The organism is Streptomyces sp. NPDC059785, assembly GCF_042732375.1.
Taxonomy (GTDB): domain Bacteria; phylum Actinomycetota; class Actinomycetes; order Streptomycetales; family Streptomycetaceae; genus Streptomyces.
Genome location: NZ_JBHWHV010000057.1, coordinates 1 through 57,671 on the forward strand (window position 1 = coordinate 1; position 57,671 = coordinate 57,671).

Here is a 57,671-nt window from a genome sequence, read left to right on the forward strand (position 1 = left end):
CCCTCGTACTGGACGTACTTGGGTTTGTGCCCGGTGCGGCGAGAGTGCGTGCCGGGCGTCGCGACGGGGCGAACGTTGCCTGTTGGGGCACTAGTGCCCGTCGAGCGCACGCAGCGCGTCGACCGCCGCGTCGAGCCTGGCGCTGCACCGCGCCACGTAGTCGCCCCGGTACCCGCGCGGACCGCACTCCACGACCAGTATCAAAGAGAAGTACAGCCGGTAGAGCGCCAGCCGACGCAGGGCTGCCGGCGTGTATTCCAACTCGCCCCCACCGTCCAGGTACCCGGCAAGGAAGTCACTGCCGGGCCCGACGTCACCGCATATCTCCAGAGACACCAGCTCGGCGACCGGGTCCCCCCAGAACGCCCTCTCGTGATCGATGATCCCGCTCACCCGCGGCGGATCACCCGGCACGGAAACGCCGTCCACGAAGATGTTTCCCGGCCACAGATCGAAGTGCACGAGGCTCGGCTGACGCACCTCTTCCAGCGCGTCCGCTCCCGCTTCCACCCGCGCCCGCACCTCGTCCGTGCTGACGCCGAGCGGAGACCTCCACCGCTCGGCATCCTCCAGGATCGCTTCCACCATCGCCGTGAAGGCGGTGGGCCAGTCGTCGGCGAGCAGCCCGGCCTCCGGTGCCGGGCAGCCGAAGAGGCCGGCGCCCTCGCGGATCGCATGGAGGTCGGCGACGATTTCTCCTACCCGGCGAAGAAGCTTTTCCCGTGCCTCTCGCGGCAGCCGGGCAGCCGCTTTGTTCCACGGCTCCCCCGGCAACACAGAAATCAGCAGGAAGTCCGACTCGGCGTGCAGCAGTTCCGGGATCGGCACTTTCCGGTGAGCCGTCACACGCCGATAGAAATCTGCTTCGGTACCCATGATGCCTCGCTCGTACTTCAGGACAGGAGCATCCGGGGCCGGCCCGAGCTTGACCACGGCGGACATACCGTGGTCCGCCGTCACGCGGTAAGCGGAGTTGAACCAGCCATCGGTCAATTCGCATTCCACTCGCCAGTCGATTCCTGTTGCTTCACGTATTCGCTGCTCGACATCGGCAGGCGTCAGCGAACGCTTTATCGTGCTTTTCATGCGACGCATGCTAAGGGCGCGGGCCGTCCCGGCGGGCCGGTTCCCGTCCGGCCGCTCCGCCCAGACCCTCGGGACCAGCCGGTCTCCCCCTGTGAGACTCCAAGGCCCGGTTACTGGGCAGCCGCTACCATGGACCTGTGCTCGCACTCCGAGAGAGCACAGCCGCACATCACCCCAACCTGGTCGCCGCCGTGACGACCATAGATTGAGGCGCTCATGAGTTACCGTGACCGGCCGGTCGTCGGTGTGATCGACTATCAGACCGGGAACTCCCAGAGCGTGCAGTATGCGCTCAATTTCCTTGGCGTACCGAATCGCCTGATGACGACATCCGAGGAACTCGGCGAAGTCGACCGGATCATTCTCCCCGGCGTGGGTTCCGCGGGCACGACCATGGATTACCTGAACAGCGCCGGGTGGCCGTCCGCACTGCACGACAGGGTAATCGAAGGGGACATGCCGTTCCTCGGCATCTGCGTAGGACTGCAGGTGCTTTTCGAGACGAGTGCGGAACAAGACGCCAAGTGCCTCGGCTGGCTGCCGGGTACCGTACGGCCGTTCACCCCGGAATCGGTTCGTGTTCCGCAAATGGGCTGGAATCAGGTACGGCGCGAGTCCGGGCACTCCTTCGTCGCCGAACTGCCCGAGGACGGCCACTTCTACTTCGTCAACTCCTACTACGCGGACCCGGCGGAAGAGTCCGACATCGCCGCGACGACCGAGTACGGAGTGAGGTTCGTTTCGGCGGTGGCCAGGGGGAACATCATGGCCACTCAGTTCCACACAGAGAAATCGGGCCCCCTCGGCCTGGATCTGCTCGAGCGTTTCACCAAGCTTCCGCAGGAGGAACTGTGCTCACTGCGAGGCTGATCGCCTGCTTCGACATCGTCGAGGGCCGCGTCACGAAGGCGCGCCGATTCCAGGACAACATCGACGTCGGTGACGCCGCCGAGATCGCGGCCGCGGTCTACGCCGACGGCGTCGACGAGGTCATCTTCTACGACATCCTGGCGAGTGCACAGCGTCGTCAGGCCGACCTCCGCACCATCGAAGCGGTGGCCCGCCAGGTCTTCGTGCCTCTGACGGTCGGCGGCGGGATCCGCTCCCTCGAAGACATGCACGCCGTGCTCGACGCGGGCGCCGAGAAAATCTCCCTGGACTCGATGGCTGTGCGCGACCCGGAGATCATCGCTCAGGGGTCGAAGGAATTCGGCCGCCAGTGCATGGTGCAGTCGATGCAGGTCAAGCGAGTACCGGTGACTCCGAAGATTCCCAGCGGCTACGAGGTGTTCATCGACGGCGCCCGAGTCGCCACCGGCCTGGACGCGGTGGAATGGGCCCGGCGCGGCGAAGAGCTGGGCGCCGGCGAGATCGTGGTCAACTCCATCGACCAGGACGGTACGCACGAGGGCTACGAGCTGCACATCACCGGCACCATCGCGAACACGGTGAACCTCCCTGTGATCGCGTCGGGCGGAGCCGGCAACGCGGACCACGTGGCGGACGCCTTCAAGAAGGCGTCCTCGTCGGCGGCGATCATCAGCTCCCTGCTCTACTCCCCGCGCATGGAGCGCACTCTCTCGGTACGTGACGTCAAGGCGGACCTGGCCAAGGCGCACGACCTCTCGGTCAGGCCCTGCCCCTAGGCCCCCGGGAAGCCACCACCGACGGCCGGTACCGCGAACCAGCGGTACCGGCCGTCGGCGTTGGCGGCATGAGCAACCCTGCCCCTAGTTCACGCCGAGTACCACCACATCACTCCGAGTAGTTGACCGAAAATGACCTCCGCGTCTAAGATCATTTCCCGAACTGGCTTGGGGCGTGGGGAAGTTGCTCCGTGACGGATGTGGTATTGGGCCCCCGATACCGCCCGTCACGGCATCGGGGGACATTGTCACTCGCACCGATCTTGCTCGCGCCGACCGTACTGGGAGGGAAATCCTGTGGTCGACGTATCGCGAATAGCCACGCAAGAAAAGTCCGAGGCCGGCGAGCACCTTCTGCCGGGCAAGGCAGGAATCAGCGCGGACACGGTCGAGGAAGTCGCGCGATACCTGCGGCAGGGCAACCCGCTGTCGATCGGTGACGGCTCAGGAATCATCGAGCGGCTGGAACACCGACTGGAAGAACTGCTCGGCATTCAGAACGTTCTCACCTGCAGTTCGGGTACCGCAGCGCTCCACTCCGCCTATCTGGCACTTGACCTGCCCACGGGTTCCGAGGTCATCGCCCCCGTCACCACGTTCCACGCGTCGGTGACGCCGGCTCTGCAGTGCGGCCTGAGCCCGGTGCTCGTGGACGTCGACCCCGACAACGGGAACATCTCTCCCGCGGCGCTGAGGGCGGCGATCACCGAGCGCACACGCTGCGTCGTCGTCACCCACAACCTGGGGCACCCGGTCGAACTGGACGAGATCGCCGAGATCTGCCGTACCCACGGGCTGCGCCTCATCGAGGACTGCTCGCACGCCTACCTCTCCACGTACCGCGGACGCCCGGTCGGGACCGTGGGGGACGTCGCGGTGTGGAGCATGCAGGCGGCGAAAACGCTGGTGGCGGGGGAAGGCGGCTTTCTCGCCACCAAGGACCGCGCCATCTTCGAGCGCGCGTGCTTGGCAGGCCACTACCGTGGCCGCTCCGAGAAGCAGATCACTGATCCGCGGCTGCGGGCGTTCGCTGACACGGGTCTGGGGCTGAAATACCGGCTCCACCCCTTGGCCGCCGTGATCGCCTGGTCCGAGGCCGGGCACCTGGTCGAGCGGGTCGCGCGACGCCGGCGGCTCCTGACCCGGCTGAGTACCCGGCTGACCGGCATCCCCGGCGTGCAGCCGCCCCGGGTGCGGGACGAGGTCACCATGGGCGGCTGGTTCAGCTACAGGCCCACGCTGGTGCCGTCCGGCGGTTGCCCCGCCGAAGACTACGAGCGGATCGTGGGCGCGCTGCAGGAGGCCGGTGTGCCTGCGCACCGGCCGTCCATCGGCTCGCTCGATGCCATGCCGCTGTTCACCACGCCGCCCCCGCTGGACCACGCGGTCGCGACGTGGCGCCCCCGGCTGTGCGGACCGTTCGACGGCGCCAGGGCCTACGAGAAGAACCGGCTGTCCGTCACGGTGACGGCCTCTGACACCCTGGACCGGATCGAGGCGTACGCGGACGCCTTCGCCGACGTCATGGGAGAACGGACCGGCCTGCCTGCAGGCGGCGGTCGATGACGTCCGGCCGGGCTTCCACCAGGCTCGGTCCCGGCGAGAGCCGTCATGTCCTGGACCTCGCCCGGGAGATCGCCGACAACCGTCGGGCCCTGCGTCATGACTGGGTGGCGCGTCTGGCGGCCTCGCGCACCGTGGCGCTGCCCGACGCAGAGACCGACCCGGGCCTCGCCATGGTGCCGTCGGGAGGGTTCCGGCTGTCCCGCCAGGACTTCGAGAACCTGGGCGACACCGCGAAGGTGTTCTTCGCCGATGCCGTCACCCGCGGGCCGTGGACCTACCTGCGTGGCTACGGATACTACGCGGCGGACGCACAGATGTACCTGCCGGACCGTGTCCCTTCGGCCGCCCGGCGCTGGCGGCTGGTCCAGGACGGCTGGCCGCGGTACGCCGACTACGCGGCCGAACTCGGCGATGAAACGGCCATGACGCCGATCCCTTGGGGTCGTTGGCTGGCCTGGCTCGCCTTCCTGGAAGCCATGACCAACGATCTGTGCTCCGCCGCATGGACGGCACGGCAGCTTCGGATGCGGTCGGTGTCCGACTGTGCCGACGCCGCCTTGCAGGCTGTCGCGGACCTGTTGGCGGAGAGCGGCTGGCACCTGTGGAACGACCCGCGTCGCGCCCGTCTGGGCTCCTGGGCCGAGCGCGTGCACGCCGTCGCGGCCGATCCGGCCCTTGGCCTCGCGATGCACGGCATAGGGGACGAGGTCGCCCGGCAGCGTCCCCCCTCGTGGGCGGTGCGGGCGATCCGGGAAGGCGACTGCATGTGGCAGGCCGCCGCGGCGTACGAGCTGCGGTGGCCCGCGCTGCGGGCAGCGCATCCCGATGCGCCCGTGCTGTTGCTGAGCGAGGCGTATGGCGCCATGTCCACGGGGCCCTTGTGGGTGGGGCTGATGACCGAGGAGGAGCGGCAGCGGGTTCGCCCGGCCGCGTGCCGTCTCTCCGTGCATGAAGCGGAGATGGGACGCGTGTCCGGGGCGGGGTGGCGTACCGGACGTGTCGAGAGCGAAGGCCGGGTCGTAGTGCACCTGGACGACTCGGTGTTCACGGGGCGTACGCACGCGGCGTTGCGTGATGTCCTTGCCGGTGAGCCCGCGGCTGTCTATCTGGTGCCGCTCACCTTCGACGTGGGCACCCCTTTCAATCACCCCGAGGAGATCACGGCTTTGGGCCGAAGCGTGGCTGAGCACCTGGGACGAATGGAGGATCTGGTGCGCGCGTTGGGCGGGTCCATGCCCTCGGCGACGAGTCTGTGGGCTCGGCGCAAGCGGCCGAGCGCCGCGGACGGCTCGGTGGAGGGGGCGTTCGCCCGGGTGCTCGGTGGCTCGGACCGGCAGCTTGCCCTGCTGTGGGATCTCTATGGCCCGGAGGTACGTCGTGGCTGAACTGAACAGGGAGACGAAGGACGGGCTCGTCTTCCGGGCGGCTCCGGACCGTGCGTCGCGCATGGTGTCCTGGGCGGCCGTCCAGCGTGGTGTCGACCTGCTGGCCGAAGCCGTTCACGCGGCGCGGCTGGCCCCGGCCGCGGTAGTCGGGATCTTCCAGGGCGGATGGCTCGTCGCCCAGTGTCTGGCCGACCACTTCGAGGGTGCGCGGGTGATGGGCGCCATGGCGAACGCGGACGAGGCGGGCGCCGCGCGCATCGCGTTGTTCGACGCGGCTGACGGTCTTCTGACGCCCGCGGTACTCGAACCGGGCAGCACCGTGCTTCTGGTGGACGAGGTGGTCGACTCCGGCCGTACCGCGGGTTACTACCTGAACCGTCTCCGGGAGGACTTCGGCGTCGAGGCATACCTGGCCTGTCTGGCCGCCGACACCGGCGCCCAGCCCGCGCCCGACTTCGCGGCGCAGCGGATGGAATCGCTTCCCGCGCTGGTCCTGCCCTGGCGCGTGCTGCGGGACTTCGAGCAGACGGCGACGTGTCTGCTGCGTGCCGAGCCTCTGACCACATCGCAGATCGACGAGAGACTACGTGAACTCGGACATGACATCGGCCCCCTCATCCTCGAAGCCCGGCTCCGGTCCCTCGCGACCCGGGGATCGGTCCGGCTCGGCCACGACGGCACCTGGAGCTGCGGTAGCGCTTGACGAGGTACGTGCCTTCTACGACGGTGATCCGCAGCGCGAGTGGCGTCGTACGCAGGAAGGCGCCTATCACCGGCTGGAGTTCGAGGTCATCCACCGCGAGATCCTGCCAGGCCGGCTGGCGCCGGGCAGTCGTGTCCTGGACGTGGGGAGCGGTCCGGGGCGGCATGCTCTGGAGCTGGCCCAGCAGGGACACGACGTGGCCCTCGTGGATCTCTCCTTGGCCTGTCTCACCGAGGCGCGCCGCCGGTTCGACGAGGCGGGCCTCTCCTCCCGGCTGATCGACGTGCAGCACACCAGCGCGGCAGAACTGCGGGTGCGGCCCGGCACGTTCGACGCGGTCCTGCTCTTCGGGCCCCTCTATCACCTCATCGACGCCGGCCAGGCGGCGGAGTGCGTACGCCGGGCGGCGTCCTCGGTCCGGCCCGGCGGTCATTTGTTCGCCACCTTCCTGACCCGGACCTCGATCGTCCGGGATCTGCTCAAGAGGGGCCGTTTCGGCGAGATTCGCACGCTGCTCGACGGCGACTACCTGGACCACGGGCGGTACCGGCCGCTGTCGGAGGAGACCCGCGCCGACTACATGCCGCCCGTGCGGACCCACGGGCTGGAGGAGGCGGAAGAACTGCTGCGGGCGGCCGGCCTCGAGATCGTGGACGTCCACTCTCTCGAGGGCGCGGCCGCATGGATGCGGCCGTACATCGACAAGGTCGGTGCCGACGAGCAATCGTTTCGCGAGTTGAGTGCCGTGGTCAGATCCACCAGCCGGTTGCCCGAGCTCATCGAGGCGGGGGACCACTTCGTCATCACGGCTCGGCGCCCGGGACCCGAGGCCGCGACGGACATCAGCGGGCCGGCCACAGTGCCGGAGCCTAGTGGGTCCGCCGGTGGTACGTCCGGTGCGGACAGGGTGAGGAGCGGTCGAACGGTGGTGGCGTCGGCCGCGGACGTCATCTTCTTCGCACCCTCCGCCGTGGCCCACGGCGGCCGCCGCCTGCTCGCCACGGCTGCCGGTGCGGCCGGTGACCGTGTCTTCACGCAGGCCCAGCACCCCGGACGTGCGCCGGAACCCTGGTACGCCAGCGGGCACAACCGCATCCGTCTCGCCCCGCTGTCCGAGGAAGGAACGGCGCGGATGGACGAGTCGGTCGACGTACCGCTGCCGCCCCGCACCGACGACGTGTCCGGCGCGAGTCTGGTGAGCGCGGGCGAAGAGCTTCACCTGTGGTTCGGCGCCCGTGGCGCGTCGGATCCATGGCGGATCCACCACACGGTGAGCACGGACGGCGGCCACTCCTGGACTCCGCCCGCCGTCGCGCTCGGGCCGGGCCCCACGGGGACCAGCGACGGGGAGCACGTGCTGCTGCCGGCCGTGCTCCACCGGCACGACGGCTGGTGGATGTGGTACGCGGGCCGCGACGGTTCCAACCGACGCGTCCATCTGGCCCGCTCGGAGGACGGCGTCCGATGGGAGCGCCGGGGTGTGGCGATCGACCTGGGCGTTCCCGGGAGCCCGGACGCATACGCGACCGACTGTCCCGCTGTTGTCTCCCTGCGGGACGGACGCTTCCTGGCCCTCTACGGAGCAGGCTCTTCCCGGTCACTGGCCGGAGCCGTCTCGGCGGACGGCCGCATCTGGCGCAAGATCGGACCCGTACTGCACCGTGGGGCCGACGGCGCACCGGACTCGCAGTACGCCTTCTATCCGGCGCTGCTGCCCGAGAGAACGGGCGACACCGCCACGCTGCTGTACGCCGGGGAGGACGACGGCGGACGGTGGACCGTTCTCAGCGCGGGTATCGTCGACCTCGCCCATCTGGCCGACCGCCCGGAACCGTTCGCCCTCTCCGCCGCTGTCGACCGCGGTGTGGCCTCCATTCGCGCCGATGTCACGGACCCCTTCCTGGCCGTCCCCGAGGACTGTCACGGTCCGGCCCCCGTCTACCGGTCCGACGACGGGCTCGTCCGGCAGCTGCGACCCAGCTCGACACCCGTCTTCGCGGTGCGGACGGGTCAGGGCCGGCGCGAGAGCCTGGTGGTCAAGCTCGGCCGTGGCCGGACCATGGTGGAGCGGGAGTTCGACGGCCTGCAGGGTCTTTCCCGCCACTTTCCGGTCCCACCGGCGGCCCTGCACTACCACGGCGACCAGGCCACACTGGTCCTGGATCATGTCGAGGGCTCGCCGCTCTCGGCCCTGGCGACTACTGATCCGGAGCGTTTCGACGCGGTCCTGGAGGACGTGGTCAGCCGTGTCGCCCGCGCCGCGACGGCCACGTTGGTGCCCACCCGGAGCGTGGCCGAAGGCGCCGACCAGACGTTGCAGACCCCCGAAGTGGTGGACAGGTGGGTACGCGACCTCCAGGACACTCTGAAGCCCTGGAGGGAGCACCGGCTCGTGCTCGACGGCAGGCCGTCGGACAGCACCCTCGGGCACATCATCGACAGCTCCCGGAAACTGACCCGGCGCCCCGCTGCCTGGCTCGTACACGGCAGTGGGGACGTCCATCTGGGCAACGTGCAGGTCGCACCCTCGGGCGAGCGCTGGTGGCTGCTGGATACGGAGTTCGCCGGCCTGCACGACCTCGACCGAACCGTGGCCACGTTGCTCGGCTCCTGCCTCAAGCACAGCGGCCTGCTCGCGGAGACCGAGGCGGAGGTTCTGCCCGGAGAGCTGCGCCTGATCTACGGACTGAGTGGAGAACTCGGACGACGGCTGCTGACCACGACGCGCTTGTTCGACGGGTTCGCGGAACTGCCGGTCGACCCCGAGCGGGTGTTCGCGTTCCTGCTGCCCGACCTCTACTTCCGGCTGAGTGCCGCCGGTGATCGCAGCCGTGTTCCGGCCTTCGGGCTGGTAGCCCTCGCGCTGGGAGCCCGGATGACCCACCAAGGACACCTATGACCGACGCGTTCTCCGACGTAGAAGCCGTGCTGTTCGACGTGGACGACACGCTCGTCGATACCTACGGGGTGTGGACCCGGGCGCTCGACACCGTCTGCCTCGACTTCGCCTCGCGAGTCCCCGGGGCGGACGCACACGTGCTGGCGGCCACCTATCGCGTCACTTCCGACGCTCTGTGGACCGACTACGAGCGCACACTCGCTCCGTTCGGTTCCGTACCTGCCATGCGCCGTCACGTGTGGAGAAGGACTCTGACCGACTGCGGGGTGGAACCGACCGACGACAGCCTCGACCGGATCATCGCGCAGTTCGACGCCCAGCAGCGGGCGGGCATCAGGCCTGATCCCGAACTGCCCCGCCTGATCGGGCGGCTCGCCCATCGGTACCGGCTCGCCGTCTGTTCCAACGGAGAGGGCACACAGACCCGCACGAAGCTGGAACGGGCGGGTCTGCTCCAGCACTTTGAACTGATCGTGTGCGGTATGGATGAGCATGTACGCAAGCCGGACCCGGAACTCTTCCGGCGCTGCTGCCGAGCCCTGGGCATCCCGCCGCAACACTGCCTGTACATCGGGGACGACTGGCGCAATGACGTGGACGCCGCCCGCCGAGCAGGGCTGCGTCCGCTGTGGATTCCCACGGACCCAGCGGCTGCCGTGCCCGAGGGCGAGCAGTCACCGCCCCGCTTCCCGACCATCGCGCTCTGCCTCCGACATCTCCTGCACGGCACGACCGAACCCTCTGTGCTCAGCGCCCGGGGGGCAGACCGCCATCCTCAGGAGGAAACCTCGTGAACACATGGTGCGCACGGCCCACAGCGGCCGACCCCGCCGTTCTCGCCACCGATCCCGTGCCCTCGCACGATGTCCTGGGCGTCTTCCGCATCCCGGTGACGGAACTGCACGCCGCGGTCGCCATGGGGGTGCCGGAGACCCTGCTCACCCGGTTCTTTCCCCAGGCCTCCGCGCAGGTCGCGTTGAGCCGCTCCAGCGCTTACTACGCCCCCCAGCTTGCCGTTCCGGCAGCTCCGGCACTCCATCGTGCGCTGCGCATCATCGAGGGCCGCCACGACAAACCGGTTCCCGCTCTCCGGCGCGCTCTCGTGGAGAACCTGCACAACTTCTACGCTGCCGTCGCTTTCAGCATGTGGGAACACCTGACCGAACGGGAGAGCGACAGCGACGGGGACAAGAAGTTGCTCGATTCCCTCCTGGAAGCCGGCACCCGGCTCAGCGCCGGCCTGTCCGGGATCGCACCCGGGGGATGGACCGACGAGCCACTGCCCGACCTGGCGGGCTTCTCGTCGCTTCCCGCGCTCAGAGTCTTCAGAGAGCTGGACAGCCAGGCCAAGCTCCATGACGAACTCGCGTTCCTCACCGCACACGTCATAGACCGCAGCCCGGACATCACCGCCGTGGTGGTACCGCTGTACGGCTCGTTGTCCCTCGGGTTCGCGGCCCGGGCGATCCTGCCGGTGACGCGGGCCAACCGGGAACTCACGGTCCATTTCATACGCCTCGGTTTCCACGATCTGTCCTGGGTCGACTACCGGAAGGCGGACGGCACCATCCGCTCGGAACTGGTCGGACCGCCGGGGCACCGCGCGCGGTTGGCGGAGCACGTCCACGGACGTCATGTGCTGGTGGTCGACGACAACGTGGGGTATGGCACCACCTTGCGGGCGGCGAAGACTCTGATCGGTCAGCTCGGCGGGCGGACGACGACGCGGAGCGTGGAGACCGCCTGGCATCTGTACCAGCGGGACGGACGGCACGATGTGGCCGACGCCGCGGACCTGCCCAGCCTGCGGCCCAACCTGCACCACCGAATCCAGGACAGACTGATCGGCCACCTGCTGCGGGGCGACGCCGTAGCCTACCTCGACGACCCTGCCCACAAGGTACGTTCCACGCTGCACCTGCAGATGACGGCCTCGTACGACACGGCGCTCTGCCTGGGCAGTTGGACGCCACACCAATTGCAGGCGATGCGCTCCGAACTCGCGCACGCGGCTTTGAACTGGCACGAGCCCGCGGTTCCCCCGGCGCCCGCGGCTCTGCCCCCGGCCGGAAGGAGAGCCGCGTGACCGGGCTGTTTCCCGAGGACCCGCCCACCGATCTCTGGCGGGTCAACATCGACATCCGCCGGGGTCACGTGACCGCCTGCCCAGGAGAGCCGCCGGACGGCCTCATCGACCGGCTCCTCGAAGCCGGTGTCCCCCTGGCCGTCATCGATCTGGACCGGAGCGTCGATGCTGCGCCGGAGACGACCCTGCTCGAGCGGACGGTGCAGCGGCATCCGGGCCGCGTGTGGCTCGGTGGACGGCTCGCCGCGAGCGACCCCCTGACCCGCCGTCTGCTCGACCAAGGCGCGGCCGGCCTTCTGCTGGGATCCTCGCGGCTGTTCCAGGACGGCCGTGTCGACCGCGGGGAGATCGCGGCGCTGGCGCGCCTTTCCGCACCGGAGCGCCTGATGGTGAGCATCGACGCTCTGGACGACCGGGTTGTCGTCAACGGGTTCACGTCCCCCACCGACCTGCCCGTCTCCGAAGCCCTGAACGCTGTGCTGGAGGCCACGGACGGGAGGTGCCCGGTGCTGTACACGGACACTGCGGCTGCCCTGCGGCACCGGCCGCCCGCCTGGGACCGGATCGAGTCCATTGCCGCGGCCCACCCCTCTTGCCAGTTCTGGTACGCGGGTGGTCTGACACGCTGGTCGGAGTTGCAGCACGCTTGGAGCAAAGGTCTCGGGGCGGTGGTGGGGCGCGCCTACCTGCTTCCGCCGCTCGGCCTGTCCTGAAAAGCCTCCGAGCACCGCCCGCCCCCACCAGCCACCAAACAAAAAGCCCCAGGTCTCACTGCATGAGACCTGGGGCTTTCGACGGAGCCGCCTTCGGGATTCGAACCCGAGACCTACGCATTACGAGTGCGTTGCTCTGGCCATCTGAGCTAAGGCGGCGAGCTGTCCGCACTATGGTGCGATCAGCGACGTCGGTAAGTCTACACAGTTTCCGGGGGTGCTCCGCACACGCCCCGGGGCGGTGGCCGCCGGGGCGGGTGGCGGGGCCATGAGCAGCGCTTTCCCCGGGTGGGTGGGCTATGAGCAGCGCTTTCCCCGGGTGGGGGCGGTGCCCTGAAGGAGGTAGTCGTTGATCGTGGAGTCGATGCACGTGCTGCCGCGCCCGTACGCCGTATGGCCGTCGCCGCGGTAGGTGAGGAGCCTCGCGGAGGAGAGCTGGCCGGACAGGGACCGCGCCCAGGGGTACGGGGTGGCCGGGTCGCGCGTGGTGCCGACCACGAGGATCGGGGCCGCGCCCTTCGCCTCGATGCGGTGTGGTTCGCCGCTGTGCCGCACCGGCCAGTACGCGCAGTTCAGGGACGCCCAGGCCAGGCCCTCGCCGAAGACCGGCGACGCCTTCTCGAAGTCGGGCAGCGCCTTCTCCACCTCCTCCGGCGAGGAGAAGGCCGGCGGCAGATCCAGGCAGTTCACGGCCGCGTTGGCGAACATCAGGTTCGAGTAGCCGCCGTTCGCGTCCCGCTCGTAGTAGCTGTCGGAGAGGACGAGCAGGCCCGCGCCGTCCCTCTCCTCGATGGCCGCGGTGAGCGCCTCGCGCAGTTGCGGCCAGGCCGTCTCGTCGTACATCGCCGCGATCACGCCCGTGGTCGCCAGCGCCTCGCCGAGCTTCCGGCCGTCCGCGTCGCCCGCCGGGATGGGCGCCCCGTCCAGCCGCTTGAAGAACGCCTTCAGGTTCGCCCCGACCTGTCCGGTGCTCGTGCCCGCCTCGCCCAGCGGGCAGTCGCTCCGCCGTACGCAGTCCTTCGCGAACGACTGGAACGCCGTCTCGAAACCCGCGGTCTGCTGCTCGTTCAGCTCGCGCGCCGACAGCGCCGGGTCCATCGCGCCGTCCAGCACCAGCCGCCCGACCCGGTCCGGGTAGAGCCCGGCGTACGTCGCCCCGAGGAACGTCCCGTACGAGGCACCGACGTACGACAGCTTCTCGTCGCCGAGTGCCGAGCGCAGCACGTCCATGTCACGGGCTGCCTCGGCCGTCGACACGTGCCGCAGCAGTGCCGGCGAGTGCCGGCCGCAGCCCTCCGCGAAGCCCTTGAAAGAGCCGACCAGCCGCTTCGTCTCCTGGTCGTCGTCGGGCGTCAGGTCCGTCTGCGTGTACGCGTCCATCCGGGGACCGCTGAGGCATTCGACCGGCTCGCTGCGGGCCACGCCGCGCGGGTCGACCGCCACCATGTCGTAGCGCGCGCGGACCTTCGCCGGGTAGCCGATGCCCGCGTACGACTGGAGGTAGCCGATCGCGGAGCCGCCGGGGCCGCCCGGATTGACCAGCAGCGAGCCGAGGCGCTTGCCCGGGCCCGTGGCCTTCTTGCGCGCCACGGCAAGCTTCACACTGCCCGACCGCGGCTTGTCGTAGTCGAGCGGCACCTTGATCGAGGCGCACTGGAAGCCGGGGACGCCGCACGCGCGCCAGTCGAGCCGCTGCCCGTAGTACGGGGCGAGCGCGGCAGGTGTCGCCCGGGGCAGTGCGGCCAGCGCCGCCTCCGCCTTCGCCGTGGAGGTCGTCGCGGATCCGCCCGAGGAGCAGGCGGAGGCCAGCAGCGCCGTCGCGGCGAGCAGCGTGCCGCCCGCGCGCAGCGGACGTGACATCCGGGACGAACGGAGGTGCCGGGCCCTGCGGGACGTCCGGCGTGGGCGGAGGAAGCGCCTGTAGTGCATCCAGCGAGCGTAACGCTGCGCTGCCGAATGATCACAGCGAGTCGTCGAACCGCCTCGTTCGAGTGACCTGGTCAACCTCGGTCGTACGGGAGCGTGCACGGCCCTCACGGAACCCCGTCCGCCCCAGCCGGTCAGCGCCGACTCTGCCTGTGCCGACGCCGGAATCAGTGCCCCTACCGCCGCCGCCGTCAGCCCGCGCGCAAGGCCATCGTCATCGCCTCCACCGCCAGCAGCGGGGCCACGTTCCGGTCCAGGGCCTCGCGGCAGGCGGCGATCGCGTCGATGCGGCGCAGGGTCGCCTCCGGTCTGCTGCCGCCCGCTATGCGCTCCAGGCTGTCCTGGACCTCCGTGTTGGCGATGGCCAGCCCCGAGCCGAGCTGGAGGGCGAGCACGTCGCGGTAGAAACCGGTGAGGTCGGTCAGCGCGAGGTCGAGGCTGTCGCGCTGCGTACGCGTTCTGCGGCGCTTCTGCCGGTCCTCCAGCTCCTTCATCACGCCCGCCGTGCCCCGCGGCATCCGGCCGCCCTGGGCCGCGCCGAGCGCCGCCTTCAGCTCCTCGGTCTCCTTGACGTCGACCTCCTCGGCGAGCTGCTTGGCGTCCTCCGCGGCCGTGTCGATCAGCTCCTGGGCCGCCTTGAGGCACCCCCCGACGTCCTCGATCCGCAGGGGCATCTTGAGCACGGCGGCCCGCCGGGCACGGGCCCGCTCGTCCGTGGCCAGTCTGCGGGCCCGCCCGATGTGCCCCTGGGTGGCCCGGGCGGCGGCGGCCGCCACGGGGGGCTCGATGCCGTCCCGGCGTACGAGGATGTCGGCGACCGCGTCCACCGGCGGGGTGCGCAGCGTCAGCAGGCGGCAGCGGGAGCGGATGGTGGGCAGGACGTCCTCGATGGACGGGGCGCACAGGAGCCAGACGGTGCGGGGCGCGGGCTCCTCGACCGCCTTCAGCAGGACGTTCCCCGCGCCCTCCGTGAGGCGGTCGGCGTCCTCCAGGACGATGACCTGCCAGCGTCCGGTCGCCGGTGACAGCTGGGCGCGGCGGACCAGGTCACGGGTCTCCTTCACACCGATGGAGAGCAGGTCCGTACGGACGATCTCCACGTCCGCGTGGGTGCCCACCAGGCTCGTGTGACAGCCGTCGCAGAAGCCGCAGCCAGGCACTCCGCCCAGGGCACGGTCGGGGCTCACGCACTGGAGGGCCGCCGCGAAGGCGCGTGCCGCCGTGGACCGGCCCGATCCCGGCGGGCCCGTGAACAGCCAGGCGTGCGTCATCTTCGACGCCTCGGGCGGTGCCGTGTCCGTCCCGGCCGCCGTGACCAGCGCGTCGGCATCGCGGGCGGCCGCGGCGAGCTGCTCGCTCACCCGCTCCTGGCCCACCAGGTCGTCCCATACGGGCATGGGGGCACCGCCCTTCCGTCACGCTTGCCGACACGCTCACCGTCGCACTTCGCCCTGCCTCGTCCCATTGTGCGGGACGGCACTGACATTCCTGCCGGGCGTTCCCGCCGGGCCGCGGAGCGCCGGGGCCGGGACCGGCGGACGCGAGCGTCCGGTGCCGAGACGGGCCGGGGCGGGAAGCGGTTCAGCGGCGCCCCCCGCGCCCCCGTCCCTCGTCCCAGCCCTCGTCGTCGCGCGGGCCGAGCAGTTCGTCCGCCAGGGTCGGCAGGTCGTCCAGCGGGGTCTCCTCCGCCCAGTCGGGGCGGGGGCGCCGGCGCGGGGTGCCCGTCTCGTCGAGCTGGGGCAGCTCGCGCGTGCGGTCGTTGCCGTTGTCGGACCGGGTCTCCGGACGCCCGTCGGCCGGGCGCTCGTCGCGGAAGAAGCCCTGCGGGACGCGGTCGGCCGGGTCGCCGTCCCGTGCGGGGCCCGCGCCCTCCTGCGGTACGGACGGCAGGACGGCCGTCTCGTCCGCCGCGCCCGGGGGCACCGGCGGGAGCACCGCGGTCTCGTCCGCCGCGCCCGGAGTCACCGGCGGAAGCACCGCCGTCTCGTCAGCGGCCTCCGGCACCGGCGGCCTCGGCAGCTTGGCGGTCTCCTCGGCGGGCCCGCCCGAAGCGTTGGTCGGCGTCACGACCGGCGTCGGAACGGTCGCGGCACTGTCCTCGGCGGACCCCCGGGAACCCGAGGAGTCCGAAGTACGCGAGGAACCCGAAGCACCAGAAGAGCCCGAAGTACCCGTGGCGCCCGGAGCCGCCCCCGCACCCGTACTCGAACTCGTAGAAGCCGCCGTCGCCGCCGTGGCCGTCGTAGCCGCCGCAGCGGCCGCAGCCGCCTCCGCCGCAGCCCGCCGCGCCTGTTCCGCCCGCAGCAGCGCCTCTTCCGCCTTGCGCTGCTTCTCCAGGCGGCGTTCCTCCGCCTCGGCCCGCAGCCGGGCCTCCTCCTCGGCGCGGCGGCGCTCCTCCTCCGCCCGCTCGCGGCGGCGTTCCTCCTCGGCCGCCCGGGCCGCCTCCTCCGCGAGCTTGCGCTCACGCTCCTCCTCGGCGCGGCGGCGGGCCTCCTCGGCGCGCTGCCGTGCCTCCTCGGCCTGGCGCTCGGCCTCGCGCCGCTGAGCCTCCTCCAGCTCGCGCTGCTTGCGCTCCTCCTCCTCGGCGCGCAGCCGTTCGAGCTGTTCCTGGCGCTCGCGCTCCAGGCGCTCCTCCTCGGCCTTGCGCGCGGCCTCTTCCTCGGCCTTGCGCCGCGCCTCCTCCTCGGCGGCCTTGCGCGCCTCCTCCTGGGCCTTCACCTCGGCCTCGGAGAGCGGCAGCATCAGGTCGAGCCGGTGCCGGACGACCGTGGTGACGGCCTCGGGCTCCTGACCGGCGTCGACGATCAGGTAGCGGCCCGGGTCGGCCGCGGCCAGGGTGAGGAAACCGGAGCGCACGCGCGCGTGGAACTCGGCCGGCTCCGACTCCAGACGGTCGGGCGCCTCGGTGAACCGCTCGCGGGCGGTCTCCGGGGACACGTCGAGCAACACCGTCAGATGCGGCACGAGGCCGTTCGTCGCCCAGCGGGAGATGCGCGCGATCTCGGTCGGCGACAGGTCGCGCCCGGCTCCCTGGTAGGCGACCGAGGAGTCGATGTACCGGTCCGAGATGACGACGGCGCCCCGCTCCAGGGCGGGCCGCACGACCGTGTCGACGTGCTCCGCGCGGTCGGCGGCGTACAGCAGCGCCTCCGCGCGGTGCGACAGTCCCGCGGAGGACACGTCCAGGAGGATCGACCGCAGGCGCTTGCCGACCGGCGTGGCGCCCGGCTCGCGGGTCACCACGACCTCGTGGCCCTTGCCGCGGATCCACTCGGCGAGGGCTTCGGCCTGCGTCGACTTGCCGGCCCCGTCGCCGCCCTCCAGGGCGATGAAGAAACCGTTCGCGGCGGGCTGCTGCACGGGGTCGTCGCCGCCGCGCAGCGCGTCCCGCAGGTCGTGGCGGAGCGGCACCCCGGAGCGGTCGTCGACCTTGGCGAGGACCAGGGCGGCGACCGGCAGCAGCAGCGCGCCGACCAGCATCAGCGTGAAGGCGGCGCCGCCGTGCGCGAACACGAACTTGCCGTTCTCCAGCCGGTGCGGCCCGATCCCGGCGGCCACCAGGGGCGCCACCAGCACGCCGAGCCCCACGAAGACGCGGGCGACCGCGTGCAGGTGCTCGGTCGTACGGGCCCGCCGGTGGTCCTCGGTCTCCTGGTCGAGCAGCGTGTGGCCGGTGTTGGCGGCGACGCCCGCGGCGACCCCCGCGAGGGCCGTGATCAGCAGCACCGTGGTGACGTCCGGGACGAGCCCGGCGGCAAGCAGCGCGACGCCCGTGCAGGCGATCGCCAGCGCGAGCAGCCGGCGCCGGGACAGCGAGGGCAGCATGGCGGGTGCCGTACGGATGCCCACCACGACACCGCCGGTCAGCACGAGCACCAGCAGCCCGTACGTCACCGGGCCGCCGCCCAGGTCCTTGGCGTGCAGCACGGCGACGCCGACGGCGGCCGCGACGGCCCCGGCGACCGCCGCCGAGGCGGTCACCAGCAGCGGTACGGCTCCGGTGCGGCCCTTGTCGATACCGGCGCCTGCCTTCGGACGGCGCAGGCCCTCGAGCGGCGACCGCGCGCGCGGGGTGCGCGTGTCGGGCAGTTCGAGGAAGACGAGCACCGACAGCGAGGCGGCGAACAGCCCGGCGGCGACGTACGAGGCCAGGGCCGCCTGGTGCTGGTCGAACCAGTCGATCCCGGCACCCAGGAGGTTGTTCAGCAGCGCGGCGGTCACCAGCACGGCGGCGGCGACGGGCACCGCCACGAACGCCGTACGCAGCGACAGGCGGCGCAGCGCGTCCATGTGGTCGGGCAGCGGGCGTACCGTCGCGCCCTCCAGGGGCGGCGCCGGCAGCAGCGCGGGGGCGGCGCTCTCGCGGCACACGGTCCAGAAGCGCTCGGCGACACCGCTCACGAAGGCGGTCACCAGGAGCACGGCGAGCGCGTCGTCCGGGGTCCAGTCGATCCACAGCGGCGCGACGATCAGGAGCACGGCCCGCACACCGTCCGCGCCGACCATGGTCCAGCGCCAGTCGAGCGGCCCGTCCTTGGAGGTGAGGGAGGAGAGCGGGCCCAGGAGTATGGCCCCGAAGAGCAGGGTGGCGAGAATGCGCGTCCCGAAAACGGCGGCCACGGCGAGGCTGACCCCACGGTAACCGCCTCCGAAGGAGCCCTCGGAGATGGCCGCCTGGAGCGCCAGGACGACCAGGACGAGCAGCGCGAGGCCGTCACCGACCCCGGTCACGAACTGTGCGCTCCACAGCCTCTTCAGCTGGGGTTGGCGCAGCAGTGCGCGGACGGCGCGCTCCCGGGAATCTGCGACCAGGGCGTCGTCGGGGGCCGGGTGGTGGGCCGTTGGCTGCTCGGCTCGCGTCATCCTGACAGCCTATCCGGACACGTCCACCTCCCCGAAGGGGCGGCCGAACATGTGGACGCCCCCACACCGGAACGTGCGAGGGCGTCCACCTGCCGGTCACAAAGGTCCGGATCCGGCTGCCGGTCGCAAAGAACCGGTCAGCTGTCGGTCACGACGATCCGGTCAGCTGTCGGAAGCGGCCGCCTTCTTGGCGACGGTCTTCTTGGCGGGCGCCTTCTTGGCAGCCGTCGTCTTCGAAGCCGTCGTCTTCTTGGCGGCCGCTTTCTTGGCCGGGGCCTTCTTGGCCGTCGTCTTCTTCGCGGCCGCCTTCTTGGCGGTCTTCTTGGCCGGACCCTTGGCGCGCTTCTCGGCGAGCAGCTCGTAACCGCGCTCAGGGGTGATCGTCTCGACGCTGTCGCCGGACCGCAGGGTGGCGTTGGTCTCCCCGTCGGTGACGTACGGGCCGAAACGGCCGTCCTTGACGACCACCGGCTTCTCGCTGACCGGGTCGGTGCCCAGCTCCTTCAGCGGCGGCTTGGCGGCGGCGCGCCCGCGCTGCTTGGGCTGCGAGTAGATCTGCAGCGCCTCTTCGAGGGTGATGGTGAAGAGCTGCTCCTCGGAGGTGAGCGAACGCGAGTCGGTGCCCTTCTTCAGGTACGGCCCGTAGCGCCCGTTCTGCGCAGTGATCTCCACGCCCTCGGCGTCCGCGCCGACGACGCGCGGCAGCGACATCAGGCGCAGCGCGTCCTCCAGCGTGACGGTGTCCAGGGACATCGACTTGAACAGCGACGCGGTACGCGGCTTGACGGCGTTCTTGCCCGTCTTCGGGGTGCCCTCGGGGAGCACCTCGGTGACGTACGGGCCGTAACGGCCGTCCCGGGCGATGATCTGGTGGCCGGAGCCCGGGTCGGTGCCCAGCTCGAAGTCGCCGCTCGGCTTGGCGAGCAGCTCTTCCGCGTAGTCGACGCTCAGCTCGTCCGGGGCGAGGTCCTCGGGGACGTCCGCGCGCTGGTGGTTGTCGGAGTCCTTCTCACCGCGCTCGATGTACGGGCCGTAGCGGCCGACGCGCAGCACGATGTCGTTGCCGACCGGGAAGGACGACACCTCGCGCGCGTCGATGGCGCCCAGGTCGGTGACGAGCTCCTTGAGGCCGCCGAGGTGGTCCCCGTCGCCGTTCCCGGCGTCCGCGGCGCCGCCCGCGACGTCGCCCTCGCCGAAGTAGAAGCGCCGGAGCCACGGCACGGCCTGCGCCTCTCCGCGCGCGATGCGGTCGAGGTCGTCCTCCATCCTGGCGGTGAAGTCGTAGTCGACGAGCCGCCCGAAGTGCTTCTCCAGGAGGTTGACCACGGCGAAGGACAGGAAGGACGGCACCAGGGCGGTGCCCTTCTTGAACACGTAGCCGCGGTCGAGGATCGTGCCGAGGATCGACGCGTACGTCGACGGGCGGCCGATCTCGCGCTCTTCGAGCTCCTTGACCAGGCTGGCCTCGGTGTAGCGGGCCGGGGGCTTGGTGGCGTGGCCGTCGACCGAGATCTCCTCGGCGGACAGCGGGTCGCCCTGGGCGACCTGCGGCAGCCGGCGCTCGCGGTCGTCCAGCTCCGCGTTCGGGTCGTCCGCGCCCTCGACGTACGCCTTGAGGAAGCCGTGGAAGGTGATGGTCTTGCCGGACGCGCTGAACTCGGCGTCGCGGCCGTCGGAGGCGGTGCCGCCGATCTTCACGGTGACCGAGTTGCCGACCGCGTCCTTCATCTGGGAGGCGACGGTCCGCTTCCAGATCAGCTCGTAGAGCTTGAACTGGTCCCCGGTCAGACCCGTCTCGGCGGGCGTGCGGAAGCGGTCCCCGGAGGGGCGGATCGCCTCGTGCGCCTCCTGCGCGTTCTTGACCTTCCCGGCGTACGTGCGGGGCCTGTCGGGCAGATAGTCGGCGCCGTACAACTGCGTGACCTGCGCGCGGGCGGCGGCCACGGCCGTGTCCGACAGGATCGTGGAGTCCGTACGCATGTAGGTGATGAAGCCGTTCTCGTACAGCTTCTGGGCCACCTGCATGGTGGCCTTCGCGCCGAAGCCGAGCTTGCGCGAGGCCTCCTGCTGGAGCGTCGTCGTACGGAACGGGGCGTACGGGGAGCGGCGGTACGGCTTGGACTCGACCGAGCGGACCGAGAACGCGGTGTGCTCCAGGGCGGCGGCCAGGGCGCGGGCGTTCGCCTCGTCCAGGTGGAGCGTGTTCGCGCTCTTGAGCTGCCCCAGGGAGTCGAAGTCGCGTCCCTGGGCGACGCGCCTGCCGTCGACCGTGTTCAGGCGGGCGACCAGCGAGGACGGGTCGGACGGGTCACCCGCGCGGCCGGTGGCGAAGGTGCCGGTCAGGTCCCAGTACTCGGCGGAGCGGAAGGCGATGCGCTCGCGCTCCCGCTCGACGACGAGCCGGGTGGCCACGGACTGCACGCGGCCGGCCGACAGCCGTGGCATGACCTTCTTCCACAGCACCGGGGACACCTCGTAGCCGTAGAGACGGTCGAGGATGCGGCGGGTCTCCTGGGCGTCGACCATGCGCTTGTTGAGCTCGCGCGGGTTGGCGACGGCACTGCGGATCGCGTCCTTGGTGATCTCGTGGAAGACCATCCGGTGGACCGGGACCTTGGGCTTGAGGACTTCCAGGAGGTGCCAGGCGATGGCCTCGCCCTCGCGGTCCTCATCGGTGGCGAGGAAGAGTTCGTCGGAATCCTTCAGCAGGTCCTTGAGCTTCTTGACCTGGGACCTCTTGTCGGCGTTGACCACATAGATCGGCTGGAAGTCATGGTCTACGTCCACACCGAGACGGCGCACCTCGCCGGTGTACTTCTCCGGCACCTCGGCGGCGCCGTTGGGGAGGTCGCGGATGTGCCCGACGCTCGCTTCGACGACGTAGCCGGGGCCGAGATAGCCCTTGATCGTCTTCGCCTTGGCAGGCGACTCGACGATGACGAGTCGGCGGCCGCCCTGTGCGGTCTCGCTGGTCGGGGACAACTTCGCTCTTCTCTCCGGTCGACGCGGGGGGTCTCCCCCGGAGTGGCTACCGGGGGTCGTGTCGTGCTGACGCTGCGGAGTGTGACGGTACATCCCGCCCCCGTGTCAAACGGGAAAAGCCCGCAACGGCCACTCGAACGGTAACCCGACTACCGCCATTCCTGCCGCCCGGACTGGCCACCGGCGGTTTCGCCCCCATCCGGAGCGTGACCTCTCAATTACCGGTACCCGGCGTGTCCCTTGATCGAAGAGAAGCGCGAAGGACTCCCTGAAGGAGTCGAAGGAGAGTCGCGTCACACGCGCGTGAAGCACCACACCCCGAGCACCAGGGCGACGACCGAGGCCACCGTGGCGAGCAGCGCGGACGCGGCCGGGTGCACCCCGACGGCGACCGGCTCCCGGTGCCGCAGCCGGACCGCCGTCCAGGCCAGCAGCCCGCCTCCGAACAGGGCGAACACCGTACCCGCGAAGATCGCCGGTCCGCTTTCCATGGGTCAGTCCTTCCGCCCCGCGTGTCCAGGCTCGGGAGGCTGGCACGCCCGGACGGCGACCGCGCGAACCCACGGTGAACGCGGGGCGGACTACAGCCCATGGGCCGCCAAAGGGCGGCGCAGGGGCACCTGTGGCGCTACCCGGTGCCGCGACGGGGAGCGGCGGCTCACGGGAGCCGCGCATCGCGTCGGCACCGCCGGTCCGGCGCCGGGAGTGTGGCGAAACCGTCTTTTCCACGGGCGGCGTTCCGCGTGCGCGGTCGCCGGGGCGGTCGTCGACTGGCTCCACGGTGCGGTCGTCGACGCGATCCCCGGTGCGGTCGCCGGCGCGATCGACGGCGCAGGCGGTACGACGGCCGCCGCACCGCCGCCGCAGCACCGTCACCGTGTCCCCCGTCCCCCGTCATTCCGCAGGCTCGAGGAAGCCCTGTTCCACCAGCAGCCGGATCTGGGCCGGCGTCCGGTCGCGCAGCAGTACGGGGTCCTCCCCCACCAACTGCGCGATGGCGTCCAGGATCCGCCCGGCGCTCAGCGACCCGTCGCACACACCGGCGAAACCGGCGCCGACCGTGTCGACCTTGGTGGCGCGGCGCATCCCGCGGTGCTGGCGCAGCACCACGTGCTCCGGGTCCTCCGCCCCCGGCAGCCCGACCTGCTCCTGGACGACTTCGGAGACGAGCCTGAAGTGCCCGGCGAGCAGTCCGGCGTCGTCGTGCTCACGGAGGTAGTCGACGCGGTCGAAGTGGGCGCGTACGGCGTCGCCGAGCGGCTGTTCGACGGGATGCGGCCACTCCTCGACCGTGATCGAGGGCCGCTCCGCCGCCGTCCGGCGCAGCGTGATCCACCCGAAGCCGACCGCCCTGACCTTGCGCGCCTCGAACTCGTCGAGCCAGGCGTCGTACAGCGCCTGGTACTCCGCCGGGTCGCTGCGGTGGTCGCCCGCGTCCCGCAGCCACAGCTCCGCGTACTGCGTGACGTCCTGCACCTCGCGCTGCACGATCCACGCGTCGCAGCCGCGCGGCACCCAGGACCGCAGCCGGTCCTGCCACTCCTCGCCCTCCACGTGCTGCCAGTTGGCCAGGAACTGCGCGAACCCCCCTTCGTTCAGCCGGTCCCCCGCCTGCTGAACGAGCGTGCGGCACAGATCGTCCCCGCCCATCCCGCCGTCGCGGTACGTCAGCCGGGCGCCGGGCGAGATCACGAAAGGCGGGTTCGACACGATCAGGTCGTACGTCTCGTCGCCGGCCGGCTCGAAGAGGGAACCCTCCCGCAGATCGGCCGCGGGGGCGCCGGAGAGCGCCAGGGTGAGCGCGGTGATGGCCAGCGCGCGCGGGTTGAGGTCGGTCGCGGTCACCCGCGTGGCGTGCTGGGCGGCGTGCAGCGCCTGGATCCCGGAGCCGGTGCCGAGGTCGAGCGCGGCGTCGACCGGCGTGCGCACGGTGATGCCCGCGAGCGTCGTGGACGCGCCGCCCACGCCCAGTACGACCCCTTCCGCGTGGCTGCCGATGCCGCCCGCGCCCCCGACCGCGCACCCCAGGTCGGACACGACGAACCAGTCCTCGCCGCCGGTCCCGGCGTAGGGCCTGATGTCCACGGTCGCGGCCACCTCGTCGCCCCCGACGGCGGTGAGCCAGCCGCTGTCCAGGCAGTCGGCGACGGGCAGGACGTCGGCCACGCGCGCGTGGGGCACGGGTTGCTGCAACAGGAAGAGCCGTACGAGCGTCTCCAGCGGCGTGTCTCCCCGGGTCGCCCGGAGCGCGGGCACGGTCTCGCTGCGGGCCAGCGCCGCGTAGGCGGAGGCGCCGAGCAGATCGAGCATGCCGTCCGCGGTGAAGGAGGCGCCCAGCAGGGCCTCCCGCAGCCGGGCGGCCACGTCGGGGCGGTCGGACGAGGGCAACGGTGACAGGCTGGTGTGACTCACCGCCCCATTGTCTCCCGCGTCCCGCCACCGGCAGTCGCGTCACGGCCCGCGCGTACGGCTGCCCGGCCGCCTCCGCGGGACCGACCGCCCCGGCGCGCCGACCGCACACGTGCCGACCGCATACGTGCCGGCGCCGCACGTGCCGGGCCTCCGTGTGCCGGAGCCACATGTGCGGTGTCGCCGTGCGCTCGGGCTACATGTGCCGGGCCGCCGTGTGCCGCGACGACACGTGCCGCGGCCCCGTGTACCGAGCCCACACATGCCGCAGCGCCACGTCCCACAGCCCCATGTGCCGGGCCCACACGTACCGCAGCCCCATGTGCCGGCGCCATACGTGCCGCAGCACTACGTCCCGCAACCACACGTACCGCAGCCCCATGTGCGACACCGCCACCGTCAGCCGTACGCCTTCGCAGAGCTCAACCCCACAGCTCAACCCCACAGCTCAACCCCACAGCTCAACCCCACAGCTCAACGCTAGAGCTCAACCCCAGAGCTCAGCCGAGGCCGGCCAAGACCGGCCCAGGTCAGTACAGCCCCAGCCGGTCCCGGCCGCTCCCGCTCAGCCCTGCGTGACCTCCGGCGAAGCGGACGCCGTCTTGCAGCTCTCCTGCTGCGACATCGCCTGGCCCACGTCGCCCTCCTCGAGCTTCTTAAGCGCGTCGTTCCCGCTCTTGCTCAGCTTGTCGAGCTGCGTGGCGATGTCCTTCAGCCCGTCCGCGAACTTCGCCTGGTCCTTGGTGTTGAGCTTGTCGACCTGCTGCTTGAGGTCGGCGTACGACTGGGAGATGTCGTTGAGCTCCGCGACCGCGTCCGTCTTCTTCTTCTTGCCGTCGTCGACGTTCGGGTCCCCGGCCCGGTCCACGGCCGCGCCGATCGCCTTGTAGGCGTCGGACATGTCCTGGAAGGCCTGGGCGTCGGTCGACTGGACGTCCGCCGGCTTGCTGTTGTCCGAGGTCTCCTTCTGGATCGCGGCATTGGCGGCCTCGATCTTCTTGGCCTGCGGCTTCACGGCGTCGCAGACCTGCTTGGCCCAGGCGTCCAGCTTCTCGTTGCTGTCGTCGCCGCCGCAGCCGGACAGCGCCATCACCAGTACCGCACCGCCGGACACCGCGGCCGCGAGCTTCTTGTTCACCGGATCGGTCCCTTCCATGGCTCTCGGCCCCGGAACATACACGCCATGTGGGCGACAGCCGTATGAAGAACATCCGTTTCATCCATCATTGAAGCCATTTGCACCAGCGAGACAAGGCTCACGAAGAAACGCGAAGGCGGCGTGAACACGCACAGGGCGGGCGGTCGACGCGTCAACACGCGCCGACCGCCCGCCCATTGGCCAGTTTCTGACCGGGTGCGCGGGCCCTGCCGTTACGAAACCACCGCGGTTTCGGCCGACTTGGCCGTCCGTTCCACGGGTTCCTCGTCACCCACCGTGATCCCGCGCCGCTTGGAGACGTAGACCGCGCCGACGATCACCAGCAGCGACAGCACCGCGATCAGTACCCGCAGGCCGACGCTCTTGTCCTCCCCGTAGGAGAACTTGACGACCGCCGGCGCGATCAGCAGCGCCACCAGGTTCATCACCTTCAGCAGCGGGTTGATCGCGGGCCCCGCGGTGTCCTTGAAGGGGTCGCCGACGGTGTCGCCGATCACCGTCGCGGCATGGGCCTCGCTGCCCTTGCCTCCGTGGTGACCGTCCTCGACCAGTTTCTTGGCGTTGTCCCAGGCACCGCCGGAGTTGGCCAGGAAGACCGCCATCAGCGTGCCGGTGCCGATGGCGCCCGCCAGGTACGAGCCGAGCGCGCCGACGCCGAGCGTGAATCCGATGGCGATGGGTGCCATCACGGCGAGCAGACCGGGAGTCGCCAGTTCGCGCAGGGCGTCCTTGGTGCAGATGTCGACGACCCGCCCGTACTCGGGCTTCTCCGTGTAGTCCATGATTCCGGGGCGCTCGCGGAACTGCCGCCGCACCTCGTAGACCACCGCTCCCGCGGACCGCGAGACCGCGTTGATCGCCAGTCCCGAGAAGAGGAAGACGACCGCGGCCCCCGCGATGAGCCCGACGAGGTTGTTGGGCTGGGAGATGTCCATCATCAGGTTCATCGGTGCGCCGTCGCCCGAGACCTTCTCCCCCACCTCGTTCGCGGCCGTGAGGATCGCGTCGCGGTACGAGCCGAAGAGCGCCGACGCCGCGAGTACGGCGGTGGCGATGGCGATTCCCTTGGTGATGGCCTTGGTGGTGTTGCCCACGGCGTCCAGGTCGGTGAGCACCTGCGCGCCCGAGCCCTCGACGTCGCCGGACATCTCCGCGATGCCCTGCGCGTTGTCGGAGACGGGACCGAAGGTGTCCATGGCGACGATCACACCGACCGTGGTGAGCAGGCCGGTGCCGGCCAGCGCCACCGCGAACAGCGCCAGCATGATCGACGTACCGCCGAGCAGGAACGCCCCGTACACGCCGAGCCCGATCAGCAGGGCGGTGTACACCGCCGACTCCAGGCCGACCGAGATGCCGGCGAGGACGACGGTGGCGGGGCCGGTCAGCGAGGTCTTGCCGATGTCCCGGACGGGACGGCGGGTCGTCTCGGTGAAGTAGCCGGTGAGCTGCTGGATCAGGGCGGCCAGCACGATGCCGATCGCGACTGCGACGACCGCGAGGATGCGCGGATCGCCGTCCTTGGCGCCGATCGCCGCGTCCGTGACCCCGTCCAGATCCGCGTACGTGGACGGCAGATAGACGAAGACGGCCACGGCCACGAGTGCCAGGGAGATCAGCGCGGAGATGAAGAAGCCGCGGTTGATGGCGCTCATCCCGCTGCGGTCCGCTCGGCGCGGCGCCACGGTGAAGATGCCGATCATGGCGGTGACCACGCCGATCGCGGGCACGATCAGCGGGAACGCCAGACCCGCGTCGCCGAACGCCGCCTTGCCGAGGATCAGCGCGGCGACGAGCGTCACGGCGTACGACTCGAACAGGTCCGCGGCCATGCCGGCGCAGTCGCCGACGTTGTCGCCCACGTTGTCGGCGATCGTCGCGGCGTTGCGCGGGTCGTCCTCCGGGATGCCCTGCTCGACCTTGCCGACGAGGTCGGCGCCGACGTCGGCGGCCTTCGTGAAGATGCCGCCGCCGACTCGCATGAACATCGCGATCAGCGCGGCGCCCAGGCCGAAGCCCTCCAGCACCTTGGGCGCGTCGGCCGCGTACACGAGCACCACACAGGAGGCGCCCAGCAGACCGAGCCCCACCGTGAACATGCCGACGACGCCGCCCGTACGGAAAGCGATCTTCATGGCTTTGTGCGAGACGGCGGTGAGATCCTTTTCCGGCTCACCTTCCGCCGGAGTCGCTTCCCGTGCCGCGGCGGCCACACGGACATTGCTGCGCACGGCAAGCCACATGCCGATATAACCGGTGGCCGCCGAGAACGCCGCGCCGATCAAGAAGAAGATCGATCGGCCGGCGCGCTGATTCCAGTCGTCCGCGGGCAGCAGCATGAGCAGGAAGAACACCACTGCGGCGAATACCCCGAGGGTGCGCAACTGCCGTCCGAGATAGGCATTGGCTCCTTCCTGCACGGCGGCCGCGATCTTCTTCATGCTGTCGGTGCCCTCGCCCGCCGCGAGCACCTGGCGCACCAGGACTGCGGCGACCACGAGCGCCGCCAGGGCGACGATGCCGATCACCATCACGATGAGCCGGTTGTCGTCCGTGAGTACGGCCGCTGCGAGGGTTGTGGGATGGTCAAACTGATGAGGGGTAGAAAGCCCCGCCATTCGTCCTCCTTGACGCTTGGGCTGAGCTCAAGATGTGGACGGATTGTAGGTACCGGAACCTGATCAAAACAGTGCGCCGTAAACGGAATTGGCCTTCCCAGGCTCTCCAGCAAAAGATCGACAGGCGAAGACGGAACCCGAAAGCGGTAATGCCCTAAAAGCGTTGACGCTTGATCCAATAATCGCGTGACCGATCGTGAATGAATTCACGAAAAGCAGTCCGCCGAACCGCACGCAGCAAAAAGGCCCCGCCGAGCAGGGCCCTTTGCTACTACTGGGTACGTCGAGCGACTTACCGACGGGTACGCCGACCGGGTACTGCCGACGGCGTGGCCGCGACCACGGCGCGCGTACACACACGGCGCGAGACCGGCAGGAACGGACGCAGGACGCGCGCGGACTGCCGCGGACGTACGCGTGAAACGCTGCGAAGACCGCGGGCCTACGCGCGGCCGCGGCGCGGAGGCGCTACGGGATGAGTGCGGCTGGCGGCGTGGTCGGCCAGCTCATCCTGATCAGCCCGCCGTTCTCCCCGGCGGTCACCTCTACGTCGTCGACGAGACCGCTGATGACCGCGAGGCCCATCTCGTCCTCCTCGGCCTCCGGGTCCGGCTCGTCACCCGGTCCCCGGGCGCCCGGCACCTTGTCACCGGGGGCGAGCCGCGGCGCCTCGTCGCCGACCTCGATGGAGAACTGCTTCTCCTCCTCGATCAGCGACACCCTGACGGGTGCCGAGACACCGCTGCTCTGGTGCAGTCCGACGGCCCGCGAGCAGGCCTCGCCCACGGCGAGCCTGACCTCGTCGAGCACGGCCTCGTCCACTCCGGCCCTGCGCGCCACCGCTGCCGCCACCAGCCGGGCGGTCCTGACGTGCTCGGGCAGCGCGCTGAAACGGAGTTCGACGGTGGCCATGCATCCCCCTAGTGACTACGGGCGTGCGGTGAGGGGGACGGGCTGCCGAGGCCCGGTCCCCCCTCCTTGCTTCTGCCGTCATGGGCGCGCGACTGCCGTCCGGTGGCTCGCGGCCCGCAGACGGGTCAGTCGGTGGCCGCCACCGCTTCCTCGACCGAGGTGTGGATCGGGAACACCTTGGTGAGGCCGGTGATGCGGAAGATCTTCAGAATGCGCTCCTGGTTGCAGACCAGCCGCAGCGAGCCCTCGTGGGCACGCACCCGCTTCAGTCCGCCGACCAGGACGCCGAGACCGGTGGAGTCGAGGAAGTCCACGCCCTCCATGTCGACGACAAGATGGAAATTGCCGTCGTTCACCAGCTCGACCAGCTGCTCACGCAGCTTGGGCGCGGTATATACATCGATTTCGCCACCGACCTCGACGACCGTACGATCGCCGACGGTACGGGTCGACAGAGACAGGTCCACGGATCCTCCAGCACCTTGCTATCGAGCGGTCGCCCCTCGGGACACCTCGGCGGGAGCCCCCGGGACGGTTCGCCAGCCGCGATGGCATTCAATCACTTACCGGCAGGCGTGCACGACGCCTTGGCCCCATTGTCCGTCACGCCAGTGACACACTCGATGCCGATGGCCAAGAAACACCGATCCGATCGAACCTCGACGGACAACGCTTCCCGCCCCGCGCCGGGCACGGTCCTGGACCGGCTCGCCTCGGGGCCGAGTCGCGCTTCGCGCATCACTCATACGGAGCACTTGCCCCCGCGTGCCGGTCGGCATGCCGTCTGGCCGGACCGGATCCGCGCCGAGGTCATCGCCACCGTGCAGAAAGCCGGGATCGAACACCCCTGGGCCCATCAGGCGCGCGCCGCCGAACACGCTCTGGACGGCGAATCGGTGGTCGTCGCCACGGGTACCGCCTCCGGCAAGTCCCTCGCCTACCTCGTACCGGTCCTGTCGGCTCTCCTGGACGGCTCCGAGGCCCCGAACGGCCGCGGCGCCACCGCCCTCTACCTGGCGCCCACCAAGGCCCTGGCCGCCGACCAGTGCCGTTCTGTGAAGGAACTTTCACAACCACTCGGCCACGCTGTGCGCGCCGCCGTGTACGACGGCGACACGCCGGTCGAAGAACGCGAATGGGTGCGCCAGTACGCCAACTACGTCCTGACCAACCCCGACATGCTGCACCGCGGCATATTGCCCTCACATCCCCGCTGGTCCTCCTTCCTGCGCGCCCTGCGCTACGTCGTCATCGACGAGTGCCACACCTACCGGGGCGTCTTCGGCTCCCACGTCGCCCAGGTACTGCGCCGCCTGCGCCGCCTCTGCGCCCGCTACGGCTCCTCGCCCGTCTTCCTCCTCGCCTCCGCGACCGCCGCCGAGCCGTCCGTGGCCGCCGGCCGCCTCACCGGGCTCCCCGTCGTGGAGGTCGCCGACGACGCCTCCCCGCGCGGCGAGCTGGTCTTCGCCCTGTGGGAGCCCCCGCTCACCGAACTGCACGGCGAGAAGGGCGCCCCCGTCCGCCGTACCGCCACCGCCGAGACCGCCGACCTCCTCACCGACCTGACCGTCCAGGGCGTGCGCTCGGTCGCCTTCGTACGCTCCCGGCGGGGCGCCGAACTGATCTCGGTCATCGCCCAGGAACGCCTCACCGAGATCGACCGGTCCCTGGCCCGCCGCGTGGCCGCGTACCGCGGCGGCTACCTCCCGGAGGAACGCCGCGCCCTGGAACGCGCCCTGCACTCCGGCGAACTCCTCGGCCTCGCCGCCACCACCGCCCTGGAACTCGGCATCGACGTCTCCGGACTGGACGCCGTCGTCATCGCCGGCTACCCGGGCACCCGCGCCTCCCTGTGGCAGCAGGCGGGACGCGCCGGGCGCGCCGGGCAGGGCGCGCTGGCGGTCCTGGTCGCCCGCGACGACCCGCTGGACACCTTCCTCGTCCACCACCCGGAGGCCCTGTTCGACCAGCCGGTCGAGTCCACCGTCCTCGACCCCGACAACCCCTACGTCCTCGCACCCCACCTCTGCGCCGCCGCCGCCGAGATCCCGCTCACGGACGAGGACCTGGAGCTCTTCGGCCCGGCCACGGCCGACCTGATGCCGCAGCTGGAGGCCGCGAAGCTACTGCGCCGCCGGACCAGGGCATGGCACTGGACGCGCCGGGAGCGGGCCGCGGACCTGACCGACATCCGCGGGGGCGGTGGCCGGCCGGTCCAGGTCGTCGAGTCCGGCACCGGCCGCCTGCTCGGCACGGTCGACGCCGCCGCCGCGCACACCGCGGTGCACGAGGGCGCTGTCCACCTCCACCAGGGCCGTACGTACCTGGTGCGCAAGCTGGACCTGGAGGACAGCGTCGCCCTGGTCGAGGAGGCCGCCCCGCCGTACTCGACGGTCGCCCGTGACACCACCGCCATCTCCGTCCTGGAGACGGACGTCGAGATCCCCTGGGGCGACGGCCGGCTCTGCTATGGCTCCGTCGAAGTCACCAACCAGGTCGTCTCCTTCCTGCGTCGTCGTCTCATCACCGGCGAAGTGCTCGGTGAGACCAGACTCGACCTCCCTCCTCGTACGCTCCGTACGCGCGCCGTGTGGTGGACGGTCACCGAGGACCAGCTCGATGCCGCCCGGGTGAACCCGGAGATCCTCGGCGGCGCCCTGCACGCCGCGGAGCACGCGTCCATCGGCATGCTGCCGCTGTTCGCCACCTGCGACCGCTGGGACATCGGCGGCGTCTCCGTCCCGCTGCACCCCGACACCCTGCTGCCCACCGTCTTCGTCTACGACGGCCACCCGGGCGGCGCGGGCTTCGCTGAGCGCGCCTTCCACACCGCCCGCGAATGGCTCGCCGCCACCCGTCAGGCCATCGCCTCCTGCGAGTGCGACGCCGGCTGCCCGTCCTGCATCCAGTCCCCCAAGTGCGGCAACGGCAACGATCCGTTGCACAAGCGCGGAGCGGTCCGCTTGCTCACGGTGCTGCTGGCGGGTGCGCCCCAGCCGGAGCCCGAGCCTCCGGCTGGGGAGACCTCGCCGGGTCTGCCCGTGCCGCCCGACCTGACGGAACCGCCGGGTACGTCGGGCGCGCCAGGTACTCCGGATGCGCCGGACCCGTCAGCCGGAAAGGGGCGTCCCGGGCAGGGCTCGCGGGCCGTTGGTACGGCGGTGCAGGCCGCCGCCCCGAAGGCGGGACCGGCCCCGACCCGGTGAGGTCCGCGCCGGACTCGCCCGCAGCGGACGGCGCCGTAGCGGGCGAGGTCGCGGCTGACGACATCGCGGCGGGCGGCGGCACATCGGAGGGTGGCGCAGCGGGCGGCGGGTCCGCTTCCGCCGGGCCCGCTCTCGACCGGACCTCGGCGGCGAACGGCCCCCGGCCGGACACCGCCAGAACGTCGGAGATCTCGCCCTGGACCGCGCACCGGGCCAGCCGAGCGGCCTGGGCCCGGGCCACCTGCTCCGCCGCGGCGCAGGCCGAGTCGGAGCCCTCCATCCAGTGGTCCGCCGCGGCGAGCGCCGCGAGATCCGCCGCGGACGCGGCACGGTGACGCGTCACGACGGCCTGCCCCATGGCCAGTACGGCACCGAAGACGAGGCACAGCGCGGCGATCGCCCACACCACCCAGACGGTCGCCGACCCTCGGTCCGACCGGAGATTCCGGAGGCCTCGGAGGTCCCGGAGGTTCTGGGGATCCGTACGCCCGACTCTGTCCACTCTGTCGACGTAGGTCGCGGTCGCGCTGTTCATATCAGCCGCCCTCCCCCATCGGCTCTCCCACCGTCTCCTCCGCCAGTGCCACTGCCTCATGGCTCAGTTCGAGCGTCAGTGCGTCCGGGCCCGGCGGGCGGGCCACGACCACCACGTGCACCAGGTCGCCGTGCCGGCTCACCGTCACGCGCGCTCCGCGCGGCGCCGCCTGACGGGCCACCGTCAGCACCGCGTCGGGCGGGTCCTGGCGGGCCGCCGCACGGGCCCCCGCCCGCGCCGCGTCCACACACTGGATCTGTGCGGACGCGGCAAGCAGGGCCCAGACGAGCGCCATCGCGAAGAGCACGAGGGCGGGCAGCACCACGGCGGTCTCCGCCGTCACGAACCCCTGGTCGCCCCCACGGTGCCGCCCGCTCCGCGGCCTGGTCCCGCGCGCGAGCACCGGCCCGCGATCACGTCCCCTTTCACATCCGGACATCCAGCGCCCGCCTCACGATGTCCTGCAACTCCGCGCTGACCTCGCCGCTCGTCAGCACCCGATAGAGCACCAGGGCGAACCCCACCGCCGCGACGATGCCCATCGCGTACTCGGAGGTGACCATGCCCGCGTCCCTCCGCCCCGCTCGTGCCCGGGCCGCCCTACGCGCCAGGGCACGCACTGCCCGTCCCGCTCGTACCGCTCGTCCCGTCTTGTTCATCTCCACCCCCGTGGATTCCGTACCGTCGTCGATCACTTGCCGACCGTCTGCTGAGCGCCCATCACCTCCGCATCCACCGCCTCACCCGCCACCTCCGTGTGTTCGTCATTCACCACCCCCGCCCAGCGCGCTTCCCGCCAGCCCGATCACCACGGGCAGGACACCGACCGCGATGAACGCGGGCAGAAAGCACAGTCCGACCGGTGCGGTCACCATGACTCCCGCCCGGCGTGCCCGTGCCGTCGCCGTACGGCCCCGGTCGGCCCGAGACTCGGTGGCGAACCGGGCGACGGGCCCTGCCGCCGGCACGCCCGACTCGCCCGCTCTTTCCAGCAGCCGCGCGAGGGCAGCCGCGCCCGGCAGTTCGGCCAGGGCCCGCCAGGCATCCGCCGGTTCGCCCCCGAGGGCTACCTCGGCCGCGCCGCCTGCCAGGCGCTCGCCCACCGGACCGCCCAGGGCCTCGCCCACCGCCTGCGCCGCCGTCACCGGACTCGCACCGGCCGCGATGCACGCCGCCAAGAGGTCGGCGGCGAGGGGCAGTTGCCGGGCCGCGTGTGCGGCGTCGTACGTCCGCGCCGGGCTGTCCGCTCGCCGCCGTCGCCATCGCCGGGCCCCGTAACCGGCGGCCAGTCCGATCAGCAGTCCGACCGGGCCGCCGACCAGCGCCCAGCCGACGCAGAACGCTCCCAGCACCGGCAGCCACCGCCGCGCCGTCTCCCGCACCTCGACACGGCGTCGCGCGGGCGCGGCGTCCAGAGACAGCACCGCACCGCATCTGCGCCGCACCCGCCGTTCCCGTCTCGCGGCGGCGACCGTCCATCCGAGAAAAGGCAACAGCACACACAGCGCTGCCCCCAGCCTGTGGACGACGTCCGCGCTCATGCCGTCTCCGCCCCTCGTACGATCCGCAGCGCCCACCACAGCCCGGCGCCCTCCAGAACCGCCCCGGTCAGCAGGCAGCCGAGCCCCGGCCCCGTGTGCAGCACCACGTGCAGCGGGTCGGCGCCCAGTGCCGTGCCCAGCAGGAGGCCGAGCACCGGCAGTCCGGCGAGCATCACCGCCGTGGAGCGGGCGCCCGCCAACTGGGCGCGCAGATCCGCCCGCTGGTCGCGCTCGGCGCGCAGCGCGCCCTCCAGCCGCTCCAGTCCGGCCGCCAGACCCGCGCCGCGGTCGACGGCCACGCCCCAGCAAGCCGCGAGTGCCGAGAGGCCCTCCGCGCCCGGTTGCCGGGCCGCTTCCGTGAGGGCGCCGGGCACATCGCCGCCGAAGCGTGCCGCCGCCAGGACCATGGCCCGGGCCTCGCCGAGACCCTCCGAGTCGTGTGCGGCGTGGAACAGCGCCTCGCCCGGCTGCCGCCCGGCCCGCACCTCACCGGCGAGCGCACCGCACAGCCCGATGACGGCGTCGCCCCGCCGCTCCCGCTTCCGGCGCGCCGCCCGTGCCAGCCGCACACGGCGCACCAGGGGCACTGCGGCGAAGCCCGCCGCCAAGGGCAGCACGGACGCGCCCAGCAGCGCGAGCGCCAGCCCGGCGACCGGCGACCACCACTCGGCGCCCAGCTGCCCGCACCGGGACCGCACTCCGGCCACCGCCCACTGCCACGGCGGTGGAGCGGCCTCGATCGCAGCGCCGCCCGCACACAGCAGCCGGGCCCGCCGCGCCTGCGCGTCCCGCGCCGCCAGCAGCCAGGCCGCCGCTCCGGCGCATGCGAGCGCCGTACCCACCGACACATCACCGATCGACGTCGTCATCCCCGTCCCCCCAGTTCCTCGTCCGTTCCCCGGCCCCAGCGCCCCTCACAGCACCGCGCCCCCTTCGTCTCCGGGCCGCAGCAGTCCGCACAGCCGCTCCCAGCCCCGCTCGTACGCGAACGCCTGCGCACCCCACCGCAGTGCGGGCACCGTCACCACGAGCCCCGACCGCTCCCGCTCCAGCACATGGACCTCGGCGATCCGCCGCCGTCCGTCCCGGTCGCGCACCAGGTGCAGCACCACCGAGAGCGCGGCGGCCAACTGACTGTGCAGGGCCTGCCGGTCGAGCCCCGCCGCCGTGCCGAGCGCCTCCAGCCGGGCGGGCACCTGGGCGGCGGCGTTGGCGTGCACCGTGCCGCAGCCGCCCTCGTGCCCCGTGTTCAGCGCGGCCAGCAGCGACACCACCTCGGGGCCGCGCACCTCACCGACCACCAGACGGTCGGGGCGCATCCGCAGGGCCTGCCGCACCAGGTCCGGCAGTTCGACCGCTCCGATGCCTTCCTGGTTCGCCGGCCGGCCCTCGAGGCGTACGACGTGCGGGTGGTCCGGCCGCAGCTCGGCGGAGTCCTCGGCGAGCACGATCCGCTCACCCGGCCCCACCAGCCCCAGCAGCGAGCTCAGCAAGGTCGTCTTGCCAGACCCCGTACCCCCGCTGATCAGGAAGGACAGCCGGGCGTCCAGCAGCGACCGCAGCACCCGGTCCCCGCCCGGCGGCACCGTGCCCGCCGCCACGAGTTCGCCGAGTGTGAACGCCCGCGGCCGTACGACCCGCAGTGAGAGGCAGGTGGAACCGACCGCCACCGGCGGCAGCACGGCGTGCAGGCGGGTGCCGTCCGGGAGCCGGGCGTCCACCCAGGGGCGGGCGTCGTCGAGCCGTCTGCCCGCGACCGCGGCCAGACGCTGCGCGAGACGCCGCACCGCCGCCGCGTCCGCGAACGACACAGCCGTCAGTTCCAGGCCGCCGCCACGGTCCACCCACACCCGGTCCGGGGCCGACACCAGGACGTCGGTCACGGACGGATCGGCGAGCAGCGGGTCCAGTGGGCCGCTGCCGACGAGTTCCGAGCGCAGTCGCTCGGCCGCTCCGAGCACCTCGGTGTCCCCGAGCACCCGCCCCTGTTCGCGCAGTGCCTGTGCCACGCGCGCGGGGGTCGGCTCGGCACCGCTGGCGGCGAGCCACTGCCGTACGCCGTCCAGCAGTCCCGTGGTTCCCGGGTCCGGGCCGTTGCCGGTGCCCAGGGCCTTGGTCCGGCTCATACGTACCCTCCCGCGGCGGGCATGCGCTCCCAGAAGGCGGTGCAGAACCGGGCGAGCGGCCCCCGCGCCGCTCCTCCGGGTGGCACGCTGCCGTCCGGGCGCGCGAATTCGGCGGGCACCTCGCCGACGAGCGGCAGTCCGAGCAGCCGGGCCACTTCGCCGTCGTCGAGACCGGGCGCGTACGGGCCGCGCACCGCGACCCTGAGGTCGCGCAGCACCATCCCGGCCACCGACGCCACCCTCCGGGCCGAGGCGACGGCCCGGAGCTCGGCGGGGACGACCAGCACCCCGACGTCGAGCTGGGCCAGCGCCTCGGCGGTGCCCTCGTCGATCCGGCGCGGCAGGTCCACGACGACCGCGCCGCCGCGCCGCCGAGCCGCGGCGAGGACCGCGCGGACCGTCGGCGGCGGGATCACCACCGTGTCGCCGCGGTCCCAGCTCAGGACGCGCAGGGCGTGCAGCTCGGGGAGCGACTCCTCCAGGGCGCTGCCTCCGACACGTCCGCGCGAGGCGGCGAACGCCGGCCAGCGCAGCCCTTCGGCGGTCTCTCCGCCCAGCAGCACGTCGAGACCACCGCCCAGCGGGTCCGCGTCGATGAGCAGGGTGCGCCGGCCTCGGCGGGCGGAGGTGACGGCGAGGGCGCAGGCCAGCGTGGAGGCCCCGGCGCCGCCGCGGCCGCCCAGCACGCCCACGGTCAGTGCGGGCGCGCCGACCCCTTCGGCCACGTCGGCGATGCGGTCGACCAGCCACCGCTCCCCGTCAGGGAGCATGAGGACGTGATCGGCGCCGATCTCGACGGCCCGCTGCCAGATTCCCGGATCGTCCTGGTCCCGCCCGACCAGCACCACTCCTCTGCGGCGGCCGGCCCCGCGCAGCCGGTGCGCGGCGTCGTCACCGACGAGGACCAGCTCGGCCGTCTCCCAGCCGCCGCCGCGCTCGGGCACTCCGTGGTGGACCTCCGGCCGGGCGCCCGCCGCGGCGCACAGCCGCAGCAGATCGTCCAGCAGTTCGACGTCCTCCGTGACGATCAGTGGTCCGCTCTGCCGCCCCTCGGCGGCGGGCGTCCTGCCGTGCGTGATGGCTCCCGCCACGATTTCCAGCCCCCTTCACTGCTCCGTGCGCGGGGTCTTCCGAGCCCGCGATTGCGTCCCGCTGAAGAACCGGCAACCGGTCTCCATATGAACGGCCGATACGAACCGGCCAAACGCGTCCGGCAAACGGAACCGGCCATGAACTGGCCGCTGCGAGACGCGCCGGAATCACGGTGCAACGAACCCGGAAATCGTGTGGATCTTGGTGGATAACTGTGGACAACTCAGTGGTTGTGAATATCGCCTTCACCCATACCGGTGACCCCTGTGCGACTTCTCCACAGCGACGCATTGACTACACACAGTGACGAATCATGCGCGGGCACCCCGAAGGCCGGAGTGCTGCGCTCGACGGCTCGGTGACTGTGGAAGCGGAGGGAAAAACCCATCCGGACATGCGACGACCCCCGCCGGGGGGGGAGAGCGGGGGTCGTCCCCACGGCCGACTCGGGGGGGGGGAGGAGTCGGACCGGGTTAGCACGGTCGCGAACGATCCGTGACTTCCATGGTGTACCCGAGAGCCCTCTCAGGCAAACCCACGCGCCCCACACTACGCCGAATGGTGGGCGCCTATGCTCGGCTCGTGGAAAACCACTCCTTGCCCCGTACAGCCGCCTTCTTCGACCTGGACAAGACGGTCATTGCGAAGTCGAGCACCCTCACGTTCAGCAAGTCGTTCTACCAAGGCGGCCTGATCAACCGCAGGGCCGTCTTGCGTACCGCATATGCCCAGTTCGTGTTCCTGGCGGGCGGTGCCGACCATGACCAGATGGAGCGCATGCGCGAGTACCTGTCCGCGCTGTGCCGGGGCTGGAACGTCCAGCAGGTCAAGGAGATCGTCGCCGAGACGCTGCACGACCTGATCGACCCGATCATCTACGACGAGGCGGCGTCCCTCATCGAGGAGCACCACGTCGCGGGACGGGACGTCGTCATCGTCTCCACGTCGGGAGCCGAGGTGGTGGAGCCCATCGGCGAACTGCTCGGCGCCGACCGTGTGGTGGCGACGCGGATGGTCGTCGGCGACGACGGCTGCTTCACGGGCGAAGTGGAGTACTACGCGTACGGCCCGACGAAGGCCGAGGCGATCAAGGAACTGGCCGCGTCGGAGGGGTACGACCTGGCGCGGTGCTACGCCTACAGCGACTCCGCGACCGATCTGCCCATGCTGGGTTCCGTCGGCCGTCCGCACGCCGTCAATCCGGACCGCGCGCTGCGGCGCGAGGCGGTCGCCCAGGGGTGGCCGATTCTGGACTTCAACCGCCCGGTGCGGTTGAAGCAGCGGCTGCCCGCACTGTCGGTGCCGCCCCGCCCGGCGCTCGCGGTGGCCGCCGCGGTCGGCGCCGCGGCGGCCACGGCCGGTCTGGTCTGGTACGCGAGCCGGCGACGGGCGGCAGCCGTCTGAGCCTCCGGGAGGCCGGGCGCGATCGAGCGCCGCGCGACGCAGCACCTCGACGCGCCCGATAAGTGCCTATTTGAACCTAAAAGTAAAGAAGCGCGGCCAGGGCTTCCGCTTCCTGCGGACCAGGAGTACAAAGGGGGTTAACGGCCCGCGAGACCAGGGACATCCGAGAGGATCACCTTCTGACGCAACCAAGGCCCCACGGACCGAGCATGAACACCAGGCACCCACGCGACGTCGACCCGTCGATTACGGGCCAGCCGCACCAGGTGACGGGCGACAGTTCCCGACCTGATGGGCAATATTCGAGGACGCATGGTAACCAGGTGGACATGCCAGCGGCGGTACGAGAACTCGTACCGCCGCAACCCTGTACAGGGAGTTTTCGGCCGCCCCTAGGGGCGGCCTTCTTCATGGCCGGACTACTTACCGGACCGGACTTTGCGCGCGGACGCGAACGGGTTCAGGCGGCGCCGCGCTGGAGCGCCTCGCACACGGCCGTCGATTCCCTGGCGCCCAGTCCCACCGCCTTGCCGCAGTGGGCGATCCAGGCCGCCATGCCCTCCGGAGTGCCGGAGACATAGCCGTCGAGAGCGGCCACGTACGCGGCCCGGCCGAGTTCGGCGTGGCCCACCTCGGCGGGGCAGACGGACTTCGGGTCGAGGCCGCTGCCGACCAGGACGATGCGTTCGGCGGCGCGCGCGACCAGGCCGTTGTGCGAACCGAAGGGGCGCAGCGCGAGGAGTTCGCCGTGCACGACGGCCGCCGTCACCAGCGCGGGCGCCGAGCCCCCGGCGATGATCAGCCTCGACAGCCCGTCCAGGCGTCCGGCGACCTCACGCGCGTCCGGCAGCGGCAGCTCCACGAGCGGTTCGTCGACCGGCTCGCCGTCCTGCCGCGGCCTGCCCACCTCGTCGCCCCTGTCGGCGGCGGCCACGAGATGCAGCCGGGCGAGGACCCGCAGCGGCGACTGCCGCCAGATGGAGAGCAACTGGCCCGCCTCGGCGCTCAGCCGCAACGCCGCGCCGACCGCACGGGCCTCGGCGTCCGCGCTGAAGTCGGCGCGCCGGCGCACCTCTTCGAGGGCCCAGTCGGCACCGGACAGCGCCGCGGAACCGCGGGCACCGCGCAGCGCCGCCTCGGACGTGATCTCGTTGCTGCGGCGGCGCATGATCCGGTGTCCGTAGACCCGGTCCACGGCCTTGCGCACGGACTCGACGGACTCGGCCACGCCGGGCAGCGAGGCCAGGGCCGCAAGGGGATCTGCGGAAGCGCCTGTCGTACTCATGGGTGCGACCCTACGCACCCAGGGGCGTCCCACCCACGATGGAGTGGTCTTCTTCACGTCCTCACGCGCGCGGGACCCCCTGCCCCACTAGGTTAATGAACATGAAAATTGCTTTCGTTGGGAAGGGCGGCAGTGGCAAGACCACGTTGTCCTCGCTCTTCGTCCGCCATCTGGCCGCCTCCGGCGCCCCGGTCGTCGCCGTGGACGCCGACATCAACCAGCACCTCGGGACGGCCCTCGGCCTCGACGACGAAGCGGCCGCCGCACTGCCCGCCATGGGCGCCAAGCTGCCGCTGGTCAAGGACTACCTGCGCGGCTCCAACCCGCGCATCACCTCCGCCGCGTCGATGATCAAGACGACGCCGCCCGGCGAGGGTTCGCGACTGCTGCGCTTGCGCGAGGACAACCCGGTGTACGACGCCTGCGCCCGGCCGGTGGAACTCGACGGCGGCACCGTCCGTTTGATGGTCACCGGCTCCTTCACCGAGGCCGACCTCGGTGTCGCCTGCTACCACTCCAAGACGGGAGCGGTGGAGCTGTGCCTGAACCACATGACCGACGGCCCGGACGAGTACCTGGTGGTCGACATGACGGCGGGCTCGGACTCCTTCGCCTCCGGCATGTTCACCCGCTTCGACATCACGTTCCTCGTCGCCGAGCCGACCCGGAAGGGGGTCTCCGTCTACCGCCAGTACAAGGAGTACGCCCGGGATTACGGCGTCACCCTGAAGGTCGTCGGCAACAAGGTGCAGGGCCAGGACGACATCGACTTCCTCCGCGCCGAAGTCGGTGACGACCTGCTGGTCACGGTCGGCCACTCGGACTGGGTACGCGCCATGGAGAAGGGCCGTCCGCCGCGCTTCGACCGGCTCGAGGACGTCAACCAGCGTTCCCTGCGAGCCCTCCGGGACGCCGCCGACGCCACGTACACGCTGCGCGACCGGGAGCGCTACACGCGCCAGATGGTGCACTTCCACCTGAAGAACGCCGGTTCCTGGGGCAACGCGCGGACCGGGGAGGACCTGGCCGCGCAGGTCGACCCCGGCTTCGTGCTCGACGAACGTACGGCGGGCGCGGTGTCGCCGGCGGCCGCCGCGGGCGCTACCGCATGAGCGCCGGCGCCCCGGGCGCGCCCTTCGGGGCGGGGGCGGGGCTGCCCGCGAGGAAGGAGTCCCAGCCGCGCTTCGGGGCGTGGCCCACCTTGAGCTTGCGCAGCTTCTTCAGCGTCGCCGGGTCCTGGGCGTCGAGCCAGTCGGTGAGCTGGCGGAAGGAGACGCAGCGCACCTCCGACTTGGTGCAGATCGCGTCGACGACCTCTTCGACGGCGCGCATGTAGGTGCCGCCGTTCCAGGACTCGAAGTGGTTGCCGATGATCAGCGGAGCGCGGTTGCCGTTGTAGGCGCGGTGGAAGCCCTCGAGCAGCCCGTCACGCATCTGGTCGCCCCAGTACTCCTGCTTGTCGGGGTCGCCCTGGGTCGTGGTGCCGGACTGGTTCACCATGAAGTTGTAGTCCATGGTGAGCGTCTCGAAGCCACGGCCCGGGACCGGGACGAGCTGCATCGACAGGTCCCACAGCCCTTTGCGCTTCTTGGGCCAGAGCTGGTCGTTGACGCCGCTGGTGTCGTAGCGGAAGCCCAGGGCGCGGGCGGCCTTCCTGAAGTTCTTCTGCCCTTCGAGACACGGTGTGCGGCCTCCGATGAGTTCCTTGTCGTAGTCGAAGGGCAGGGGGGAGTCCTTCTTCAGCCCGCTGTTGGTCTTCCATGACTTCACGAACGATTTCGCCTGGGCGATCTCGTCCTTCCAGTCCTTGACCGACCACTCCCCCACACCGCCGCCGCTGCCGCAGAAGTGGCCGTTGAAGTGGGTGCCGATCTCGTTGCCCTCCAGCCACGCCAGGCGCAGTTGCTTCACGGTGTCGTGGATGCCCTGCTCGTCGTTGAAGCCGATCTCGGAACGGCCCGGCGAGTGCTGCGGGGGCTTGTAGAGGTCCCCCTTCTCCTCCGGCAGCATGTACACGCCGCTGAGGAAGTACGTCATGTTCGCCTTGTTCGCCTTGGCGACCTTGCGGAAGTGCGAGAAGAGCCGCTGGCTGTCCTCGCCCGCGCCGTCCCAGGAGAAGACGACGAACTGCGGGGGTTTCTGTCCGGGCTTCAGCCGCTCCGGTCTGGGCAGATGCGGCTGTGCGCCGGTGTAGGCGGTGGAGCCGTCACCGATCAGACGCACCTGGCTCTTGGGCGCCCCGGCGCCCGGCGCCTTCTTCGCGCCTTCCTTAGAGCCGGTCGCGCACCCGGCCAGCGCCGCGGCGCAGGCCGCGGTGACCGCGACGCCCGCGGCGATCCTCTGGGTGACGGTCATCTTCCGCCCACCGCCTTCCTTCGGTCGGAGCCACGCCGCTCGGGCGATCGCGGCTCGTGTGCAGGGACCTGCCGACAGCGCCGTCAAGGTCGCACGGACTCGCGAAGGAATTTGTATGACAAGCCGATGAAAATAGGCATTCACTCTCGGGAGTGAATTGATAGCCCATTTGCGGAATTTGTTAGGACTTCGCCTTTACTCTGCATTACGATTCATTTACCGATTATTGAGAAATCCCGCCGCTGTACGCCGTGACCCACGGCCGCGTTCTCGCCCCGCCGCCGAGCGGGGCAACCACCTGTTCCGCGACCGCGCTGCCCCGGAGGAGACGGGAAACATGTCCGCTCACGCCCCCGCCCGCGACGCCGACTCGACTCGGCCCGCGCGCGACCACCAGCCCCACAGCCCACCGACCGGCCCGCCCCGCCGCTTCCGCGTCGCGGGCGCCGATCTCTCGGCCTCCGTCGCCGTCTTCCTGATCGCCCTGCCCCTGTCCCTGGGCATCGCCCTCGCCACCGGCGCCCCGCTCCAGGCCGGTCTCGTCGCCGCCGCGGTCGGCGGTCTCCTGGCCGGCCGGTTCGGCGGCTCCGCCCTCCAGGTCAGCGGCCCCGCCGCCGGACTCACGGTGGTCACCGCCGACCTGATCCACCGCTACGGCTGGCGCACCACCTGCGCGATCACCGTCCTCGCGGGCCTCGCCCAACTCGGCCTGGGCTGTCTGCGCGTGGCGCGCACGGCGCTCGCCGTCAGTCCCGCGGTCGTGCACGGCATGCTCGCCGGCATCGGTGTGACCATCGCCGTCGCCCAGCTGCACATCGTGCTCGGCGGCACCCCGCAGAGCTCCGTCGTCGCCAACCTCCGCGGCCTGCCAGCCCAGCTGGCCCGGGTGGACCTGGCCGCCGTGTCGACCAGCGCGCTCACACTCGTACTGCTGCTGGCCTGGCCCCGGATCCCCGGGCGGGTCGGACGCGTGCTGCGCAAGGTCCCGGCCGCGCTGGTCGCCGTCGCGGGCGCCAGCGCGATCGCCTCGCTCGCCGGGCTCAGCCTGGCCATGGTCGACCTGCCGTCCTGGAGCAGCCACGCCCTCGCGGGACTGCCCGAGGGACCGGCGCTCGGCCTCGCCGCCGCCGTCCTCACCACCACGCTGGTGTGCAGCGTGCAGTCACTGCTCGGCGCCGTGGCCGTGGACAAGCTGGCGGCCCGAAAGCCGGGTCTGCGCGCGCGTGTCGGCCGTTCCGACCTGGACCGGGAGCTGCTCGGGCAGGGCGCCGCCAACGTGGTGTCCGGAACGCTCGGCGGCCTGCCCGTCGCCGGAGTCGCCGTACGCAGCTCGGCGAACGTGCACGCGGGCGCCGTCAGCAGGAACTCCACGATGCTGCACGGCGTCTGGGTGGTGATCGCCGCGCTGCTGTTGGTCCCCGTCCTCGAGCTGATCCCGCTCGCCTCGCTCGCCGCCCTGGTCATGGCGGTCGGCATCCAGATGGTGTCCCTGCACCACATCCGCACGGTCACCAGACACCGCGAGGTCCTGGTGTACGCGGTCACCACACTCGGCGTCGTGGTCTTCGGCGTCCTGGAGGGCGTGGCCCTGGGGGTCGCCGTGGCTGTCGCCGTCGCCCTGCACCGGCTCACCCGCACCCGTATCACCCACGAGGAGACGGACGGGGTCCACCACATCCACGTCCGCGGGCAGTTGACGTTCCTCGCGGTGCCGCGGCTCAGCCGGGCGCTGCATCCGGTGCCCCAGGGAGCCGCGGTCGTGGTCGAGCTGGACGGCTCGTTCATGGACCACGCCGCCTACGAAACGCTCCAGGACTGGCAGAACACGCACCTCGCCCAAGGAGGCACAGTGGAGCTCACCGGCCGGCGCAGCGGGACCCGTATCGCCGAACCGGGCAGCGCCTCCCACTGCCGTTGCCGCCCCTGGACGCCCTGGCGCAACCACCAGTGCGACTCCACCGCGGACCAGTGGTCCGCTCCGGACGACGACCGGCCGGGCGACGTGGGAGAGCCCGGAGAAGCGGCCGACCGCACCGAGAGCGGCGGGCACCGGCTGGCGCGGGGCATCAGCGCCTTCCAGCGCAACACCGCGCCCCTGGTGCGGGACGAACTGGCCCGTCTCGCGCGCGAGGGACAGCAGCCGTCGCAGCTCTTCCTCACCTGCTCCGACTCCCGGCTGGTCACGTCGATGATCACATCCAGTGGTCCCGGCGACCTCTTCGTCGTGCGCAACGTGGGCAATCTCGTGCCCTCGCCGGGAGAGGAGAGTGGGGACGACTCGGTGGCGGCGGCGATCGAGTACGCGGTCGACGTGCTGAAGGTGCGGTCGATCACGGTGTGCGGCCACTCCGGGTGCGGCGCGATGCAGGCCCTGCTGAACGCGGATCCGGACGGGCCGCGGACGCCGCTCACGCGGTGGCTGCGGCACGGGCGGCCGAGCCTCGAGCGGCTCGTCGCCGACGAGCGGCCACTGCCGCGACTCGCCGCACGCGCGCCGGCCGACGCCGTGGAGCAGCTGTGTCTGACCAACGTGGTGCAGCAGTTGGAGCATCTGCGGGCACATCAGTCGGTGGCCCGTGCACTGCGGGACGGGGGCGTGGAGCTGCACGGGATGTACTTCCATGTCGGGGAGGCGCAGGCGTATCTGCTGACCGAGTCGAGAGTGGGGGTGGATGGGGGTGCGGGTGCCGGCGCCGACGTCGGCAGTGGCTCCGGCAGCGGCTCAGGGGTTGACGCCGACCGTAGCTCCGACACCGATGCCGGTGCGGGGTCCAGTGGGCCTTGCCCCGACGAGAGAGCCGTCCCGGCCGACGTCTTCGCTCACGTAGGGGCGATGGAGGAAACGCGCAGTCCCTCCTGAGCAGGCGTCGGAGGCGGGGCCCGGGGCCGAACGCCGGGACCCTACGGGTAGGGGTGGGCGGGAGCGAGGGCGTCTGCGTTGGGATTTCGCCCCCTCCGCCCCTTCCCTCTCCCGTAACTCCGGGGGCTGCCGCCCCCAGGCCCCCGCTTTCGGCCTGGACGGCCTCGTCCTCAAACGCCGGACAGGCTGCAAGGTGCCGTACGCCGTGAGGGGGTTCCTTCGGTTTCCGTTCCCTCTGAACCGGGGCGGCCGTCCCTACGTGCCTCAGAGTGATTCGGAGTGAGCCGGAGCGGGTCCGTTCGATGGCGCGGGATAGGTCTAAACCAATTTTGGAACGGCCCTTGTCAGCGGGCCCTCCGGTCTGATGAGCTGTGGTCTGGGACACAACGGACACCCTGGGAAAGGGAGATGTCGTGAGCAACGAAAGCCTGGCCAACCTGCTGCGCGAGGAGCGCAGGTTCGCTCCGCCCGCCGACCTGGCCGCGAACGCCAATGTCACCGCGGAGGCGTACGAGCAGGCCAAGGCTGACAGGCTCGGCTTCTGGGCCGAGCAGGCGCGTCGGCTGACCTGGGCGACCGAGCCCACCGAGACCCTGGACTGGTCGAACCCGCCGTTCGCCAAGTGGTTCCAGGACGGCAAGCTGAACGTCGCGTACAACTGCGTGGACCGCCATGTGGAGGCTGGGCACGGCGACCGGGTCGCGATCCACTTCGAGGGCGAGCCGGGCGACAGCCGCGCCATCACCTACGCCGAGCTCAAGGACGAGGTGTCCCGGGCCGCCAACGCCCTGACGGAGCTGGGCGTGCAGAAGGGCGACCGGGTCGCCGTATACCTGCCGATGATCCCCGAGGCGGTCGTCGCCATGCTCGCGTGCGCGCGGATCGGCGCCGCGCACTCGGTCGTCTTCGGCGGCTTCTCGGCCGACGCGATCGCGGCCCGCATCGACGACGCGGACGCCAAGATCGTCATCACCTCGGACGGCGGTTACCGGCGCGGCAAGCCCTCCGCACTGAAGCCGGCCGTCGACGACGCCGTCGGCCGTTCACCCGGGGTCGAGAAGGTGCTGGTCGTCCGCCGTACGGGCCAGGACGTCGACTGGACCGAGGGCCGGGACGTCTGGTGGCACGAGATCACCGGCCGGCAGTCCGCGGAGCACACGCCCGAGGCCTTCGACGCCGAGCACCCGCTGTTCATCCTCTACACGTCCGGTACGACGGGTAAGCCCAAGGGCATCCTGCACACCTCCGGCGGCTATCTCACCCAGGCGTCCTACACCCACCACGCCGTCTTCGACCTCAAGCCGGAGACCGACGTCTACTGGTGCACGGCCGACATCGGCTGGGTGACCGGCCACTCGTACATCACCTACGGACCGCTGTCGAACGGCGCGACGCAGGTCATGTACGAGGGCACCCCGGACACCCCGCACCAGGGCCGCTTCTGGGAGATCGTCCAGAAGTACGGGGTGACCATCCTCTACACGGCGCCGACCGCGATCCGGACGTTCATGAAGTGGGGCGACGACATCCCCGCGAAGTTCGACCTCGGCAGCCTGCGGGTGCTCGGGTCCGTCGGCGAGCCGATCAACCCCGAGGCCTGGGTCTGGTACCGCAAGCACATCGGCGCCGACCGCACCCCGGTCGTGGACACCTGGTGGCAGACCGAGACCGGCGCGATGATGATCTCGCCACTGCCGGGAGTCACGGAGACCAAGCCCGGCTCCGCGCAGCGCCCGCTGCCCGGCATCTCCGCCACCGTCGTGGACGACGAGGCGAACGAGGTGCCGAACGGCGGCGGTGGCTATCTGGTCCTCACCGAGCCGTGGCCGTCGATGCTGCGCACCATCTGGGGCGACGACCAGCGGTTCATCGACACCTACTGGTCGCGCTTCGAGGGCAAGTACTTCGCCGGCGACGGCGCCAAGAAGGACGAGGACGGCGACATCTGGCTGCTCGGCCGGGTCGACGACGTCATGCTCGTCTCCGGGCACAACATCTCGACCACCGAGGTCGAGTCCGCGCTCGTCTCGCACCCCTCGGTCGCCGAGGCGGCCGTCGTAGGCGCCGCGGACGAGACGAGCGGGCAGGCCATCGTCGCGTTCGTGATCCTGCGCGGCACCGCGTCCGCCGAGGACGAGGGCCTCGTCGCCGCCCTGCGCAACCACGTGGGCGCCACGCTCGGCCCGATCGCCAAGCCCAAGCGCGTCCTGCCGGTGGCGGAGCTCCCGAAGACCCGCTCCGGCAAGATTATGCGCCGGCTGCTCCGCGACGTCGCGGAGAACCGCGAGCTGGGTGACGTCACCACGCTCACGGACTCCACGGTCATGGACCTCATCCAGTCCAAGCTCCCGGCGGCACCGAGCGAGGACTGAGCTCCCCGCGGAACCCTCGTGCGGGCATCACGGCTGAGATCCCCGTGAGGGCATCGCCAGCGGCATCACCAGGGGCATTCGGCGGCACGCCGGATGCCCCTTTCGTCTAATATGCGGGGAACTGCGGATACGTCACGCCACCCCTCGGGTAGGCTGCACAGCGCGTCAACAACTTGAAAAGAAACCCCCAAAGGTGTGCCGGGAAGTCTGGTCGGCGACTGCTCAGTCCTGCCCACCGACCGGAGGTTTTCGTGACCGCGCCCCGCACCCCCCGCCCGTTCCTCGGACGGCTGTCCCTGCCCGAGCGGACCTATGTCGCGGACGCGCTGCGCACCGAGACCGTGGGCGGGCTCCTGTTGCTCGCCGCCACCATCGCGGCACTGGTCTGGGCGAACGTACCGGCCCTGACCGAGAGCTACGAGAACGTCCGCGACATCCACCTGGGCCCGTCCACGCTCGGCCTCGACCTCTCCGTCGAGCACTGGGCCGCCGACGGACTGCTCGCCGTCTTCTTCTTCGTCGCCGGTATCGAGCTCAAGCGGGAACTGGTCGCCGGAGACCTGCGGGACCCGAGGGCGGCGGTGCTGCCGGTCGCCGCCGCACTCAGCGGCATGGTCGCCCCCGCACTCGTCTACACCCTGGTCAACATCACCGGTGGCGGCTCCCTCGACGGCTGGGCCGTGCCGGTCGCCACCGACATCGCCTTCGCGCTCGCCGTGCTCGCGGTCCTCGGCACCTCCCTGCCGTCCGCGCTGCGCGCCTTCCTGCTGACGCTCGCCGTGGTCGACGACCTCTTCGCGATCCTGATCATCGCGGTGTTCTTCACCGAGCGGCTCGACTTCGCGGCGCTCGGCGGAGCCGTCGCGGGCCTCGTCGTCTTCTGGCTGCTCCTGCGCAAGGGCGTACGCGGCTGGTACGTCTACGTACCGCTGGCCCTGGTCGTCTGGGGGCTGATGTACAACAGCGGGATCCACGCCACCATCGCCGGTGTGGCGATGGGTCTGATGCTTCGCTGCCACCGCCGGGAGGGCGAGGAGCACTCCCCGGGCGAGCGGATCGCCCATCTCGTACAGCCCCTGTCCGCCGGACTCGCCGTACCGCTGTTCGCCCTGTTCAGCGCAGGTGTCGCGGTCTCGGGCGACGCTCTTGCCGAGGTCTTCACCCGGCCCGAGACGCTCGGTGTGGTGCTCGGCCTCGTGGTCGGCAAGACGATCGGCGTCTTCGGCGGGACCTGGCTGACCGCCCGCTTCACCAGGGCGTCCCTGAGCGAGGACCTGACATGGCCGGACGTGTTCGCCCTCGCCACACTGGCCGGAATCGGCTTCACCGTCTCGCTCCTCATCGACGAACTCGCCTTCCAGGGCGACCAGGCGCTCGCCGACGGGGTGAAGGCCGCCGTCCTCATCGGCTCGCTGACCGCCGCCGTACTCGCGGGGGTGCTGCTGAGGGTGCGCAACGCCAAGTACCGCCGGCTGTGCGAGACCGAGGAGCGCGACGAGGACCAGGACGGCATCCCGGACGTCTACGAGCAGGACGACCCGGAGTATCACCTGCGCATGGCCGCCCTTCACGAGGAGAAAGCCGCGGAGCACCGCAGGCTGGCCGCGGAGAAGGCGGCCGGGAAGACCGCGTAGGAGGTCGCACGGCGGCAGGGGCTTGCCGAAGTGAAGGGCGGGGCAGGCGAGGGGGACGACCGTCCGGCATGATCTGACAGGACGGCACAAACACATGCAGAAGAGGGAGATCGCGATGAGCGCACCCGACGGCAGCCCGGTCGGCGCCGAACGCAGCATCGGCCAGCTGTTCGCCTCGGCGACGACCGAGATGTCCGCGCTGGTGCACGACGAGATCGCACTGGCGAAGGCGCAGCTCAAGCAGGACGTCAAGCGCGGTGCGGTCAGCGGCGGCGCGTTCTCCGCGGCCGGCGCGGTACTGATCTTCTCCCTGCCCATGCTGAGCTTCGCCCTGGCGTACGGGATCCGGACCTGGAGCCACTGGAACCTCGCCGTCTGCTTCCTGCTCTCCTTCGCCGCGAACGTCCTGGTCGCCGGGTTGCTCGCGCTGATCGGCACCGTCTTCGCGAAGAAGGCCAAGAAGAGCAAGGGCCCGCAGAAGGTCGCGGCGTCCATGAAGGAGACGGCGGGCGTCCTGCAGAACGCCAAGCCGCACCCCCGCCAGACGCACCCGGCGGACCGGCTCGGTGAGGACATCGAGGCTGTGGCACGCTCGTCCTCATGACGGACCCCGCCACACCTTCGGCGCAACCCACCTCGGTCGTACGACTCGACGGACCCTGGACCCACCGGGACGTCGCGGCCAACGGCGCGCGCTTCCACATCGCCGAGCTGGGCGACGGGCCGCTGGTGCTGCTGCTGCACGGCTTCCCGCAGTTCTGGTGGGCCTGGCGCCACCAACTGGTCGCCCTCGCCGACGCGGGCTTCCGCGCGGTCGCGATGGACCTGCGCGGCGTGGGCGGCAGCGACCGCACCCCGCGCGGCTACGACCCGGCGAACCTCGCGCTGGACATCACCGGGGTGGTGCGCTCCCTCGGCGAGCCCGACGCCGCTCTGGTCGGCCACGACCTGGGCGGATACCTGGCGTGGACGGCGGCCGTCATGCGCCCGAAGCTGGTCCGCCGGCTCGCCGTCTCCTCGATGCCCCACCCCCGCCGCTGGCGCTCGGCCATGCTCTCGGACGTCAAGCAGACGGCCGCGGGTTCCTACATCTGGGGCTTCCAGCGCCCCTGGATACCTGAGCGTCAACTCGTCGCGGACGACGGCGCCCTGGTGGCCCGTCTGATGCGCGACTGGTCGGGGCCGCGGCTGCCGGACGACGAGGCCGTGGAGATGTACCGCCGCGCGATGTGCATCCCGTCGACGGCGCACTGCTCGATCGAGCCGTACCGGTGGCTCGTACGCTCCATGGCGCGCCCCGACGGGATCCAGTTCAACCGGCGCATGAAGCGTCCGCTGCGCGTGCCGACGCTCCATCTGCACGGCTCGCTCGACCCGGTGATGCGGACGCGCAGCGCCGCCGGATCGGGCGAATACGTCGAAGCGCCGTACCGTTGGCGGTTGTTCGACGGACTGGGACACTTTCCCCATGAGGAGGACCCGGTGGCGTTCTCCTCCGAACTGGTCAACTGGCTGAAGGATCCGGAACCCGATCGATGACCCTTTACGGGGTCCCGAGCGATGACCCTTACGGGGTCCCGAGCGATGACCCTTACGGGGTCCGGTCCGTGACCGTTTGAACACGTTCCGCTCCGATGGACGAACGCTTGTCCGTCGAACAGCCAATTGCCTCCCGCATAGGCCAATTGGGTGCCCCGGAGGCGGTTACCGACCATGAGGCAGGGGCAGACGTCGGGGTATGGGCTGGACGCACGACTACAGTGACGCAGCACGCAATCGCCGCTCGGCCTCAGGCCTGAGCTCCCATCAGGGGGGCGCCCCGCAGTTGCAGGGCACGGATCCCCGATTGGGCATTCCGCACATTCTCCGCCGCCGGGCCCGTTGGGTCTCGGCCCGGCTGCGCCACCCGCGCGGCTGAGCCGGCGACCGGCGCCACGGCCCCGTAAGCGGACGGCCGTCGGCACCGGATCACGGTCCCCTGACCAGCGGACCGCCGGCCCCGGACCACCGTCCCCCGGCCGGCGGACCGCAGGCGTCGGCCCACCTTCTGCGAACCGACCGGACACCGGCCTGCACACAGCGACCACGCACCGGCCTGCGCACCCCGACCGGTTGCCGGCCTGCCTGTCAGTGCCCCGACGCCGGTGTCAGAGTGCGCAGCTGTCGCTGTCCACCTGCTGGTTCGCCGTGCGCCCCTCGGTGATGTCCTCCCGGATCTCCTGCGCGGTGAGCGCGTAACCGGTCGCGTCGTCGTCGAGCGACTTGGCGAAGACCACGCCGTAGACCTTGCCGTCGGGGGTGAGCAGCGGGCCGCCGGAGTTGCCCTGGCGCACGGTCGCGTACAGCGAGTAGACGTCGCGGCGGACCGTGTCGCGGTGGTAGATGTCCGGGCCGTTGGCGGTGATCCGGCCCCGCAGCCGCGCGGGCTGGACGTTGTACGCGCCGTTCTGCGGGAAGCCCGCGACGATGGCGCTGTCGCTGCTCTCGGCGACCTGCCGGGTGAACTGTAGGACGGGCGCGTTCAGGTCGGGGACGTCGAGCACGGCGATATCGCGCCGCCAGTCGTAGAGCACGACCGTGGCGTCGTACTTGCGGCCCTCGCCGCCGATCTGGACGGTGGGCTCGTCCACTCCGCCGACCACGTGCGCGTTGGTCATCACCCTGCGCTCGCCGAAGACGAATCCGGTCCCCTCCAGGACCTTGCCGCAACTCTGCGCGGTGCCCATGACCTTGACGATGGACTTCTTCGCACGGGCGGCGACGGGACTGTTGGCCAGCGCCGGGTCGGGCGGCTGCACCTCGGTGATGGGCTCGTTGGCGAACGGACTGAAGACCTGCGGGAAGCCGTTCTGCGCGAGGACGGAGGAGAAATCTGCGAACCAGGTGTCGGCCTGCGTCGGCAGCGCGCGGGCGACCCCGGTCAGGACCTTCGAGTCGCGCACCTCCTTGCCGAGCGTCGGCAGCGTCGTGCCGGCGAGCGCGGAGCCGATCAGCCAGGCCACCAGCAGCATCGCCACGACGTTGACCAGGGCGCCGCCGGTCGCGTCCAGGGCGCGGGCCGGGGACCAGGTGATGTACCGGCGCAGCTTGTTGCCGAGATGGGTGGTCAGGGCCTGGCCGACGGAGGCGCAGACGATGACGACGACCACCGCGACGACGGCGGCCGACGTGCTCACCTCGGCGCCGTCGGTCAGGGCGTCCCAGATGACGGGGAGCAGATAGACCGCGATCAGCCCGCCGCCCAGGAAGCCGATCACCGACAGGATGCCGACGACGAAACCCTGGCGGTAGCCGACGATCGCGAACCAGACGGCGGCGACCAGCAACAGGATGTCCAGCACGTTCACTGCTTCAAGCCTCGCCTCGTCACTTCGCGGTCGCCTTGTGCCGGCCGGAGGCACGGCCCGCCGCACGGCGGCAGGAGGGCACGTCGCCCGGCGGGAGAACACAGCACGGGGGCCACCCTGTCATGCGCGCCAGTCGAGCGGGACCTGCTTGTCACGGTCCCAGGGACGCTCCCAGCCCGCGTAGTGCAGCAGCCGGTCGATGATGCCCGCCGTGAAACCCCAGACAAGGGTGGATTCGACCAGAAATGCCGGTCCGCGGTGGCCGCTGGGGTGCGACGTCGTCGCGCGGTGGGCCGGATCCGTGAGATCCGCCACGGGGACCGTGAAGACCCGGGCCGTCTCCGCCGGGTCGACCACACCGACCGGTGTCGGGCGGCGCCACCAGCCCACGACAGGGGTGACCACGAAGCGGCTCACCGGGATGTACAGCCTCGGCAGGACGCCGAAGAGCTGGACTCCGGCCGGGTCGAGCCCGGTCTCCTCCTCGGCCTCGCGCAGCGCGGCCCGCAGCGGACCGTCCGTCTCCGGATCGCCGTCCTCGGGGTCGAGGGAGCCGCCGGGGAACGAGGGCTGGCCCGCGTGCGATCTCAGCGAGCCGGCCCGCTCCATGAGCAGCAGTTCGGGGCCGTGCTCGCCCTCGCCGAACAGGACGAGGACGGCGGACTGGCGGCCCTCGCCGCTCTCCGGCGGCAGGAAGCGGCTCAGCTGACGGGGCTTCACCTGCTCCACGGCGCGCACGACGGGATCCAGCCAGCCGGGCAGGCCCTCCTTGCTGAGTACGGGGGCGGGGCGGGGGTCGGGGTCCGGGGAGGGCGCGTGCCCGCTCCCCGCACCGGACTGCGCGCCGGGCCGGGCCTGCGCACCGGGCCTGACCAGCCCGCCCGGTCCGGCCTGCGCGCCGGGACCGTGATCGGTGGCGCGTCCGTGCTCCGTGGCGTCTCCTCGGTCCGTACCGCCATGGCCCGTACCGCCGCCATGGTTCGTGGCGCCGGCATGGTTCGTGGCGCCGGCATGGCCCGCGGGGCTGCCATGGTCCATGGGGCCTATGTGATCCGTACCGCTCCCGTGCTGCGCGTCGTGAGCGTGCCCCGTGTCGTGAGCGTGCTCCGCGCCCTGGACATGCTCCGCGCCCTGGACGTGGTGCGTGCCCTGGACGTGGTGCGTGTGGCTCGCGTGCGTCATCGCCACCCCCGTTCTGCTGCTGTCAACGCCCGTCGACGATGGGATCGTTCCGTCATCCGGCCGCCGCCGGCGAGGCCGCCGGGCCGGCCCCCAGCGGCGGGGCGGGGATGCCGCCCGCGTCGAGGTAGGACTGCGGCGGCTTGAGGCGCTGGCCCGGCATGCCGCCCTTCTCGTACTTCAGGAGCTTCTTCGCCTTCTCCGGGTCGGTCTCGCCCTCCCCGTACGCCGGGCAGAGCGGGGCGATGGGGCAGGCGCCGCAGGCGGGCTTGCGGGCGTGGCAGATCCGGCGCCCGTGGAAGATCACGTGGTGCGAGAGCATCGTCCAGTCGCTCTTCGGGAAGAGCGCGCCGACGGCCGCCTCGACCTTGTCCGGGTCCGTCTCGTCGGTCCACTGCCAGCGCCGCACGAGCCGTCCGAAGTGGGTGTCCACGGTGATGCCGGGCCGCCCGAAGGCGTTCCCCAGCACCACGAAGGCGGTCTTGCGGCCCACTCCGGGCAGCTTGACGAGGTCCTCCAGGCGGCCGGGCACCTCGCCGCCGAAGTCGTCCCGCAGGGCTTTGGAGAGCCCCAGTACGGACCTGGTCTTGGCGCGGAAGAAACCGGTGGGCCGCAGGATCTCCTCGACCTCCTCCGGGTTGGCCGCGGCCAGGTCCTCGGGGGTGGGGTATCTGGCGAAGAGCCCCGGAGTCGTCTGGTTCACCCGCAGGTCGGTCGTCTGCGCCGAGAGCACCGTGGCGATCAGGAGCTGGAAGGGGTTCTCGAAGTCCAGTTCCGGGTGCGCGTACGGGTACACCTCGGCGAGCTCGCGGTCGATCCGGCGGGCCTTGCGGACGAGGTCGGGGGACGGCGGCACGGTGACGGCGGGCGCGGCCTTCTTGGCGACCGTCTTCTTGGCGGCGCTCTTCTTGGCGACCGTCTTCTTGGCGACCGTCTTCTTGGGAGCCGCCTTCTTGGCCGCCACCTTCTTGGTGGCCGTCTTCTTGGCGACCGCCTTCTCAGGCGCCGCCTTCTTCGCGGCGACCTCCCCTGGGGCCGCCTTCTTCGCCGCCGTGGCCTTCTTCGCCGCGGCGGCGGTCTTCTTCGCGGCACCGGACGTCTTCTTCGCCACGCCGGACGTCTTCTTCGCGGCGGTCGTCGGCCCGGACCTCACCGGCGCCGACCCCGCCGTTTTTGTCGGTTTACTGGCACCGCCCGCGGCCTGTTCGCCCACAGCGGAATCACGACGTACAACCACCCGCCCAGCTCCCTTGGCCTGTGCTCTCACCGGCGATTTGGACACCCGGCCAGCCTAAAGCCCGGCACCGACATCCGCCTCGGACCCCGAAGATCGGCCCCCAATTGGCCCCCTGCCACACTCCTCGGGACGCCGGTGCGGCAGACTTGTGACTGATCACACTGTTTGGACCGTCCGGCAAAATGGGGAACACGGACCCCTGACACACGGGGGAGCAAGATCCCCTGAGCAGGTCGACAAGGAGAGAACTCGTGGACGACGTTCTGCGGCGCGCCCCGCTCTTCGCGGCGCTCGATGACGAGCAGGCCGCGGAGCTGCGCGCCTCCATGAGTGAGGTGACCCTCGCGCGCGGTGACGCTCTCTTCCACGAGGGCGACCCCGGGGACCGCCTCTACGTGGTCACCGAGGGCAAGGTGAAGCTCCACCGCACCTCCCCCGACGGCCGCGAGAACATGCTGGCCGTCCTCGGCCCCGGTGAGCTGATCGGCGAGCTGTCGCTGTTCGACCCGGGCCCGCGTACGGCGACGGCCACGGCGCTGACCGAGGTCAAGCTGCTCGGCCTCGGTCACGGCGACCTCCAGCCCTGGCTGAACGCACGCCCCGAGGTCGCCGCCGCGCTGCTGCGCGCCGTCGCCCGGCGCCTGCGCAAGACCAACGACCAGATGTCCGACCTGGTCTTCTCGGACGTCCCGGGACGCGTGGCCCGCGCGCTGCTGGACCTCTCGCGCCGCTTCGGTGTGCAGTCCGAGGAGGGCATCCACGTGGTGCACGACCTGACGCAGGAGGAGCTGGCCCAGCTCGTCGGCGCCTCGCGCGAGACGGTCAACAAGGCCCTGGCCGACTTCGCGGGCCGCGGCTGGCTCCGCCTGGAGGCCCGCGCCGTGATCCTCCTGGACGTGGAGCGGCTCGCCAAGCGCTCGCGCTGAGCCGTAGCGCCCGCGCCGAGGCCGTACGCCTGCCCACTCCGGTCCGCCCGCTGTACGCCGATGGGTCCCGTCTTCGTGAGACGGGACCCATCGGCGTACCCGGGGCACCTCGGGAATCTCGGCCACCCGGGTGTCAGATCAGTCCGTGCTCGCCCAGGTAGTCGAGCTGGGCGCGCACCGAAAGCTCGGCCGCGGGCCACAGGGAGCGGTCGACGTCCGCGTACACATGGGCGACGACTTCGGCCGGCTCCCGATAGCCGTCCTCGACGGCGGTCTCGATCTGGGCCAGCCGGCCGGCCCGGTGGGCCAGGTAGAACTCGACGGCACCCTGGGCGTCCTCCAGCACGGGGCCGTGGCCGGGCAGGACGGTGTGCACGCCGTCGTCGACGGTCAGGGAGCGCAGCCGGCGCAGGGAGTCGAGATAGTCGCCCAGACGGCCGTCAGGATGGGCCACGACGGTCGTTCCGCGGCCGAGGACGGTGTCTCCGGTCAGGACGGCCCGATCGGCCGGGAGATGGAAGCACAGCGAGTCCGCGGTGTGGCCGGGCGTCGGGACGACGCGCAGCTCGAGCCCGCCGACGGTGAGGAGGTCGCCGTCGGCCAGCCCCTCGTCGCCGAGCCGCAGCGCCGGGTCCAGGGCCCGCACCTTGGTGCCGGTCAGCTCGGCGAACCGCCCGGCGCCCTCCGCGTGGTCCGGATGCCCGTGCGTCAGCAGCGTCAGCGCGATCCGCTTGCCCGCCTGCTCGGCCGTGGCCACGACCCGGCGCAGATGCCCGTCGTCCAGGGGACCCGGATCGACGACGACCGCGAGCTCGGAGTCCGGCTCGGCGACGATCCAGGTGTTCGTGCCGTCCAGGGTCATCGCGGACGCGTTGGGGGCCAGGACGTTGACGGCCCTCGGGGTGGCGGGGCCGGTGAGCACCCCGCCCCTCGGCCGGCCGGGGAGTGCTGCTGCTTCCGTCATGCGGGGGCTCCACCGTCGGGGATGTGCTTGGTGAACTCGTCGTGTCCCGGCCAGGACAGGACCAGTTCGTCGTTCTCGATCCGGGCCCGCGCCAGCACCGGCGTCAGATCGCGCCCGGGTGCGGCGGCGAGGGCGTCCGCGGCCGTGCCGTACGGCTGGAGCTGGCGCAGGGTCGCGATGGTGGGCGGCATCATCAGCAGCTCGCCCCGGTCGTACGCGTCCGCCGCGTCCCGGGGGCCGATCCACACCGTCCGGTCGGCCTCCGTGGACGCGTTGCGCGTGCGCTGCCCGGCCGGGAGGCAGGCGACGAAGAACCAGGTGTCGTAGCGGCGGGGCTCGAACTCCGGGGTGATCCAGCGCGTCCAGGCGCCGAGCAGGTCGGACCTGAGGACGAGTCCCCTGCGCTCCAGGAACTCGGCGAAGGAGAGATCGCGGGCCACCAGGGCCGCGCGGTCCGCTTCCCAGTCCTCCCCCGTGGTGTCGCCGACCACGGTGTCCGGGGCGGGCCCGGCGAGCAGCACGCCCGCTTCCTCGTACGTCTCCCGGACCGCCGCGCAGACGATCGCCTGGGCGGACGTCTCGTCGACGCCGAGCCGGTCGGCCCACCACGCGCGCGTGGGGCCCGCCCAGCCGATCCGGTGGTCGTCGTCGCGGG

43 protein-coding genes, 1 tRNA gene and 2 pseudogenes (1 of these 46 running past the window's edge) are annotated in these 57,671 nt (G+C 71.3%); 19 read left to right on the forward strand and 27 right to left on the reverse strand.

Translation table 11 applies throughout. From position 1 onward, the window contains the following. Positions 1–90 precede the first annotated feature (90 nt). Positions 91–1,086: a phosphotransferase family protein gene (locus ACFV6E_RS33130; protein ID WP_385466785.1), complete on the reverse strand. Its 996-nt coding sequence runs from the start codon at positions 1,084–1,086 to the stop codon at positions 91–93. Positions 1,087–1,302: 216 nt separating this feature from the next. Between ACFV6E_RS33130 and hisH the strand changes: the two genes are divergently transcribed. From hisH to ACFV6E_RS33175, 9 genes are all read left to right on the forward strand, one after another. Further along, positions 1,303–1,956, forward strand: coding sequence for an imidazole glycerol phosphate synthase subunit HisH (hisH, locus tag ACFV6E_RS33135; RefSeq protein WP_385466788.1), 654 nt, complete (start codon positions 1,303–1,305; stop codon positions 1,954–1,956). Continuing rightward, complete coding sequence (gene hisF, locus ACFV6E_RS33140; RefSeq protein ID WP_385466791.1) at positions 1,938–2,732, forward strand: imidazole glycerol phosphate synthase subunit HisF; 795 nt, start codon at positions 1,938–1,940, stop codon at positions 2,730–2,732. Before hisH ends, hisF begins: the two co-directional genes overlap by 19 nt. A gap of 297 nt (positions 2,733–3,029) precedes the next feature. Continuing rightward, the gene (locus ACFV6E_RS33145) at positions 3,030–4,298 is read left to right on the forward strand and encodes an aminotransferase class V-fold PLP-dependent enzyme (RefSeq protein WP_385466794.1); all 1,269 of its coding nucleotides are present in this window, start codon (positions 3,030–3,032) and stop codon (positions 4,296–4,298) included. After that, a complete protein-coding gene (locus ACFV6E_RS33150; RefSeq protein WP_385466797.1) occupies positions 4,295–5,683 on the forward strand; it encodes a hypothetical protein in 1,389 nt (462 codons plus the stop codon). Before ACFV6E_RS33145 ends, ACFV6E_RS33150 begins: the two co-directional genes overlap by 4 nt. Next, a complete protein-coding gene (locus ACFV6E_RS33155; RefSeq protein WP_385466800.1) occupies positions 5,676–6,386 on the forward strand; it encodes a phosphoribosyltransferase in 711 nt (236 codons plus the stop codon). Before ACFV6E_RS33150 ends, ACFV6E_RS33155 begins: the two co-directional genes overlap by 8 nt. Further along, on the forward strand, positions 6,283–9,285 hold the full coding sequence (locus ACFV6E_RS33160; RefSeq protein WP_385466802.1) for a methyltransferase domain-containing protein: 3,003 nt from the start codon (positions 6,283–6,285) through the stop codon (positions 9,283–9,285). The genes ACFV6E_RS33155 and ACFV6E_RS33160 overlap by 104 nt, the downstream gene beginning before the upstream one ends. After that, a complete protein-coding gene (locus ACFV6E_RS33165) occupies positions 9,282–10,079 on the forward strand; it encodes an HAD family hydrolase (RefSeq protein WP_385466805.1) in 798 nt (265 codons plus the stop codon). The genes ACFV6E_RS33160 and ACFV6E_RS33165 overlap by 4 nt, the downstream gene beginning before the upstream one ends. Then, a complete protein-coding gene (locus ACFV6E_RS33170) occupies positions 10,076–11,371 on the forward strand; it encodes a phosphoribosyltransferase (RefSeq protein WP_385466808.1) in 1,296 nt (431 codons plus the stop codon). The genes ACFV6E_RS33165 and ACFV6E_RS33170 overlap by 4 nt, the downstream gene beginning before the upstream one ends. Next, complete coding sequence (locus tag ACFV6E_RS33175) at positions 11,368–12,084, forward strand: HisA/HisF-related TIM barrel protein (protein ID WP_385466811.1); 717 nt, start codon at positions 11,368–11,370, stop codon at positions 12,082–12,084. The genes ACFV6E_RS33170 and ACFV6E_RS33175 overlap by 4 nt, the downstream gene beginning before the upstream one ends. Positions 12,085–12,169: 85 nt before the next feature. Here the strand turns inward: ACFV6E_RS33175 and ACFV6E_RS33180 are convergent. The 12 genes from ACFV6E_RS33180 to bldG form a co-directional block, all read right to left on the reverse strand. Then, positions 12,170–12,243 (reverse strand) — tRNA-Thr (locus ACFV6E_RS33180). Between the two features lie 138 nt (positions 12,244–12,381). Continuing rightward, positions 12,382–13,944 (reverse strand): alpha/beta hydrolase, encoded by a 1,563-nt coding sequence (locus ACFV6E_RS33185; protein WP_385162516.1) that lies wholly within the window; start codon positions 13,942–13,944, stop codon positions 12,382–12,384. Between the two features lie 257 nt (positions 13,945–14,201). Next, complete coding sequence (locus tag ACFV6E_RS33190) at positions 14,202–15,407, reverse strand: DNA polymerase III subunit delta' (RefSeq protein WP_385466813.1); 1,206 nt, start codon at positions 15,405–15,407, stop codon at positions 14,202–14,204. 184 nt (positions 15,408–15,591) lie between these two features. Then, entirely contained in the window at positions 15,592–18,873 is a 3,282-nt protein-coding gene (gene tmk, locus ACFV6E_RS33195) for a dTMP kinase (protein ID WP_385466816.1), read from the reverse strand. Positions 18,874–19,035: 162 nt separating this feature from the next. Next, positions 19,036–21,855 (reverse strand): type I DNA topoisomerase, encoded by a 2,820-nt coding sequence (gene topA / locus ACFV6E_RS33200; RefSeq protein WP_385466818.1) that lies wholly within the window; start codon positions 21,853–21,855, stop codon positions 19,036–19,038. Positions 21,856–22,148: 293 nt separating this feature from the next. After that, positions 22,149–22,346, reverse strand: a complete 198-nt coding sequence (locus tag ACFV6E_RS33205) for a hypothetical protein (protein ID WP_385162522.1) — start codon at positions 22,344–22,346, stop codon at positions 22,149–22,151. Positions 22,347–22,749: 403 nt separating this feature from the next. Beyond that, positions 22,750–24,267 (reverse strand): methyltransferase, encoded by a 1,518-nt coding sequence (locus tag ACFV6E_RS33210; protein WP_385466821.1) that lies wholly within the window; start codon positions 24,265–24,267, stop codon positions 22,750–22,752. A gap of 193 nt (positions 24,268–24,460) precedes the next feature. Beyond that, complete coding sequence (locus ACFV6E_RS33215) at positions 24,461–24,703, reverse strand: hypothetical protein (RefSeq protein WP_385162525.1); 243 nt, start codon at positions 24,701–24,703, stop codon at positions 24,461–24,463. 126 nt (positions 24,704–24,829) lie between these two features. After that, on the reverse strand, positions 24,830–25,420 hold the full coding sequence (locus ACFV6E_RS33220) for a small secreted protein (protein WP_385162527.1): 591 nt from the start codon (positions 25,418–25,420) through the stop codon (positions 24,830–24,832). 215 nt (positions 25,421–25,635) lie between these two features. After that, positions 25,636–28,041 carry a sodium-translocating pyrophosphatase gene (locus tag ACFV6E_RS33225; RefSeq protein ID WP_385466823.1) on the reverse strand — a complete coding sequence of 802 codons (2,406 nt, stop codon included), beginning with the start codon at positions 28,039–28,041 and terminating at the stop codon, positions 25,636–25,638. A 468-nt stretch (positions 28,042–28,509) separates the two neighbouring features. Then, complete coding sequence (locus ACFV6E_RS33230) at positions 28,510–28,953, reverse strand: ATP-binding protein (RefSeq protein WP_385162530.1); 444 nt, start codon at positions 28,951–28,953, stop codon at positions 28,510–28,512. Positions 28,954–29,078: 125 nt separating this feature from the next. Continuing rightward, a complete protein-coding gene (gene bldG, locus ACFV6E_RS33235) occupies positions 29,079–29,420 on the reverse strand; it encodes an anti-sigma factor antagonist BldG (protein WP_010986038.1) in 342 nt (113 codons plus the stop codon). 81 nt (positions 29,421–29,501) lie between these two features. Here bldG and ACFV6E_RS33240 point away from each other — a divergent pair, with 81 nt between their 5' ends. Then, positions 29,502–32,159 (forward strand): DEAD/DEAH box helicase, encoded by a 2,658-nt coding sequence (locus ACFV6E_RS33240; RefSeq protein ID WP_385466825.1) that lies wholly within the window; start codon positions 29,502–29,504, stop codon positions 32,157–32,159. Positions 32,160–32,292: 133 nt separating this feature from the next. Here the strand turns inward: ACFV6E_RS33240 and ACFV6E_RS33245 are convergent. The 7 genes and pseudogenes from ACFV6E_RS33245 to ssd all read right to left on the reverse strand — a co-directional run. Then, a pseudogene (locus ACFV6E_RS33245) lies at positions 32,293–32,754 on the reverse strand (Rv3654c family TadE-like protein); the annotation flags it as partial. Continuing rightward, positions 32,696–33,133 carry a TadE family type IV pilus minor pilin gene (locus ACFV6E_RS33250; protein WP_385162533.1) on the reverse strand — a complete coding sequence of 146 codons (438 nt, stop codon included), beginning with the start codon at positions 33,131–33,133 and terminating at the stop codon, positions 32,696–32,698. The gene ACFV6E_RS33250 and the pseudogene ACFV6E_RS33245, both read right to left, overlap by 59 nt. Further along, positions 33,120–33,353, reverse strand: a complete 234-nt coding sequence (locus tag ACFV6E_RS33255) for a DUF4244 domain-containing protein (protein ID WP_385162541.1) — start codon at positions 33,351–33,353, stop codon at positions 33,120–33,122. Before ACFV6E_RS33255 ends, ACFV6E_RS33250 begins: the two co-directional genes overlap by 14 nt. Positions 33,354–33,458: 105 nt before the next feature. Then, positions 33,459–34,235: a type II secretion system F family protein gene (locus ACFV6E_RS33260; protein ID WP_385466828.1), complete on the reverse strand. Its 777-nt coding sequence runs from the start codon at positions 34,233–34,235 to the stop codon at positions 33,459–33,461. After that, complete coding sequence (locus ACFV6E_RS33265; protein WP_385162536.1) at positions 34,232–35,104, reverse strand: type II secretion system F family protein; 873 nt, start codon at positions 35,102–35,104, stop codon at positions 34,232–34,234. The genes ACFV6E_RS33260 and ACFV6E_RS33265 overlap by 4 nt, the downstream gene beginning before the upstream one ends. A gap of 45 nt (positions 35,105–35,149) precedes the next feature. Beyond that, positions 35,150–36,361 (reverse strand): TadA family conjugal transfer-associated ATPase, encoded by a 1,212-nt coding sequence (locus tag ACFV6E_RS33270; RefSeq protein ID WP_385466831.1) that lies wholly within the window; start codon positions 36,359–36,361, stop codon positions 35,150–35,152. Beyond that, the gene (gene ssd / locus ACFV6E_RS33275; RefSeq protein ID WP_385466834.1) at positions 36,358–37,452 is read right to left on the reverse strand and encodes a septum site-determining protein Ssd; all 1,095 of its coding nucleotides are present in this window, start codon (positions 37,450–37,452) and stop codon (positions 36,358–36,360) included. The genes ACFV6E_RS33270 and ssd overlap by 4 nt, the downstream gene beginning before the upstream one ends. A gap of 559 nt (positions 37,453–38,011) precedes the next feature. On the opposite strand from ssd, the gene ACFV6E_RS33280 reads away from it, so the two are divergent. Then, positions 38,012–38,857 (forward strand): HAD family hydrolase, encoded by an 846-nt coding sequence (locus tag ACFV6E_RS33280; RefSeq protein ID WP_385170632.1) that lies wholly within the window; start codon positions 38,012–38,014, stop codon positions 38,855–38,857. Between the two features lie 460 nt (positions 38,858–39,317). Here the strand turns inward: ACFV6E_RS33280 and ACFV6E_RS33285 are convergent, their stop codons facing one another. Continuing rightward, a complete protein-coding gene (locus ACFV6E_RS33285) occupies positions 39,318–40,142 on the reverse strand; it encodes an oxidoreductase (RefSeq protein ID WP_385170635.1) in 825 nt (274 codons plus the stop codon). Between the two features lie 95 nt (positions 40,143–40,237). On the opposite strand from ACFV6E_RS33285, the gene ACFV6E_RS33290 reads away from it, so the two are divergent. Beyond that, positions 40,238–41,254, forward strand: a complete 1,017-nt coding sequence (locus ACFV6E_RS33290) for an ATP-binding protein (RefSeq protein ID WP_385466837.1) — start codon at positions 40,238–40,240, stop codon at positions 41,252–41,254. On the opposite strand, the gene ACFV6E_RS33295 is transcribed toward ACFV6E_RS33290, so the two are convergent. After that, on the reverse strand, positions 41,244–42,497 hold the full coding sequence (locus ACFV6E_RS33295; RefSeq protein ID WP_385170641.1) for a hypothetical protein: 1,254 nt from the start codon (positions 42,495–42,497) through the stop codon (positions 41,244–41,246). The genes ACFV6E_RS33290 and ACFV6E_RS33295 overlap by 11 nt on opposite strands. A 337-nt stretch (positions 42,498–42,834) precedes the next feature. On the opposite strand from ACFV6E_RS33295, the gene ACFV6E_RS33300 reads away from it, so the two are divergent. From ACFV6E_RS33300 to ACFV6E_RS33325, 6 genes and pseudogenes are all read left to right on the forward strand, one after another. Further along, positions 42,835–45,357, forward strand: coding sequence for a SulP family inorganic anion transporter (locus ACFV6E_RS33300; RefSeq protein WP_385466840.1), 2,523 nt, complete (start codon positions 42,835–42,837; stop codon positions 45,355–45,357). A gap of 371 nt (positions 45,358–45,728) precedes the next feature. Beyond that, complete coding sequence (gene acs, locus ACFV6E_RS33305) at positions 45,729–47,729, forward strand: acetate--CoA ligase (protein WP_385466843.1); 2,001 nt, start codon at positions 45,729–45,731, stop codon at positions 47,727–47,729. A 251-nt stretch (positions 47,730–47,980) separates the two neighbouring features. Next, a pseudogene (nhaA, locus tag ACFV6E_RS33310) lies at positions 47,981–49,435 on the forward strand (Na+/H+ antiporter NhaA). A 43-nt stretch (positions 49,436–49,478) separates the two neighbouring features. Then, the gene (locus tag ACFV6E_RS33315; protein WP_385170650.1) at positions 49,479–49,967 is read left to right on the forward strand and encodes a phage holin family protein; all 489 of its coding nucleotides are present in this window, start codon (positions 49,479–49,481) and stop codon (positions 49,965–49,967) included. Continuing rightward, complete coding sequence (locus ACFV6E_RS33320; RefSeq protein ID WP_385170652.1) at positions 49,964–50,902, forward strand: alpha/beta fold hydrolase; 939 nt, start codon at positions 49,964–49,966, stop codon at positions 50,900–50,902. The genes ACFV6E_RS33315 and ACFV6E_RS33320 overlap by 4 nt, the downstream gene beginning before the upstream one ends. Before the next feature lie 199 nt (positions 50,903–51,101). Continuing rightward, positions 51,102–51,281, forward strand: a complete 180-nt coding sequence (locus ACFV6E_RS33325; RefSeq protein WP_385170655.1) for a hypothetical protein — start codon at positions 51,102–51,104, stop codon at positions 51,279–51,281. Positions 51,282–51,510: 229 nt separating this feature from the next. Here the strand turns inward: ACFV6E_RS33325 and ACFV6E_RS33330 are convergent, their stop codons facing one another. From ACFV6E_RS33330 to nth, 3 genes are all read right to left on the reverse strand, one after another. Then, positions 51,511–52,710 (reverse strand): MarP family serine protease, encoded by a 1,200-nt coding sequence (locus ACFV6E_RS33330; protein ID WP_385170657.1) that lies wholly within the window; start codon positions 52,708–52,710, stop codon positions 51,511–51,513. Between the two features lie 120 nt (positions 52,711–52,830). Then, positions 52,831–53,472, reverse strand: coding sequence for an NUDIX hydrolase (locus tag ACFV6E_RS33335; protein ID WP_385170678.1), 642 nt, complete (start codon positions 53,470–53,472; stop codon positions 52,831–52,833). A gap of 472 nt (positions 53,473–53,944) precedes the next feature. Then, positions 53,945–55,000, reverse strand: a complete 1,056-nt coding sequence (gene nth / locus ACFV6E_RS33340; protein ID WP_385466846.1) for an endonuclease III — start codon at positions 54,998–55,000, stop codon at positions 53,945–53,947. 377 nt (positions 55,001–55,377) lie between these two features. Between nth and ACFV6E_RS33345 the strand changes: the two genes are divergently transcribed. After that, positions 55,378–56,052 (forward strand): Crp/Fnr family transcriptional regulator, encoded by a 675-nt coding sequence (locus ACFV6E_RS33345; RefSeq protein WP_006382668.1) that lies wholly within the window; start codon positions 55,378–55,380, stop codon positions 56,050–56,052. A 133-nt stretch (positions 56,053–56,185) separates the two neighbouring features. On the opposite strand, the gene ACFV6E_RS33350 is transcribed toward ACFV6E_RS33345, so the two are convergent. Both ACFV6E_RS33350 and ACFV6E_RS33355 read right to left on the reverse strand, forming a co-directional pair. Next, positions 56,186–57,016 carry an MBL fold metallo-hydrolase gene (locus ACFV6E_RS33350; protein ID WP_385466850.1) on the reverse strand — a complete coding sequence of 277 codons (831 nt, stop codon included), beginning with the start codon at positions 57,014–57,016 and terminating at the stop codon, positions 56,186–56,188. Next, positions 57,013–57,671, reverse strand: the 3' portion of a protein-coding gene (locus ACFV6E_RS33355; protein ID WP_385170666.1) for an NUDIX hydrolase. It continues 211 nt past the right edge of the window; 659 of the gene's 870 nt are visible here — the last part of the coding sequence; its start codon lies beyond the right edge, outside the window; the stop codon is at positions 57,013–57,015. Before ACFV6E_RS33355 ends, ACFV6E_RS33350 begins: the two co-directional genes overlap by 4 nt.

Coding starts and splice junctions, on each gene's coding strand:
- ACFV6E_RS33285 (WP_385170635.1), bottom strand. CDS start 40,142: ATGAGTACGACAGGCGCTTCCGCAGATCCCCTTGCGGCCCTGGCCTCG.
- ACFV6E_RS33165 (WP_385466805.1), top strand. CDS start 9,282: ATGACCGACGCGTTCTCCGACGTAGAAGCCGTGCTGTTCGACGTGGAC.
- hisH (WP_385466788.1), top strand. CDS start 1,303: ATGAGTTACCGTGACCGGCCGGTCGTCGGTGTGATCGACTATCAGACC.
- ACFV6E_RS33260 (WP_385466828.1), bottom strand. CDS start 34,235: ATGAGCGCGGACGTCGTCCACAGGCTGGGGGCAGCGCTGTGTGTGCTG.
- ACFV6E_RS33320 (WP_385170652.1), top strand. CDS start 49,964: ATGACGGACCCCGCCACACCTTCGGCGCAACCCACCTCGGTCGTACGA.
- ACFV6E_RS33300 (WP_385466840.1), top strand. CDS start 42,835: ATGTCCGCTCACGCCCCCGCCCGCGACGCCGACTCGACTCGGCCCGCG.
- ACFV6E_RS33160 (WP_385466802.1), top strand. CDS start 6,283: ATGACATCGGCCCCCTCATCCTCGAAGCCCGGCTCCGGTCCCTCGCGA.
- ACFV6E_RS33255 (WP_385162541.1), bottom strand. CDS start 33,353: ATGAACAAGACGGGACGAGCGGTACGAGCGGGACGGGCAGTGCGTGCC.
- ACFV6E_RS33220 (WP_385162527.1), bottom strand. CDS start 25,420: ATGGAAGGGACCGATCCGGTGAACAAGAAGCTCGCGGCCGCGGTGTCC.
- ACFV6E_RS33150 (WP_385466797.1), top strand. CDS start 4,295: ATGACGTCCGGCCGGGCTTCCACCAGGCTCGGTCCCGGCGAGAGCCGT.
- ACFV6E_RS33270 (WP_385466831.1), bottom strand. CDS start 36,361: ATGAGCCGGACCAAGGCCCTGGGCACCGGCAACGGCCCGGACCCGGGA.
- ACFV6E_RS33230 (WP_385162530.1), bottom strand. CDS start 28,953: ATGGCCACCGTCGAACTCCGTTTCAGCGCGCTGCCCGAGCACGTCAGG.
- ACFV6E_RS33295 (WP_385170641.1), bottom strand. CDS start 42,497: ATGACCGTCACCCAGAGGATCGCCGCGGGCGTCGCGGTCACCGCGGCC.
- tmk (WP_385466816.1), bottom strand. CDS start 18,873: ATGACGCGAGCCGAGCAGCCAACGGCCCACCACCCGGCCCCCGACGAC.
- ACFV6E_RS33315 (WP_385170650.1), top strand. CDS start 49,479: ATGAGCGCACCCGACGGCAGCCCGGTCGGCGCCGAACGCAGCATCGGC.
- ACFV6E_RS33280 (WP_385170632.1), top strand. CDS start 38,012: ATGGTGGGCGCCTATGCTCGGCTCGTGGAAAACCACTCCTTGCCCCGT.
- ACFV6E_RS33325 (WP_385170655.1), top strand. CDS start 51,102: ATGGGCTGGACGCACGACTACAGTGACGCAGCACGCAATCGCCGCTCG.
- ACFV6E_RS33265 (WP_385162536.1), bottom strand. CDS start 35,104: ATGACGACGTCGATCGGTGATGTGTCGGTGGGTACGGCGCTCGCATGC.
- ACFV6E_RS33290 (WP_385466837.1), top strand. CDS start 40,238: ATGAACATGAAAATTGCTTTCGTTGGGAAGGGCGGCAGTGGCAAGACC.
- ACFV6E_RS33350 (WP_385466850.1), bottom strand. CDS start 57,016: ATGACGGAAGCAGCAGCACTCCCCGGCCGGCCGAGGGGCGGGGTGCTC.
- ACFV6E_RS33250 (WP_385162533.1), bottom strand. CDS start 33,133: ATGTCCGGATGTGAAAGGGGACGTGATCGCGGGCCGGTGCTCGCGCGC.
- ACFV6E_RS33185 (WP_385162516.1), bottom strand. CDS start 13,944: ATGTCACGTCCGCTGCGCGCGGGCGGCACGCTGCTCGCCGCGACGGCG.
- ACFV6E_RS33130 (WP_385466785.1), bottom strand. CDS start 1,086: ATGAAAAGCACGATAAAGCGTTCGCTGACGCCTGCCGATGTCGAGCAG.
- ACFV6E_RS33205 (WP_385162522.1), bottom strand. CDS start 22,346: ATGGAAAGCGGACCGGCGATCTTCGCGGGTACGGTGTTCGCCCTGTTC.
- ACFV6E_RS33240 (WP_385466825.1), top strand. CDS start 29,502: ATGGCATTCAATCACTTACCGGCAGGCGTGCACGACGCCTTGGCCCCA.
- ACFV6E_RS33225 (WP_385466823.1), bottom strand. CDS start 28,041: ATGGCGGGGCTTTCTACCCCTCATCAGTTTGACCATCCCACAACCCTC.
- ACFV6E_RS33190 (WP_385466813.1), bottom strand. CDS start 15,407: ATGCCCGTATGGGACGACCTGGTGGGCCAGGAGCGGGTGAGCGAGCAG.